Genomic DNA, 57,671 nt, shown 5'->3' with positions numbered 1-57,671 from the left:
AGGTGGATCTTTTACAGGTGCGAATCGTGAAGGGAAAAAGGGACTATTAGAATCCGCGCATAAAGGAACTCTTTTTTTAGATGAAATCGGTGAAATGCCGCTTGAAATTCAAGCGAAGCTTTTGCAAGTATTGCAAGAAAAAACATTTCGTCCTATAGGCGGAAGAGAATTAAAAAAAGTGGATGTCCGAATTGTGGCGGCAACAAATAGAGATTTAAGCGAGATGGTGAAACAAGGAACATTTCGGAAAGATTTATACTATCGTTTGAATGTCATTCCAATTGCAATTCCCCCGCTTAGGGAAAGAACAGAAGATATTTTGCCGCTTATTTATCATTACTTGCAGCATTTTAATAAAAAATACGGACGTGATGTGAAACTAGCGCCGAGTACGTTACAAATGTTTGTTGGATATCCGTGGGAAGGAAACAATAGAGAAATAGAGAATGTAATTGAGAGAATTGTTATTACTGTCGATGATGTTGTAACGGTAGAGGATTTGCCACTCTCTATGCAAGAGGCTGCAGTTGAACAATCGGGGCAAAGCCTTTATAAAATGCTGGAAGAGGTAGAGAGAAATATTATTCTTAAAGCGTATAAAACGTATGGATCAAGTTATAAAGTAGCTGAGTTTTTGCAAATTAGTCAATCTGCTGCTACTAGGAAAATTAAGAAGTTCATAGAGGAGGAAGAAAACATTGGATAAAAAGGCGACTTTCGTAAGTATAGATAAAAAGGCGATGTATATAAATGGTGAGTGGATTACACTACAAGAACAAATTGAAGTAAATAATCCTGCGACGAAGGAAATATTTGCAACTGTACCAAAGGGCGGAGTAACAGAGGCAAAGCAAGCTGTTGATGCTGCACATGAAGCTTTTAAAACGTGGTCTAAGTTAACGGCAGCAGATCGTGCCACGAAGTTAAAAAAGTGGTTCATGCTTATTGATAAAAATAAAGAAGAAATCGCAGCGATTATGACGAAGGAACAAGGAAAGCCGTTTGCAGAAGCGCTTGGTGAAGTAAATTATGCAAATAGTTTTGTTGAATGGTATGCAGAAGAGGGGAAACGTGTATATGGTGAAATGATTCCTGCTTCTCATCCGAATAAGCGCATTTTAGTTATGAAGCAACCAGTTGGCGTTATGGCAGCTATTACACCTTGGAACTTCCCGGCAGCGATGATTACGAGAAAGGTAGCACCAGCGCTTGCAGCAGGCTGTACAGCCGTTGTGAAACCGGCGAGTCAAACGCCATTAACTGCATTGAAATTAGCTGAATTAGCTCATGAAGCAGATATTCCAAAGGGCGTAATCAATATCGTAACAGGTAGTGCAAAAGCAATTGCTGATACATGGATGGAAGATAGTCGCGTTCGAAAAGTGTCCTTTACAGGGTCAACGGAAATCGGGAAAGAGTTAATGGCTAGTGCTGCACAAACGATGAAAAAAGTTTCGCTTGAGTTAGGTGGCCACGCTCCATTTATCGTAATGAATGATGCAGATTTAGATAAAGCAGTAGAAGCGGTAATTGGTTCGAAATTCCGTAACGCAGGACAAACGTGTATATGTACAAACCGAGTATTCGTTCAAGAAGAAGTATACGAAGTATTTGTAGAGAAGTTCCAAAAGGCAGTAGGGCAGTTGAAAGTAGGAGACGGTTTCGGTGACGGAACGACTGTTGGGCCACTTATTGATGAGAATGCAGTTTCAAAAGTACAAGAACATATTGAAGATGCTATTCAAAAAGGTGGAACAGTTTTATATGGTGGTCAAAAGGTCGCAGAGTTAGAGGGACATTTCATTCAACCGACTGTAATTGGGGTGGCAAATGATACGATGCTTTGTATGAATGAAGAAACATTTGGGCCAGTGGCACCAGTTGCGAAATTCAAAACAGTTGATGAAGTAATCGAACGTGCAAATAATACACCATACGGTTTAGCTGCGTATATTTTCACGAAAGACATTAGCCAAGCATTCCAAATTAGTGAAGCGTTAGAGTACGGTATTATCGGTCTAAACGACGGTCTTCCATCAGTTGCACAAGCACCATTCGGTGGATTTAAAGAAAGTGGTATCGGCCGTGAAGGAGGCCATTTCGGCATCGAGGAATATTTAGAAATTAAATATATTTCATTGGGACTATAAGTAGTATACTAGAATCTCTATAAGGTAACAGAGAAGGAGATTCTAGTATGGTATATTGGCTATTATTACTTGTTACAATTATTTTTGAAGTAGCTGGAACAATTGCGATGAAACTATCAAATGGTTTAACAAAGCTCGTTCCAAGTGTACTGATTTTCGTGTTTTATGGAATTTGTTTCAGCGTGTTCGCCATCGTTGTGAAAAAGATCCATTTAAGTATTGCTTATGCTATTTGGTCTGGCGTTGGAACATTACTTATTACAATCATTAGTGTGTACTTTTTTAAAGAGCATATTAGTTTATTTCAAGCATTTTGTATTCTTTTTATTGTTTTGGGTGTCATTGGGCTTAAGGTTTCATCGGCATCATGAAAGCTATCTTTTGTAGAAGATAGCTTTTTTCTATTTGTGCAGTTAGCAATTAATACGACAAAATATGACAAGAAAGCGTAAAGCATTTTGTTATGATACATATGAAATATTGTCTTATGTGGAGGAAAGAGTATGTTAAAAAAGGTGAGTCAAATTGTTTTAATTTTTGGCATAGCTTTTAGTTTAAGTGCTTGCACTGAGACTAAAGATAGTAATGAAAGTAAACAAGAAGATGTTCAAGATAAAGTGTATAAAATAGGGGAGACAGTAGACGTAGATGGTTTGCAAGTAACTATCGATTCAGTTAAATTAGGATATACGGATTATGATGAGGATAAAAAGAAAGAGGAGATTTTGGGGATTATTTTCAAAGTAGAAAATAATAGTAAAAAGGAAATACCTTTTGCATTTTATGAATTTGAGATTACCGATAAGAAAGGTACAAGATTTAAAGAATATAATAACCCTGATAGCTTTATTAGTAAAAAGTTAGCACCAGAAGAAAAAATTCAAGATATCATGCTATTTGACGTAGCGAAAGAAAATACGTATATCGCTACGTATAGACCAGAGTTTACGCGTGAAAATAGAACAATAAAATTTGAATTGAAACCAAATAAATAAAGAAACACATTGGATTATCCAATGTGTTTCTTTATGGTAATAAATTTAAAACGCCCAGTTACCTTTACGGAAGATAGGCTCATGTCTGCCATCAGCAGTAATACCGTCAATATCAAGCTCAGCTGATCCAATCATGAAGTCGTTGTGTGTAATACTAGCGTTTGCGCCGTTTTCAGCAAGTTCTTCTTTAGACATTGTTTTTCCGCCAACTAAGTTAAATGCGTAAGCATTTCCAATCGCAAGGTGGCAAGATGCATTTTCGTCAAATAGTGTATTGTAGAATAAAACATTTGTGTTTGAAATTGGTGAGTCATGAGGTACTAAAGCTACTTCCCCTAAGAAGTGAGAACCTTCATCTGTTTCTACTAAATGTTTTAAAGCTTCTTCACCAGCTTCAGCTTTATAGTCTACGATACGTCCGTTTTCAAATGTTAACGTGAAATTATCGATAATATTACCTGCAAATACTAACGGTTTTGTACTAGAAACTTGGCCGTTTACACCTGTTTTAAGTGGCATTGTAAATACTTCTTCAGTTGGAATATTAGCCATAAATGGTACGTTCTTTTCATTTAAGCTACCAGCACCAGCCCATACATGTTTTTCTGGAAGTTCGATTGTTAAATCTGTTCCAGGACCTGTATAGTGAAGAGCTTTATAATGCTTTTCGTTTAAGTAATCCACTTTTGTATGTAATGTTTCATCATGTTCTTTCCATGCTTCTACAGGATTTTCTAAATCAGCACGAGTAGCTTTGAAAATAGCATCCCATAACTTGGCTTCTTGTTCTTCTGGCGCTACGTCAGGGAATACTTTCGCAGCCCATTCTTTCGTAGGAACAGAAATGACACACCAGCTTACTTTATCTGCTTGTACGTAATCACGGTATACTTTCATTGCTTCTCCAGCTACTTTATGAGCTGTTGCGATACGCGATGGTTCTACACCTTTTAATAAATCAGGGTTTTCTGCATAGATAGACATAAATGCAGCGCCTTCTTTTGCTAATTCTTCACGAGCATGTGCTTTCCAAGATGGAAATTCAGCGAAAGCTTCTTCAGGAGCTAGATCGAATTTTAAGCGTGTTAACGTCTCATCATTCCAATCTACATATACGTGTTTTGCACCAGATTTATATGCTTTTTCTGTAACGAGGCGTACAAATTGTACAGCTTCAAGAGGTGCACTAATTGATAAAGTTTGTCCAGGTTGAATATTAACACCAACATTAACTGCAAGAGCAGCATATTTCTCTAACGTTTGTTCAAATGACATATGTATAATCTCCTTTAATTTGAAAGATTTCTTACTATATATAATACAAGAAAATTCTAAAAATATATATAAATATAAAGTAAAAAGAGAGCTCAAAATGTGTTGAGCCCTTATATTTACTTAATTGAAGAAGCAAACTGCTCTACAGTCGTTGTATGGTGTATACGAACGCGCTTCATCTTTAACAATTCATCAGGTTCACCCTTCGTAATGAATTGCCCAGGCTTTGTCGTTGTCGCAAATTGATAATACTTCTTCGTTTCTGCAACAACCTTATCATCTACATGACCGAATGGATAAGCAATCGCGATAACAGGCTTACCTGTTATTTTTTCTAGCTTTTCTTTTGAACCTTTTAACTCTTCCTCATAGTTTGTAATTTTCGGTAAATCTGCATGTGTTGCAGTATGAGATTGCACCGAGAAAATGCCGGAATCAACCATTTCTTTTATTTCAGAAGTAGACAATGCTCCTTCTACATCAACGTTATCAACAATCATATATTCTGTTGCTGCCGGTTTAAAAGTATCATCTTTTAGCTTTTGTAAAATGCGAAATGCATTCATATTATTTTTCATACCGTCATCAAATGTAACGAAAATCGGTTTATTTACTTTATTTATATCGCCCCAGCGTTCAAACGTTAAAAGCGTATAACCATTGTCCTTTAAATGTTTCATTTGTGCTTCAAAGTTAGCTGGTGATACGAATAAGTCTTTAATGCCTTGACCATGATAATCATCAATTGCGTGATACATAAGAACAGGAACCTTTTGTTCGAAAGTAATAGTAGATTTCGTAAGCGGGATTGTTTTCCCATCTTCTTTCATTCCTGTTGCTTCAATTTGGAACTCACCGCGTTTTCCTTCAAATTCCTTTATATCAAAAGGAAGTGTGAATTGTTTCTCTTTTTCTTTAGAAGAAAAAGATTTAGCACTTTCCTTGCCATCAGCTGTGCGCCAAATTTTATATTGTACTTCATTTAAAGAATCTTTTATGTCTGTAATATGAATACTTGTGTTTGTAGATTCGTGTGTAACTGAATTATATGAGATTTTACCTTGTTCTTGCACAGTCTCTTCTTGTTTCTTAATCCCTTGAGCCGTTTTCTCTTTTTTAGGTTCTGGACTTACATTGTTAGTATTACAGCCTGCTAGAATGGCAGACGTACATAAAGCAATTGCTGCGTATTTTCTCATAAAAATCACCTTCTATTGTGTAGTATGTTGCATATTTATATTAAAATCCCCACCGCTATAAGAGTGGTGGGGATATACCCTTGTTCATCATATCATTTGAAGAAAATGAGGGGAATATGATTTTTAGGAGGTTATTAATGTAATAGATTAGTGACTTTGTAATCTGTACCCTTTGTAAAGGACATTTTGAAAAAAGTTAGGCAACATCAAGAAGATGGTTTCTGTATCCAACAGGAGTCATCTTTTTTAAATTCCATTGATATCTATAATGATTATAATACGTCATATATTTCTTAATCTCTTGTTTCAATTCATTAAAGGACACGCAAGGTTTTATATGAGCTTCATCTTTCAGATGACCAAAAAATGATTCTTGTGGGGCGTTATCCCAACAGTTTCCTCTTCTTGACATGGATTGTCCTAGGTTTAGCTTTTTAACTAGCTTTTGATAGGTAGGGCTTGTGTAGTGGGATCCTTGATCTGAATGAATATAAGCACCTTCAGTCAATCGAATCCGCGGATTCCTTTTTAGTTTATGGAGAGTTGTCGTTACGAGCTCTAATGTCATCTGTTCTGAAACATGGTAAGCTAAAATTTCATTAGTTGAGCCGTCTAAAATTGTAGATAAATAGGCCCTTTGATTCTTACCGTAAACTAAATAGGTGATATCTGTAAGAAGTGTTTTCCCTGGGGTATTTTGTTTAAATTCCCGATTTAATTGATTTGGTACTATTCGATGTTCTTTTGTAGCTTTAAGCATTCTTTTATAAGGATTCGCTTTGCGAACCGGACAGATAATCTCGTATTTCTTCATAATTCTACGGATACGCTTTAAATTGTAGACAACTTGAAACTGACCCGCCAATGTCATCTTTATCTGACGAGCCCCTTTGTTTCTATTTCTAAATCGAAGTGCTTTTAATATGGTTTCCTTCAAGATTTCATCTCGATCACTCTTTTGTTTCCGTTGTTCTTGAGATGAAACTGAAAAGTAATTATAGTATCCCGAACGGGATACACCAGCTACTTTACACAAATGACTGACCATATTCCTTAAGTTGTATTTCATGATGACAGAACGAATCAAGATGAATTTCTGACTAGGTGGTAGTGTTATTTCCTTCTCATCCTCCCTTCCATAAGTTTGATTTTTTTTAGCAATTCGTTTTCCGCCTTTAGTAAGTTTCGTTCGGCTTCTAAACGGGCATACTTTTCTTCTAACGTAAGCTCTCTCTCAAGAGTTCTTCCAGCGTTTTCGATACGTGTATCCCTTAAACCCAATACACCATTTTTTCTATAAGCAGCACGCCATCTACTTCCCGATGACATAACTCGTTTCATTCCAATCATATCTATATCAAAACCACATTCTTCAAAAATATTTCGAGGTAGCTTTCCTTTTTCATTTTCCTCAATAAAAATATGCTTAAATTCCTCTGTATAAGTGATACCTTTCTGACTTACAGATTTTACGTATAGGTTATTTGATAGAATTTGAATTTCTCTTTCTGTAAATAGTTTTTTTGTCATTTTCAACATTCTCCGATCCCAATTTTCCTTTTATTATACAAGAAATACCCTATAGAATAGACTTTTTTCAAGTGTCTATTCTATAGGGTACATTTTATTGAATAGATGTGTTTTTTTGTTTCTTATTAGAATTAATAATAATATAACCGACTACAAAGATAAGAGGAATAATGAAGACATAGATAGGCATTCCCCATACATAATAGCTTTTCAGGGTTAAGACTAGTAAATGTAAGAAATCGAAAAGGGCGTGAATTTTCATAAGGTCCTCCAATGTTTTTTACAAATTATAACATTTAATGCTTGTTATTTGTATAATTTGGAAAGTAATTTAAGCTAATTTTAAAGTAAGAAGAAGACTTATTAATATGCAATTTTGCATAAGGATATGTATTTTATTAAAATATAAAGATTTTATACTATAATGAAAACCGCTATAAAACTAAGTAAGAATAATGTATGGAGTGGAGAATAGAAATGAAATATAAAAAAATAATATATATCTTTTTCATATCGCTATTTATAGTTGGTTGTCAAAGTGAAGTGAGTAAAGCAAATAGTGTGGAAGAGTATATTCCATCGCATCTTATGAATGCGGAAGTGACGGCGGATATTATGACACTTGAATTTCCTTATGAGATAAAAGAGAAATTAGAGAAAATCGGAAATAAAATGAGCGATAGTATTACAAATAATTTAGATTGGTATTTGAAGTATGCCGAAGAAGAAATTATACCGAAAAAAACGTTTCCTTATCATCAAAACTTAGGTATTACAAAAGAAGAATATGATTTTATGATAGATAAAATGGATAATGCAGAATATATAAATACCAAAGACGGAAAACTCTTTTTTAAAAAGAAAGATCATGAAATTCAAATTCTCTCTGATGAAAATTTGAATCTAATTAAAAATATTCGAATTGATACAGAGAAGAATACAATTAAAACTCCTTTGGGAGAATGCGAATATGAAGGTGAAATCAAGGCGTCGGATGAACAAAAAGCTACTGGTCCATGGAGTGGGAAGATGTGGACTTTAAAAAGTAATGGATTGCTTTATCATTTTTCATTAGGAAAGTTAAAAAACATAAACAAATCTATCATTTACATTTCAATAAAAGGTATATATAAAGATAGGATTATCAATACAGAAGAAGCAGTTGAATTTCACTCGGTTTCATAAAGAATCAAAAAAATCACCTTACTCGTTAAAGTAAGGTGATTTTTTATTAAATAAACAATCCAGCGATTGTCGCAGATAAAATAGAAGCAAGTGTTGATGCAAATAGCATTTTCCAACCAAATTTAGAAACAACGCTTCCTTGTTTTTCAGAAAGGGCACGGATTGTACCAACGATTGCACCAATTTGGCTAATACTTGCGAAGCTAATTAAGAATACTGTAACGATTCCAACTGTACGTGGAGCTAATGTTGTAGCTGTGTCTTTTAAATCAAGGATTGCTACAAACTCATTTAAAACAATCTTCGTACCCATAATACCACCAGCTGGGATAATATCTTGAGTTGGAATACCCATTAAGAATGCGAATGGAGAAAGTACGTAACCGAAGATTTGTTGTAAAGTAATGGCATGTCCCATTGCGCCTGAAGCTGCACTAATTACGTAGTTTACAACTTCCATCACACCGATAAAGGCGATCATTAATGCGGCAACGATACCAGCTACTTTTAAACCATCAAGCGCACCGTTAATCATTGCACCGATAAAGCTGTCCCCGAATAGCGTTCTATCAAATTTTTGAATCACTTCATCTTCTTTCTTCGTATCAACTGGTGTTAATAACGAACAAACGATTAAGCTTGAGAATAAATTTAGCGGAAGAGCTGCTAGTACGTATTTTGCATCTAACATCATTACGTATGATGCTGTAACAGAAGCAGAAACGGAGCTCATCGCAGAACAACAAATGATAAACATACGGTTTTTATTGAAATGCTGTAAATCGTTTTTAATAACGATTAATGCTTCACTTGAACCGAAGAATACAGAGTTTACTGCGTGGAATGACTCAACGCGTGGTAAACCAGTAATTTTTGAAATAGCACCGCCGACAACGCGAACGATGAATGGTAAAACACCTAAATAACTAAAGATTGAAAGTAGTGCTGAGAAAAATACGATAATTAGTAATACGTTTAAGAAAAAGACAAAATCTCTGTGAATTCCATTAAAGAGAAAATCGACACCTGTCGTACCAAGTTTAATTAGTTTGTTGAAAACTTTACTAATGAAAATAATGATTTGTTGACCAATCTTTGTAGCAAACATAAACCAACCGATTAAAATTTGGAAACCAATCATAATTGCAATTGCACGGAAGTTGATTTTACTTTTGTTGTTTGACAAAGCAAAACATAAACCTAACACGGCAAGAATACCGATAATGCTCATTACATATTGCATGTAGTTGCCCCTTTCAGAAGTTCGTATAAAGTTTGTACATAAAACGCTCGTTATATTACTAAAAATAAAGGAATGAGGTTTTATGTCATACGTAAGATGTCTGACCTTTTAGAAAAATAAAAATAAAAAAAGACCCATATGGATTCACTTTCATCTATGAGAGAAAGCTAATCAATATGAGTCCTTTTTTGCGCATAGGCTAATATTCATTAGTTTTCCCCATAGTCCAGCAATTTAAGGTTGCTGGGTAGAAACTCTCGATCCATATTATCAAGTATATATGAGGTAACATCGTCCGTATTAAATTAGTAGTAGCGTAACATTAACAGAGAACTATCGTCAATAGCTTTTTTTCTTCCAATAGAAAAAGACCATATAAGTATGATAAAATGTAACGCAGTGTTATGAAAAAGAGAGGTCGGAAAATGAGTACTAAAATGACGCCACCAGTTGAGAAAAACGAGTTTATAGATGTAGTATTTGAAGATTTAACACATGATGGTGCCGGTGTTGCGAAAGTAAAGGGCTATCCTATTTTCGTTAAAAACGGATTACCAGGTGAAGAAGCGCAAATTAAAATTATTAAAGTGAAGAAAAACTTCGCATTTGGTCGTTTAATGAAGCTTCATACAGAAAGTCCATATCGTAAAGATGCAGAATGCCCAGTATATAATCAGTGCGGCGGTTGTCAGCTTCAGCACTTAACTTATGAAGGACAATTACAGGCGAAAGAAAAACAAGTACGTGACGTTATGCAGCGCATTGGAGGACTAGGTGATGTTCCTGTTCATCCTGTACTTGGCATGAAAAATCCGTGGGTATATCGCAATAAAGCACAAGTACCAATCGGAGAACGTGAAGGCGGACTTGTAGCTGGTTTCTATCGCCAAGGAACGCATGACATCATTAATATGGAATCATGCTTAATTCAGGCAGAAGAAAACGATACATTAATCCAAGAAGTAAAACGTATTTGTGAAAAGCACGGTATCACTGCATACAACGAAGAGCGTAATAAAGGAACACTTCGTCACGTAATGGCTCGTTACGGACAAGTAACAGGGGAAATTATGCTTGTCTTCATTACACGTACAGCAGAATTACCGAACAAAAAAGCAATCATTGAAGAAATTGCAGCGAAATTCCCAGAAGTAAAATCAATCGTTCAAAACGTAAATACGAAGCGTACAAACGTAATTTTCGGAGACAAAACGACAGTACTATACGGATCAGAATATATTTATGACTTTATCGGGGACATTAAATTTGCGATTTCAGCACGTTCATTCTATCAAGTAAACCCAGAACAAACGAAAGTGCTATACGATAAAACGTTAGAATACGCAAAATTAAGCGGTAACGAAACAGTAATTGATGCCTATTGCGGAATCGGATCAATCTCGTTATTCCTAGCGCAAAAAGCGAAAAAAGTGTACGGTGTTGAAATCGTCCCAGAAGCAATTGAAGACGCAAACCGAAATGCAGCACTAAACAACATGACAAACGCTGAATTTGGGGTAGGAGAAGCAGAAGTAGTCATTCCAAAATGGTACAAAGAAGGCGTAATTGCTGACACAATGGTCGTAGACCCACCGCGTAAAGGCTGTGACGAAGCATTACTAAACACAATCATCGACATGAAGCCAAAACGCGTCGTATACGTATCATGTAACCCAGCAACATTAGCACGTGATTTAAAAGTACTAGAAGAAGGTGGATATAAAACACAGGAAGTACAACCTGTTGATATGTTCCCGCATACGACTCATGTGGAGTGTGTGGCTTGGCTTAAGTTAGTATAATAGGAAAGCAGTTGATATAGAAAAAATCTATACCACCTGCTTTTTGGTTTACAAAAATACCATTCATAAGCGATTTTAGTTAAAATAAATATTGCTGATTTTCACAAATTATAAATTTAGATTTTGAAATTGTATTCATAGTGAGAGGATTTGAATTTGAAATGATAGATAATTTTTGGCGTGAATTACCACGACCATTTTTCGTACTTGCACCAATGGAAGATGTGACAGACGTTGTTTTCCGTCACGTAGTAAGTGAAGCAGGTCGTCCGGACGTATTCTTCACAGAGTTTACAAACTCGGATAGTTATTGCCATCCAGAAGGTATGAAAAGTGTACGTGGCCGTTTAATTTTTACAGAAGACGAACAACCGATGGTAGCACATATTTGGGGAGACAATCCTGAATACTTCCGTCAAATGAGTATCGGTATGGCAGAACTAGGGTTTAAAGGTATCGATATTAACATGGGTTGCCCAGTACCGAACGTTGCATCAAGAGGAAAAGGGAGTGGCCTTATTCTACGTCCAGACGTTGCAGCAGAACTTATCCAAGCAGCAAAAGCGGGTGGACTGCCTGTCAGCGTAAAAACACGACTTGGCTTTAAAGAGTTAAGCGAGTGGGAAGATTGGTTAACGCACATTTTCAAACAAGATATTGCAAACCTTTCTATTCATTTACGCACAAGAGAAGAAATGAGCCAAGTAGATGCGCACTGGGAACTAATTCCGGAAATCAAAAAATTACGTGACCGCATTGCACCCAATACGTTAATAACAATCAATGGAGACATCCTTGATCGTAAAATGGGACTGGAACTTGCTGAAAAATACGGCATTGATGGCGTAATGATCGGACGAGGCATCTTCAAAAATCCATTTGCGTTTGAAAAAGAGCCAAGAGAACATAGCAGTAAAGAACATCTAGATCTTTTAAGACTACAACTTGATCTTCAAGATCAATATGCAGAAGTACTGCCACGCTCAATCACAGGACTTCACCGCTTCTTCAAAATTTATGTGAAGGGCTTCCCAGGAGCTGCGGAATTGAGAAATCAATTGATGAGTACGAAATCGACCGATGAGGTGCGTGCTTTGTTGGATAAGTTTGAGGATAGTGTTGGTGTGGCTCAGGATAGTGAGATGGTTTAACTTTTAAGCAGTTAAATCATTTCATATGTAGTGCATGACATGAGTGAGTTGAAAATAAGTGCAGAGCTGGAAAAGAACAGTGTATTTGAGAAATCAAAGCACTGTTTTTTTCTTTTAGTTAATGTTAAGAGAGAAATCTTTTTATAGGCATATAAAAAACATGTAAGAGCTCTGTAGATACAATGATAGAGAAAAGTTCGGGTAAGACTATAAAACATATCTTTAAAATGTTAAAGTATTAATTTAGCGGACAATAACTAAAAGGTTAGATTAAACATGATAATTTAAAGCAGGTTATAGCATAAACTTTAACCGCTGAATAAATAATCAACATTTCAGGAGGAAACCCAATGGCAATGAGCAACAACGATATATTAAAAAGAGTACGATACGCTTTAGATATAAAAGATATAGATATGGTAGAAATCTTTAAACTTGGCGGGATGGAAGTAACGAAAGAAGACGTAGTTGATATGCTTACAAAAATAAAGAGAGCTCCTCAGCATGAAGCTGAAAATGATGAGGTAGCTGAAGATGAGTACGTAAAAACATGCGATATGATGATGTTAGAGGCATTTTTAAATGGATTTATTACTTTAAAAAGAGGAAAGCAAGATCCGAAACCAGGGCAGCCTGCACCTGTACAGAGCAAGGAGAGTGCCAATAACCTTCTTCTAAAGAAAATGAAAATCGCACTATCTTTAACGAGTGAGGATGTACTTGATATATTAGATAGCGTAGGCGTTACGGTAACAAAAGGAGAGTTAGGCGCTCTATTAAGAAAAAAAGGTCATAAAAATTACAAAGAGTGCGGCGATAGATACGCAAGGAATTTCATTAAGGGATTAGGTGTAAAGTATAGAGGATAATGAGTTCGTTAAAGCAGTAAATGATATAATAGGTAGAGTAGGACGTTCGTATCCTACTCTTTTTTATTTGTAAAAATACTATGCTAGGTGATGAAATGGTACATACATATTTAGGTGAGACAATTAATTTTCATATAACTTATAAGAAGAAAAAGTCCGTGCGTCTTTTTGTAGATTCGTATGGAAATGTAGAAATACAGGCTCCGAAAGGGACACCTGTTGAATACTTAGTCCAGTTGCTAGAAGAGAAGTGGGGGTGGATTCAGACAACACGTAAAGAAATGCAGGAGCGAGCGCATGGACCACAGGAAAAGGATTATGATCAAGGAGAAGGCTTTTTGTATTTAGGGAATACGTATCCGATACAGATTTCCCAAGATGCAAGCATTGAGCAAGACAACGCAGTATTTAAAGGGGATAAGTTACATATTTATGTGAAAGAGCTTAAGGATGAGAAAATACAACAAGCTTTAAAACGATTTTACTATAAGCAGTGTAAATCTTTAGTAGAGAAGAGTATTAAAGCGCATCAAAGTAATTTCAAAACAAAACCACGTTCTATTCGTATTACAGATAGTAGTCGTACTTGGGGTACTTGCGATTCGAATTTACAACTAACATTCAATTGGAAGCTAGCAATGGCACCACAGCGAGTAATTGACTATGTAGTTGTTCATGAAATGTGTCATATGGTTCATTTAAATCATGATCGATCGTTTTGGCGTCTTGTCGGGAAAATCATGCCCGATTATAAGGAAATGGAGAACTGGTTAGCTTTATCTAGTTGGAAGATGACGGTTTAATGTTGCGCTTTGTATAGGTTGCAATTATTGTCAATCTTTGTCGGTAAGTCGATATATTTCGAAAATCGCTGATATATTTGAAGTTGCGCCGATATATTTTGAAAATCGCTGATATATTCGGAGTTGCAATCGATATGTTCAATGAAGAGAAAGTAAAAGGAGAGGTCACAGCAGACATCTCCTCTTTTCGAGTATATAGGTTAGCGTCCAAACATCACAACAAAATCCCCATCCACTTTCGCCATCTCATACCCACGATACCCCTCCGAAAGCAAAGCCTGCTGTCCACTAGCATCACTCATTAGAATACTTTGAACATCCGTCCAATCGCTTTCTTTATCTCCGCGCAATTTCTTCACAAAAACATATCGCAGACTACCACCATACTTCTCCTTCAGCGCAGCAATCTCCATCCCTTGCGCAAATTTATCCTTCAAACTCGGGATGTTAAAAGGAGCAACGGTGCAGCATACATAATCATATTTGCTATCTTTTTTTTGTAATTCGTCCATGATGACGTTTGCTAATATTTTTTGCATCCCATTTCCTCGACAGTTCGGATGAACGTTTGAGATTTCTTGATAGATGACGCGGTGCAGTTCACTTTCTGATAGACCAATATCAAGCCCTAAATGTTCATCGTCGATAGGAGGGACGAGTAGAGCGCGAAATGCGATGAGTTTGTTTTCGATAAAAGCACCGATCATCATGCCGTTTCCTTCTAGAATGTATTGAAATTCTTCTAGTGAGAGTGGTTGTAAACGACTTTTATCTTCTAGTGCTTCAACTACGATGTTTTGTAGTGATAAAATTTGTTCGATGTGCTCTAGTGATAGTAATGTAACGTGAAATGATTCGTTATTTTGTTTTAATGTTCCTTCGTATAGAACCGTCATATGATAGTCCTCCTTTAGCGTACAACGTCTTGAAAGACGGTTAGTTCTTGTAGTGTATCTTCGTTTATTTCAATGCCGAGTCCGGGCTTTTCGTTTAAGCGAATGAATGGTACATCGTAATGTAAGTTTCCAATGTCTTTCGTGAATTTTAATGGTCCTGTTAGCTCTACGCTCGTAATGATTTTCTTTGAGAAAGCGACATGGAATCCTGCGGAAGAGGCAACAGATGATTCGACCATTGATCCCACTTGGCATTCAATGCCGGCCATTTCAGCTTGATGAGCGAGCTTTACAGCTGGATGTATGCCACCGCATTTCATTAGTTTTATATTCACTTTATCAGCAGCTTCTAATTTAATAATTTGGCGCATTTCACGAGAACTTTTTAGTCCTTCATCAATCATAAGCGGGAGGTCTGTCTTAGAACGAATATGAGCCATGGCATCAATATCGTCCGCGATAACAGGTTGTTCAATCCAGTCAATGTTTAAATGTCCTAATGACCGCAGTGCTGTTAATGTGTTTGCGCTATTTTTCCAGCCTTGGTTTACATCAACGCGAATAGCGATGTCATTTCCTACACGTTCTCGTACAGCTTCAATACGTTTCACATCTTCTTTTACATTCGTACCAACTTTCATTTTGAAAGATTGGTAACCTTTTTGAATCATAGAAGCAGCTTCTTCAGCCATATCTTCAGGATCGGCAATACTTAAAACGTGAGTGACAGGGAATTCTTCATGATAGCGCCCGCCAATTAATTGATATACAGGTTGATTTAGTTTTTTGCCCATTATATCAAAACAAGCAATATCAATTGCAGCTTTCGCTGTTGGAACACCGTAAATTGTATTGTCCATCATGTCGTGTATTTTTTCGATATTCATTGGATTTTTCCCGATTAGAGCAGGGGTTAGCGTATGTTTTAAAGTATGGAAAGTACTTTCCCATGATTCACCTGTGACGTGATCATCAGCAACGCCTTCACCGTAACCGATAATACCTTCATCTGTTTCCATTTTGACGATAATAGAGGGCATATCAGAATAAGAGCCATAACTAATAACAAACGGATTGCGAAGCGGTAAACGAATTGCGTAAAGATGAATAGCTGTAATTTTCATTGAATAGAAACCCCTTCCTGTTTACAATAGTTTTGTACATTTGATATAGTTGACGTTAAATAGTCGTTAATTAATGATAAGGAGTTAGAGAAAATGATGATAAAAATTGCAGTTGTCGGTTCAAAGGAGTTTATGGAGAACCTTTTTCCTATTGCTCAAAAATTAGAAGGAATAGAAATTGATCCATATATTTACCTTCATCCGGCGGAATCTTCTGAATTATTAAAGTGTCTAAAGCCTTGTGATGTCATCTTTTTCTCAGGTGCTTTACCTTATTATATGGCAAAAGAAATAAGAGAACAATTACGAATTCCAAGTACATACTTACAGCAAGACGAGACAACTGTCGCATCTTCAATTCTTTCTATCATGTATCATCAAAGTATTCAACCACATAACATTTCCATCGATTTAGTAGACCGCTCGTTTATTACAAATGTGTTCCATGATATTGGTATAAAAGAAAGCCCGCAAGTGTTGGATTATGAAAATATGCTGTGGAGTAAAGATGAAATAAATAGAGTTATCGATTTTCATGTAGCTAAATATCAATCTGGAGAAGCTCATTTAGCTTTAACTAGTATTCACGCTGTTTACGACGAGCTTCAAAAAATAGGTGTTCCTTCAGAGCGCATGATTGATCCAACACAATCCATTATACATGGTCTAAAAGATGCAAAAATAAAAGCTGAGTTAGCAAAAAGCTATTCAGCTACTGTTGGTGCTTGTATTATTTCTTCCCTAGAATTACGAACGAGTTTGCTTGAAAAACTAGATGTCATTTCAAAAGAACTACGTGGTTCATTTAAACAAGTGGATGAAATGACATGTATTTTGTATACAACTCGTGGTGATATCGAATCGATTATTAAAACAAATGCGATAAATAACTTGTTTGCGAGCGTAGAAGGAACGATAGCTATTGGATTTGGTTATGGAAAAACCGTGAAAGAGGCGGAGCAAAATGCAAAAATTGCTCAAAGTTTTGCAAAGAATAATCCAATAGATCGTTGTTTTTATATACTAACAAGTGATAAAGATTTGTTTGGTCCGTTCCCGAAAGAACAGAGAGTACAAAGTTTGAAAAATGATAATCCGGAACTAATGAAAATAGCGAAGGAAACGAAGCTTAGTCCGGCCAACTTGTCAAAAATCATTCAATTTAGTCAATCGCATCCGTCATTGAAGTTTACAGCAGCTGACCTTTCTGAGTACTTACAAGTGACTCGAAGATCGACAGAAAGGTTGTTAAAGAAATTAGTTGATTACGGGTATGCTCATATTTGCGGCGAGGAAATGCCCTATCAACAAGGGCGACCTCGCGCACTATATGAACTGAATTTACCGCTATTTTTAAGCTTCTAGTTGAGCTTTTTGTTTCTTTAGCAGTTCTGCTTTTTCAATGTCTGATAGTTTTACAATTGTGAAGCCTGTTATACCATAAATGATTGAGATAATAGGTACGATGAAATTCAAAATAGCATAAGGGGCATATTCAAATGCACCTACGCCAAGTGTAGCGAGAATAAATACACCGCACGTATTCCAAGGAACGAAGACAGAAGTTAATGTTCCGCCATCTTCTAATGCTCTGGATAAGTTTTTTGAATGTAGTCCTTTTTCTGTGTATGCATTTGCGTACATTCTTGAAGGGACAACAATTGAAATATATTGTTCAGAGCAAGTAAGGTTTGTTGCAAAACAAGATGCGATAGTAGAAGCGATAAGCCCTTTTGCTGATTTCGCTAACTTTAAAATCTGATTTACAATTGAGCGAAGAATACCTGTATGTTCTAATACTCCTCCGAAAGTCATAGCGACAATTGTCATCGAGACTGTATTCATCATTGAATCTAAGCCACCGCGGTTAAATAGTTCGTCTACTAGCTTGTTTCCAGTGTCTATAACAAATCCAGCTTGGAGTGCACCGACAGATGCTGAGACAGAACCACCTTGAATAAAGACTTGTGATAAAAATCCTAAAATAATACCGACGAGAATCGCTGGTATAGCAGGGACCTTTTAGCGACCAATACCATAACGACTACGGGTATAATGAGTAGGAAAGGTGAGATAACAAAGTTTTGTTGCAATACTTGTAACGTTTGATCGATGCTCTTCGCATCAATATTGTTAGCGCCGAAGCTTCTTCCTAAGACCGCGTAGACGATAAGAGTAATAATTAAACCTGGAACTGTAGTAAATAACATATGACGAATGTGTGCGAATAAATCTGTATTTGTTAATCCTGCGGCTAGGTTAGTTGTATCTGAAAGCGGTGACATTTTATCGCCAAAATAAGAGCCTGAAATAATGGCACCAGCAACCATTGGAGCTGGGATTCCCATACTTAGGCCAATTCCCATTCCAGCAACACCAATTGTCCCCATTGTAGACCAAGAGCTACCAATTGCTAATGCAACGATAGAACAAATGACGGTAATGGAAACTAAAAATAGTGATGGAGTTAAAAGTTTTAAACCGTAATAAATCATCGTTGCGACGATTCCACCGCCAATCCAAGCACCAATTGTTAAGCCAACAAGAATAATAATGACGATAGCAGGTAATGCAAGACGAATCCCTTTATACATTGCTTCTTCAAGATCATTCCATTTGTAACCATAACGCCAAGCGACAATAGAAGCAACGGTTGTACCGATAATAAGTGGAACGTGAGGGGTTTGTTTTAATACAACAATTGTAACCATCATAACTGCAACGGTAATGATAATAGGGATAATCGCTATTCCAAAAGGTATTTCTTTTTTCATAAAGTTCCTCCTTGTTACGTATGTTTGTTTGTATTTTTAGAATTGTCGTAAAATAGACGTTTATTAGGTTATGATAACTAAAAGTTTATGTAAGCGTCAACATAAAAAACAGAAAATAAGGAATGTTCTAGTTGTTTGTTTAGTTTGTAATATAAGTGCAGAGTAAGGTTTTTAAGTATTTAAAAATAAACAATTGACTTTTTTCTTAAAATTCAATATGTTCATAAAAACATCTGTTTTTCATAAGTATAATTAACCCGAATCGTTTGTAATGTGGGAAGGAGACTGGAACGTTGAAAACATTAGAACTACAAGAGCGCTTAACGGAGATTTTTCAGCATTTACACGAAAACCCTGAAGTAAGTTGGAAAGAATATGAAACGACAGCGTATATTACTGACTTTTTAAAAGAAGAAGGAATTTCATATAGAACATTTGATGATTGTCCAGGTGTAATTGCTGAGATTGGAGGCGGGAATCCAGTTATTGCGATTCGTGCTGATATGGATGCACTTTGGCAAGAAGTAAATGGAGAATTTAAAGCGAACCATTCATGTGGCCATGATGCTCATATGACCATTGTAATGGGACTTATTTTACAATTGAAAAATATGAGATGGAAAAGTGGTATGGTTAGATTTATTTTTCAGCCGGCAGAAGAGAAGGGGAATGGTGCTTTGAAGATGGTGGAGAAAGGTGCTGTAGATGATGCTGATTTCTTATTTGGCATCCATCTAAGACCAATTGAAGAACTATCTTTGAAACAAGCAGCCCCATCTATTCGCCATGGAGCAGCAGGATTTTTAGAGGGTATGATTCATGGGGAGGATGCACACGGGGCAAGACCACACCAAGGTGTGAATGCAATTGATGTCATTTCCATGATTAATATCGGTTTGAAAAATATTTGGCTGCCACCGCAAAGTTCCTATTCAGTAAAAATGACGAGATGCCAAGCAGGTGGTGATAATTTAAATATCATTCCAGGAAATGGTCATTTCAGTTTAGATGTAAGAGCTGAGAGTAATATACTATTAGAAGAATTAAAGAAAAAGATTGAGCATGTAATAGAATCAGCTGCATCGATGGGGTCGAAAACTTCATACGAATGGATGGATCTTGCACCAGGAGCAGAGGTTTCCGAAGAAGCAGAGCGCTTTATGCGTAAAGGTATTCTCGAAGTGTATGGGGAAGAGAGATGCACAGGGCCTCTCTATACGACAGGAAGCGATGATTTCCATTACTATACAGTGAAAAGACCACATTTAAAAGCTGTCATGCTTGGACTAGGAGCAGACCTACAACCTGGATTACACCATCCGTATATGAGGTTTGATCATAGTTGTATTATGGATGGGGTAGAAATATTGAAACAAACTGTATTGAAAGTGTTAGAAGACAGGGGCTAAAGAGCTCCTGTTTTTTTGTCGTGAATTGTCGGTAAATCGATATATTGAGAAAATCGTTGATATATTTGAAGTTACGATAGATATATTAAGAAAATCGTTAATATAATTTCACGTACCTATTAATTTGATGAAAAATGAGCCTCCAGTACATGGTGTATAATAATAAGTACCATTTTTTAATAGGAGAAAACGAATGAACGAACAATATTACGATGCAGTTTTACATATAAAAACAGTCGGTGAGCAAAAAGGGTTTAACAAGTCTATGCATTATCACCGCTACGAACCGACGCCGTATAGCGGGTTAGATGAGTTATTGAATCAATATGAAATACGAAGTAGCGACCGAATTGTAGACTTTGGGTGCGGAAAAGGGCGATTAAACTTTTATATGCATCATAAATGTGGGGCTTCAGCAGTTGGAATTGAAATGAATGAAGAATTTTATAAAGAAGCGATGGATAATCGAGATCGTTATGCCCGAAAGGCACGAAACAGTAAGGGGAAAATTCAATTCCAATGTTGTTTAGCGCAGGAATATAAGATTGATCCACATGATAATAGGTTTTATTTCTTTAATCCGTTTTCTGTGCAAGTGTTTATGAATGTAGTAAATAACATTTTGCTTTCAGTAGAAAATACGGGGAGAGAAGTGGATATTATTTTATATTATCCTTCTGAGGACTATATTTTCTTCTTAGAAAATCAGACTGCGTTTGAGCTGAAGAAAGAAGTTAGATTGCCAGGTGCTTATGAGAAGAATGGGAATGAGAGGTTTTTAGTTTATACATTAGGGTAATAAAAAAACAGGTGCCAAGGCACCTGTTTTTTATTAGTTACGGATTAAGTAATCAAATGCACCTAAAGCTGCGTTTGCACCTGAACCCATAGAGATGATGATTTGTTTGTACGGATTATTTGTACAGTCACCTGCAGCAAACACTCCTGGTACGTTTGTAGCGCCGTGCTTGTCTGTTACGATTTCACCGCGAACGCGTTCAACTGTTTCGCCTAACCAGTCTGTGTTTGGCACAAGACCGATTTGTACGAATACACCTTGTAATTCAACGTGATGAACTTCTTCAGTTTCACGATCGATGTAAGAAATACCGTTTACTTTATCAGTACCAGTGATTTCTTTCGTTTGAACGTTTTTCAGAACAGTTACGTTTGGTAAGCTGTTAAGACGCTCTTGTAATACAGCATCAGCTTTTAATTCTGGCATGAATTCAAGAACAGTTACGTGCTTAACGATACCTGCTAAGTCGATAGCTGCTTCAATACCAGAGTTACCTCCGCCGATAACTGCTACGTCTTTTCCAGTGAATAATGGACCGTCACAGTGTGGGCAATATGCTACACCTTTATTTTTGAACTCAGCTTCACCTGGTACGCCAACATTACGCCAGCGAGCACCTGTAGAAACGATTACGCTCTTACTTTTCAGAATAGCGCCGTTTTCAAGTTCCACTTCAATAAGTTCTTTTTTCTCTAAACGTTTCGCACGTTGTAGATTCATTACATCGATGTCGTATTCTTTTACGTGTTCTTCAAGGCTTGCTACTAGCTTAGGACCTTCAGTCTTTTTTACGCTGATGAAGTTCTCAATGCCCATAGTATCCATTACTTGACCACCGAAGCGCTCAGCAACGATACCAGTGCGGATGCCTTTACGTGCTGCGTAAATTGCTGCACTTGCACCAGCAGGGCCCCCACCAACAACAAGAACATCGTATGGATCTTTATCAGAAAGCTCTGATGCATCTGGACCGTTACCCATTTTAGCTAAAATTTCTTCAAGTGTCATACGACCGCTTCCGAAAGATTCGCCGTTTAGGTAAACAGTTGGTACTGCCATGATGTCTTTGCTTTCTACTTCCTCTTTGAATGCAGCGCCATCAATCATAGTATGTGTAATACCAGGGTTAAGAACGCTCATTACGTTAAGAGCTTGTACAACATCAGGACAGTTATGACAACTTAGGCTGATATAAGATTCAAAATGATATTCGCCTTGAATGTTTTTAATTTGATCGATTAATTTTTGTTCAACTTTTGGAGCGCGTCCACTTACTTGTAGTAAAGCTAACACTAATGATGTAAATTCGTGTCCTAATGGAATACCAGCGAATACGACACCAGTGTCTTCACCAGGGCGGTTTACGCTAAAGCTTGGTGTTCTCTCTAATTCAACTTTTTCTACTGTAATCTTAGATGACATAGTAGCTAATTCGTCTACTAGAGCTAACATATCTTTAGATACGTTATCGTCTCCTGCGCTTACCTTAAGTAAAATATCGTTCTCCATTAATTGAAGGTATTGGGATAGTTGTGTTTTTATATCTGCATCTAGTATCATTTTGATCGAACTCCTTAGATTTTGCCTACAAGGTCAAGGCTTGGTTTAAGTGTTGCAGAACCCTCTTGCCATTTAGCTGGGCAAACTTCACCTGGGTTGTTACGTACGTATTGAGCAGCTTTAATTTTGTTAACAAGAATGCTTGCGTCACGGCCGATACCATCAGCATTGATTTCCATAGATTGGATAACGCCGTCTGGATCGATGATGAATGTACCACGAGCAGCAAGACCTTCTTCTTCCATTAAAACGTTGAAGTTTGTAGTGATTGTGCGAGTTGGGTCACCAATCATGATGTACTCGATTTTGCCGATAGTTTCTGAGCTATCATGCCATGCTTTGTGAGTGAAGTGAGTGTCTGTAGATACAGAGTATACTTCAACGCCTAAGTCTTTTAGAGTTGCGTATTGGTTTTGTAAGTCTTCAAGTTCAGTTGGGCAAACGAATGTGAAGTCAGCTGGGTAGAAACAAACTACACTCCATTTTCCTTTTAAACTTTCGTCAGTAACTTGGATAAATTCTCCATTATGGTAAGCATTAGCTTTAAACGGTTTTACTTCTGTGCCGATTAATAACATATTAAAATTCCTCCTAAATGTTGGTTTTGAGCATCAAAAAATAGTGTGCTCATAAAATATATTTTTTAATTAACTATAATAATTCTAATTCGATATTAATTATCATATAGAAGTGGTTATTTTGTCAAGAGAATAAACCAACTTTATACCAATTTAATTAATATTTATTCTCAATTAAGGCTAACAGGGAATGGAAAGGTAACTTTAAGTTTATAAATTTTCAATGATTGTTTGAAAGAGTAGTGTGTATGTTAGAAATATGGTGTAAGTGTAAATTCTTAGGAAGGAAATATTTCTTAGAAGTTATGTATTTGAAAAGGAACTGCTTATTTCTATTTTACAAAGAATTGTGCGATAAATAAAATAAAATGAATCGAAATCTTTTTGAACAATTTTTGTCATCTCAAATATATAATTAGGAAGTATATTACGCTGATAGTTAGAAACATTGACTCAAAGTGCTAACAAGATATAATAAAACCTAGATATACCTTTCAAAAAGAAGAATACATATTTATAGGATGAAAAAATTCAACCTATTATTTTTTATAGCTTTTAGAAAACGCTTACAATTGGTGTGGAGGGGAAACCATGTCTAAGTTCACAAAGTATTTTTTAATGGAAGCTAGCGATGTGATTGCATATGTGAAAGAGAAATTATCTAAGTTTGAACATGCAAAGGGGCTAAAGTGTAAAGAAATAGGTGATGGCAATTTAAATTATGTGTTCCGCGTTTGGGATAAAAAAGAGAACATGTCTGTCATCGTAAAGCAAGCTGGGGATACAGCTCGCATTTCAGATGAGTTTAAGTTATCGACGAATCGTATTCGTATAGAATCAGATGTTTTGCAGTTAGAGAATGAGTTAGCACCTGGACTTGTTCCTAAGGTGTATTTATTTGATAGTGTGATGAACTGTTGCGTAATGGAAGATTTATCGAATCACACAATATTACGTACAGCACTTATAAATCATCAAATATTTCCGCAGCTTGCTGACGACTTAACTACTTTTATGGTAAATACACTTTTATTAACATCTGATGTTGTAATGAATCATAAAGAGAAGAAGGAACTTGTGAAGAATTATATAAATCCTGAATTATGTGAGATTACAGAGGACCTCGTATATTCAGAACCATTTACAAATCATAATAAGCGTAATGAGTTATTTCCTTTAAATGAGGGATGGATTAGGGAGCATATTTATAGTGATAAAGAGCTTCGTATGGAAGTAGCGAAACGTAAATTTTCTTTTATGACGAATGCACAGGCATTGCTTCATGGTGATTTACATACTGGTTCTGTTTTTGTAAGAGATGATTCTACAAAGGTTATTGATCCTGAGTTTGCTTTTTATGGACCTATGGGATATGACGTTGGGAATGTAATGGCGAATTTAATGTTTGCTTGGGTGAATGCAGATGCAACGATGCCACCTGGAGCTGAGAAAGATACGTATATGGATTGGTTACAAACTACGATGGTAGAGGTAATTGATTTATTTAAGAAGAAGTTTTTAGATGCTTGGGATATTCATGTGACCGAGATTATGGCGAAGGAAGAAGGCTTTAACGAAGTATATTTACAATCTGTATTAGAGGATACAGCTGCAGTGACAGGTCTTGAATTAATCCGCCGTATTGTTGGATTAGCGAAAGTAAAAGATATTACTTGTATTGAGAATGAGGAAGCACGTGCTAGAGCGGAGCAAATTTGTCTTAAAGTAGCGAAGAGTTTTATTTTACGAGCGAATCAATATAGAACAGGTAGAAGTTTTGTAGAAACGTTAAAAGAACAGTCAATGCACTACGCGGAGTAAGGGGAGAATATGATGGAAGAGCAATTAATACCAATTCAGTGGAAAGATGATGCTTTAGTTTTGTTAGATCAAACGTTATTACCGAATGAAATTGTCTATGAATCATTTAAAACAGCTGAAAGTGTGTGGGATGCCATTCAAGTAATGAAAGTACGAGGTGCACCAGCGATTGGTGTTTCAGCAGCTTATGGAGTGTATTTAGGGGTAAAGGAATTTGCTGAAAGTACGGAAGAAGGATTTATGGATGAAGTAAGAAAGGTATGTACATACTTGGCGACATCAAGACCGACTGCAGTAAATTTATTTTGGGCACTTGAAAGAATGGAAAGTGTAGCGGCAGATAATATTCATTTATCAATCTCACAGTTGAAAGATAGATTACTAGAAGAGGCAAAAGAAATTCATAGAGAAGATGAAGAAATAAACCGTCAAATTGGAGAACATGCATTAACATTATTCCATGATGGAATGGGAGTATTAACACATTGTAATGCTGGTGCGTTAGCGACGACTAAGTATGGTACTGCGACGGCTCCAATGTACTTAGCGAAAGAAAAAGGATGGGACTTAAAAATCTTTTCGGATGAAACACGTCCAAGATTACAAGGGTCAACGTTAACGGCATTAGAACTACAGCGAGCGGGAATTGATGTTACTGTCATTACGGATAATATGGCGGCTATGGTCATGTCACAAGGGAAGATTGACGCTGTAATTGTTGGATGCGACCGTGTGGCAGCGAACGGTGATATAGCAAATAAAATTGGAACATTAGGCGTATCTATTTTAGCGAAATACTACAACATTCCGTTTTATGTAGCAGCGCCAACGCCGACAATCGACTTAAAAACACCGACAGGAAAAGAAATTCCCATCGAGGAAAGAGATGCTTCTGAAGTGATTAATCGCTTCGGACAATATTCTGCTCCGAAAGAAAGTAAAGTATATAATCCAGCATTTGATGTTACTCCACATGAAAATGTAACAGCGATTATTACAGAAAAAGGGATTGTAAAGGCACCGTTTACGGAGAATTTAAAAAAGATATTTCAATAAGTAGATAAATATAAAAGTCAGTCATCATAAGCTTCATACTTAGGGGGATGTATATGTTATTACAAAAAGAAAGAGAAGAAATTGTAGCGTATGGAAAGAAAATGATTTCTAGTGGTTTAACAAAGGGGACGGGTGGTAATATTAGTATCTTTAATCGTGAACAAGGTCTTGTTGCGATTAGCCCAAGTGGTTTAGAGTACTATGAAACAAAGCCTGAAGATGTAGTTATATTAAACCTAGATGGTGAAGTAATAGAAGGAGAGAGAAAACCATCAAGTGAATTAGATATGCACCTTATTTACTATAGGAAGCGTGAAGATATAAATGCGCTTGTGCATACACATTCTCCTTACGCGAAGACGATTGCGTCATTAGGATGGGAGCTTCCGGCTGTGTCATATTTAATTGCTTTTGCAGGTCCGAATGTCCGCTGTGCGCCGTATGAAACATTTGGTACGAAGCAATTAGCGGATGCTGCTTTTGAAGGCATGATTGATCGTCGTGCTGTGCTACTTGCAAATCACGGTTTAATTGCTGGTGCAAATAATATAAAAATGGCATTTACTGTTGCAGAAGAGATTGAGTTTTGTGCTCAAATTTATTATCAAACGAAAAGCATTGGGGAACCAAAGCTATTGCCAGAAGATGAGATGGAGAATTTGGCGAAGAAGTTTGAAGGGTATGGGCAACAGTAGAATGAAATAAAAAACACCCTCAAGAAAAAATCTTGAGGGTGTTTCTTACGCCTTTTTAAGCAATAAATACATAAAGTAAGGAGCACCAATTAAAGCAACGACAATACCAGCTGGAATACCGTTAGGATCGACGATATTACGTCCGATTGTGTCTGCTAATAACAATAGCCATCCGCCGATTAAAAGGGCGATAGGCATGAAAATTTGATGTCTTGGACCTACTAAAGATTTTGCAATATGAGGAGCCATTAGTCCGACAAAACTAATTCCTCCTGTTACGGAAACAGCTGCAGCTGCAAGCGCAACGGCTGCGACTAATAAGTATCTGCGTTCTTTTTCAATTTCAATCCCAACGCCGATTGCGACTGGCTCGTTTAATGCTAGAATGTTTAATCGATTTGCTTTATAGAAAACGAACGGAATTAATACGATTAACCATGGGAGCATTGCTAAAACGAAGACCCAGTCATCTCCCCAAATATTTCCTGCAATCCATTTGGCGATAAAGTCCACTTTCATACGATCAGCGGATGAAATAAGGACAATCATCATTCCAGATAGTGCAAATGAAAAACCAATACCAGTTAATGTTAGTCGGATTGGCTGAAGTCCAGTTGATTTACTATAAGAAAATACATAAATTAGAACAGCTGTCAGAAATGCGCCGATAAATCCAACAACAGGTAGTAAGTAAAGAAATGAACCTACATCTATTGGAAAGTATAAAAAGAAAATAGCAACAGCAACACCGGCTCCAGAGTTGATACCGAGAATACCAGGTTCCGCTAAATCATTTCGGGTAATTCCTTGTAGGATAGCACCTGATAAAGCGAGAGCCATACCAGCTAATAATGTAATAACAATTCTAGGTAGTCGTAAAGAGTATAAAACAAACTCCTCTTTAAAAGTCCCTTGTCCCATTAATGTTGGGAGTAGCCGATCATAAGATAAAGATGCTGAACCAAGTCCCATTCCAACTACAATGGTTGTGATGGTTAGTATTAGTAAAGCGAGTATAATAAGACGTTGTTTTCTTAGAATAGATTGCATCATGAGAATGTTTTTCCTCCTTTACGTACAACGAATAGGAAGAATGGCAGCCCTACAATTGCGACAATAGCGGCAACTGGTGTTTCGTACGGAGCGTTAATAGTACGTCCGACTGTATCTGCAAGTAGCATAAAGGAAGCTCCAGTAATTGCTGACATTGGTATAACAAATCGGTAGTCTGGCCCGACAATTGGACGTACCATATGAGGTACCATTAAGCCGATAAATGCCATATTTCCGACAAGAGCTACAGACGCACCAGCAAGTAATATAATAATGATAAATAGAATGGTTTTAATAACAATAATTTTTTGACCTAGTCCAATAGCAACTTCTTCACTGAAACTAAGAACTGTCAATTTTTTTGCTAGTAAGATAGCGATAAAGATACTAATTGAAATGACTGGAATAATAATTTTTAATTGGCCCCAAGTTGTTCCAATTACGCCCCCAGCAGTCCAAAGTGATACCTCTTGTGAAATTTTGAAGTAAATGCCGACTCCTTCTGAAATTGCGAGTAGAAATGCTGAAACGGCAGCACCGGCTAATACAATTCGAAGAGGGGACAGCCCGCCTTTTTTCACCATACCAATTCCAAATACCATAATCGCACCGATTGCAGCACCGATAAAGCAAGCTAATGTTAAGTAAAGATAGCTGATGGAAGGGTTGAAAGCAAGTGTCAGTGCAAGTGCAGCATTTGCTCCACCAGATAGCCCTAGTAATCCAGGATCTGCAAGCGGATTTCGTGTTAATCCTTGCATAATTGCTCCAGAAACAGCAAGTCCAGCTCCTACAAAAATTGCAGCTACTTCACGTGGTAAACGAATTTCTCGAATAATAGATATTTTGTCCCCTTTAGCAGAGGAAGTGAGCGCTAACCATACATCTTTTATTGAAGTATCGGCAGCCCCTAATACCATTGCCACCATAAAAATAAGAAAGAATGCAATTATGCTCAAAATTAGTTTGTATGTAAAAGCTATAGAACGTGGATTGTCGTGATCTTTTGTCATTCGTTTCACATCTTTTCTGTTCATAGAATAAAGGAAGAGGAATTCTTAATTTAAGAATTCCTCATGTTTGTATTATTTACCAAGAAAGCTCTTCTTGAAGAAGTCTAGTTGGAAATCTAGTGTAAGTGGATCGTTGAAATAGAATTCCATCATGTTTGCTTCGTATACGCGATTATTTTTTACTGCTGGGATGTTTTTATATGATTCTGTCTCCTGGAATGAGTTATCAGTATCTTTGTTTTTACTTACGATTAAGTAATCACCAGCAAACTCAGGTAATACCTCAGTAGATAATGCGTAGTAACCTTCTTTTAATGCTTTTTCTTTTACTTTTTCAGGCATTTTTAATTTCATTTCTTGGTACAGAATTTCTGTTCCACGGCCCCAGTTTTCGCCGTATACATAAAGCTGTTTGTTGAAGTTTTCTACAACAGAAACTGTTGCATCTTCACCGATTTTTGCTTTAATTTCTTTACCAGCGTCTTGTGCACGTTTTTTGAAGTCATCAACCCAAGTTTTTGCTTCTTTTTCTTTGTTTAATAACTTACCGATTTCTAAATGCTGTGTTAAGTAATCAACTTTTCCGTAAGTGTATGTTACAGTAGGAGCGATTTTCTTTAACTTATCAGCATTTTTAATATTTGATAAACCAATGATTAAATCTGGATTTAGTTCAGCGATTTTTTCAACATTTTCATCTGATACTTCAGCAACATCTTTAAGTTTGCTATCAAAACGTGGGTTTTGTTTAGACCATGAATCTACCCCAACAAGATTTACACCTAATGACATTACGTTACCAGCGAATGATGATAATACAACAACGCGTTTTGGATTTGCAGGAACTTCTACTTTACCATTTTCAGATTGGTATGTAATTGTTTCTGATTTGCTACCTTTTGCATCGTCCTTTTTGTCTGTAGAGCTATTGCTACAAGCGCTCATAACAAGAACGAAAAGGACTGTTAGTGAAATAAATAACTTTTTCATCGTCTTTCTCCTTTAACATAGATGATATGTGTATACAATAATTTGTTTAACTGTAATCTTTTTGAAATAGTAGTGGTAATGCAAAATAATTTATTAAAAATCTTGAATATGAGATTTTATAATATAGTAATAACCATAGTAATGAAAGAAGATGTAATCTCAAATTTGCTAATTATTAACAAAATGATAATGATTATCACTATTGATTCTTTAAATAATATAATTTTATATAGGTGTATTGTCAATAGTAATTTTGATTGTAAATTTTGCGGAAACAGGTTATATTTTATTGAGAATGATAATCAATGATTAGTAGCTGAGGAGTGAGCACGAATGAATCGAGAAGAATTGTTTGATGTAACCGTGATAGGCGGAGGACCTGCAGGGCTTTATTCAGCTTTTTATAGTGGACTCAGAGAAATGAAAACGAAAATAATAGAATTTCAACCACATTTAGGTGGAAAAATACATGTGTATCCGGAAAAAATGATTTGGGATGTAGGAGGACTATTACCAGTTACAGGTGATAAGTTAATTGAACAACTTGTACAGCAAGGGTTAACATTTAAGCCAGAAGTTGTATTAGATACAAAAGTGGAATCAATTATTCGTAATCAAGATGGTACTTTTACATTAAAAACAAGTACTGGGGAAGAACACTTTTCAAAAACAGTTATCGTCGCAACAGGAAGTGGTATATTGAAACCGCAAAAGTTATCTATTGAGGGTGCTGAGCGATTTGAAGTATCGAATTTAAATTATACAGTTAAATCTTTAAAGCGTTTCAAAGGTAAAACAGTTATTATTTCCGGTGGAGGCAATTCTGCTGTTGATTGGGCAAATGAATTAGAACCAATTGCGGAAAAAGTGTATTTAACCTATAGAAAAGAAGAATTATCTGGTCATGAAGCACAAGTAAAACAACTTATGAACAGCTCAGCGGAGTGTTTCTTTAATACATCGATTACAAAATTAATTGCTGGTGATAATCATGAAGCAATCGAATATGTAGAATTAACAAATCATGAAACAGGTGAGGTTTCTCATTTACCTATTGATGAAGTTATTATTAATCATGGATATGAACGCGACATTACATTATTAGAAAATAGTGAGTTAGACGTTGCAATTATAGATAATTATTATATTGCAGGTAATGCAAATAGTGAGTCTTCAGTAGATGGATTATATGCTGCTGGAGATATTTTAAAGCACGAAGGGAAACTACATTTAATTGCAGGTGCATTCCAAGATGCTGGAAATGCTGTGAATAAAGCCAAACAATTTATCCAACCAGATGCAAGTGAGTACGGAATGGTTTCTTCTCATAATGAAGTATTTAAGAAGAGAAATCGCGAACTGATTAAGCAGATAATGAAATAATAAGGAACAAGTATACCCCCACGTATTTCTCTATTCAAATGGATGAGAGATGTACGTGGGGGTTTTCCTGTTTACTATATTTTCTATCATTATAATGACACCGGTTTCATCAGTTCGTATGATATGAACTTTTTATTGGTAAAGCATCCTAGAAAACAATTTAGCTATGTTTTGCTTACGCAGAACATGGCTAAATTACGCTGTCCCTTTAGCGCGTTCGTTAGGAAATGGCATATTTAGTATGGAAGCAATATATTGTTTTCCATGCATTCGAGCTAATGATTCTAATATTTGGCGAACACGTTTTGTAAGATGACCTTGTTTTTTGATGGCTTCACAATATGCGTCATAGAAGGCATATTTAGCCCAAAGGAAATCATCTTGTTGGAATAAGAAATGATTTTTGTACCATTCACCAATTGTATGATAACAATTGTTTTCATGTATTGCTGTGCTTTGAGAAAGAAAACGATCAGATAAAGATACATTTAAATGAGAAATTGTGTTTTCTGTTTCAACTTGTAGTGTTTTTTCTAACATTGTAATGATGTGACGAGTAGCCATATGTTAACTCTCCTTTGTGTAAATGGGTAATACCATTCTATATTTAAAAAATTCTTACTATATAATACTATACAATATATGGAATGCATCTACCTGCTTTTTGAACTGCATTTACAAAATCTTTTTTATTTGTTTACAAAAATAAAGTAAAGTAAGATACAGTATAGATGAAAAAATAATAAAGGAATGAACGCATTGTATATAACAGTAGAAGAGACTGCGGAGTATTTGAATTTACCAAAATCGTATATTGAAGAGTTAATTCAGCAAAAGAAAATTCGTGCGCTATTCGATGGAGAGCAATATTTAGTAAATAAAGAACAATTTAATACACATTTAGAACAAATGGAGAAATATAAGCAATTAGTGGAAGAAATATTGAACGAACCAATTCCAGAAGATATGGATGTTAAAGACGAAGATTAAACTATGGAAAATCCCTTATGAAGATATGCAGAAATGTATATTCATAAGGGATTTTTTGTTTGAAGATATCAAAAACATAAGGAGTTCTTAGCCTTTCTTCAAATTTTGATAGGTAGTAGTCTACCATGTTAAAAGCATATTTTTTTCTAGCTAGGACAAACATAGAGAACGTAACCTGTACAGATACATATACTATCAGTGCAAAAGCTTATAAATTAATGGAAGGGGTTTTCTCGTGAGTTTATTTCATTGTGATTTTCTGAAAGACTTAATTGGATCTTTTGTGAGAGTAAACAGGGGTGGTCCAGAATCTCAAAAAGGAACAATAGTCGCTGTATGTTCGGATTACTTTGTATTAAAGAATGAAAAAGGAGAGCTCTATTACTATCAGATTCGTCATCTGAAAAGTATTACAAAAAATGCGAAAGATTGTAAAGCAGATGATTGCAGATGGTTGGAATGTGAATGTGAAGATGACTTTGAAAAGTTACTTCAAAGCTTCAAATATTGCTGGGTGAAAATTAATCGTGGTGGCCCAGAGAAAGTTGAAGGTATTTTACAAGATGTTTCTTGTGAATTTGTGACACTAATTGTAAAAGAAGAAGTTATATTAGTTGCAGTATCTCATATTAAGAGTGTCGCAGTAGCTTGTAGAGAAAGCGAAGAAAGCGACAGTGAAAGCAATAGTGAAAGTGATGATTCGGGTCGAGCTCGCGCACAAAGACAGTCAAGAAGAGGAAGATAATAAGAAAGGAGGATACAAATTTGGAAAGTATATTATGCTGTGAACAAATTAAAGGCTTAGTCGGTGAGACTGTAAAAGTAAATCTTCGTGGACCAGAGAGTCGAGTGGGGGTACTTGTATCGTTAGGAAGAGATTACCTTACATTACAACTTCCTCTTGGTGAATTAGTATATTACCAATTGAAACATGTGAAGAGTCTAGTTAAGAAAGTGAAAGAAAGTAAATGTGGCGATGGCTATGTTTCATGTTTCTGCTCTGATGATGATACTTTCGTCGATGTATTACGTGACTTGAAGTATAAGTGGGTAAAGATTAATCGTGGCGGCCCAGAGTGTGTAGAAGGCCTATTAAGTGAAGTGCATGAAGAATGTATTACGCTAGTAAACGGTGATGAAGTTATTTATATCATTAATTATCATATTAAGAGTGTGAGTCAAGTAGTGAAATGTAAAAAGAATGAAGATGAATAATGTTTAATAAATAAGAGGGGCATTATGAGGGAAAGAGAAGAACAATTTCTTATTTCGATAGTATGAAAAGGAATTACTTACTATTAAGACAGAACATTGCCCTGATTATTTTTTTGAAATGGAAGATAGTAAAGCTGAAATTCATAGGAAGGAGGATATAGATGAATGAGTTAAACAAAAGTATTGGGGAAAATATATATGTTAAATTAATCGGTGAAAAAAGGTTTAAAGGTATATTAATAGACGTAGGAAATGACATTATTGTTCTTTACAATGGACAAGACTATGTATATATATCTTTATATCATGTACAATACTATAAATTTTTAAGAGCACATGACGAAGACATACTAAAACCAGATGTTGATTCTGTAATTAAGAGGGAATCCCCTTCAATTTCTTTGAGAAAAGTATTAAGTACTTCTAAAGGGATTTTTACAGAAGTTTATGTAGCAGGAAATGCTCCAATACATGGTTATGTTACAAGTGTGATGAACGACTATATTGTTTTTTATAGTCCGGTTTATAAAACGGTATATATATCTTTAAAGCATTTAAAATGGTTAATTCCGTATAAAGAAAACCAAGTACCGTATGCCCTCAATAAAAATGAACTCCCCGTAAATCCGTTAAATATTACGTTAGCTAGAACGTTTGAAGAACAGCTTATTAAAATGGCTGGGAAAATTATGGTGTTCGATTTAGGTGAGGAGTCCAATAAAATTGGAAAAATGGCGAAAATTGATGAAGGTCATATTGAAATATCAAAAGCACGTGATGCAAAAATGTATGTGAATATTCAACATGTAAAATCCGTCCATTGTCCGTAGATTAGTTGAAAGGGCTGGCTTTTTCTTTTATCCGGAGAAGAAAAGGTCGAGCCTATTTGTTTTAGTCTAATTTGGATATGAGGGGAAAATGAATTGAATATAAACATATTATAGTGTGATTTTTTAAAAGGTAACTGTGCACTAACTTATAAAAATTGTGTACGAGCTATCTTATTATGTATTCAATTTATTTTTTGAGGAGGAGCTGCTCAACTAATTTATTAAAGGGGTTTTGTTTGTGGAGCAGTTTCCGAATTCGTTATCAATTACATTGCTTGGTAGTGCTGGTGGAGCAGCAAAAGCAGTTTTAGCAATTTTAAATCAAGCGATAGTAAATGAAAAAGATCCAATTTATAAAGTATTAAAGAATGCCAAATTTCATTTGGTGGATATAAAACAAAAAGATAGGACTTATTATGATGAGCTGTTTTCGAATTTGAAAGATCAATTATATTTATATGAAATAAACCTTCAAAATGTAGTGGAATTTAAAAAACATTTAAAAGAAAAAAGAACGAGTGTTGTGATTGATGTTTCAGGGGCAGATACAATTAGAGTATTAAGCTGTTGTAATGAACTAGGAATTTGTTATATTAATTCAGCCTTGGAAAATGAAGCAGTAGATCAGGACGACAGCTTAATCGGCTTTCAGCTTACGGAAAGATATACAAGGTTTGAGAAGGAGAAAGAGAAATTTACAAATACAAAAGCGATTATAGGTTCAGGTATGAATCCAGGTGTTGTTCAATGGATGGTTGTTGAGCTTATGAAGGAACGACCAAATGAAAGGCCAAGAGCATGTTATATTGTAGAACATGACACATCATTTTTGAATGATACGGCACTTATAAAGCCACATACACTTTATGCTTCATGGGCAGTAGAGCGATTTTTAGATGAAGCGATCTGGAGTTATCCGATGTATATGAGTTATCATCGTCCTCTTTACTTTTATGAAGATGTATATGCTTCAGAGTATAAAGTGAAGTTAGGAGAAAAAGAATTATATGGTTGCTTAATGCCACATGAGGAAGTATTAATTTTAGGGAAAAACTTCAATATGGAAGTTGGTTTTCTTTACCGAATTAATGAGTATACAACAAATATAATTAGACAGAACTTAGATCAAGTAGAAGATTTATGGAACTGGAATCGTAAAGTGTTTAATCCAGCGGAAGAAGAGGTTGCTGGAGAGGACTTGGTCGGTGTGTTACTCGTTTATGAAAATAGTGAGACATATATGTATAATGTAATGAATAGTAGCCAAGTTTTTCGTAAATATAAAACGAATGCAACGTATTTTCAGGTAGGGTGCGGAATTTATGCGGGCTTGTCTAGTTTACTTTTAGATCAATTTGAACAAGGTGCTTATTACGTCGAGGAGTTGTTATTAAATACAGAAAGTAAGTACGGTGAGTATTTAAATTTATATATGAAGGATTTTGTAATAGGGCATAATAATTTTACTGATGGATTGTTACATGATAGGGTAAGGTGGATATAAGTTGTTACTAAAAGGAAGGAGAGATCTCCTTCCTTTTAGTATTATAAGTTTAAATATTGCCCTGAAAGCAATTTCATACTTATACTTTAAGGAGATAACAATGAAAGTTTTTTGTATCGATCAAGGGGAGTTTTTATATGAACAAATACAAGAGCTTGATTTATGAAGAAAGAAGAGCCTTAAAGGTATTTATATTATTATTTTATATTATATTCTTTTTATATGACGCTATATATTATTTTGTATATCCTGCTATGAATATTAGTGGAACAGCGGTAGGGTGGCCAGAAGGTAGTCTTGGGATAGGTGTGCCTATATTTGTAATAGCATTATTTCCTATTTCTATATATCTTCAAAAAAGAGGGTATGTATATTCTGTAAAATATTTATTTTTATTTGGATACATGTTTATCAATCTTGTTAATAATTTAATGATTTATTTGCGAACGGATAGACCTTTTGAACATGGTAGTATGGTAGAAATGTTGTTAATTTTATTTGCCCCAGTTTTCGTGAATAGAAAATACTTTTATTTAGTTTCCTTTAGTGTAATTGGAAAGTACGTATTTTTCACATTGCTATTACAAGATTTAAAAGTGATAATTCCACTTGTTTTATGTGTATTTTATTTCATTATTTCACATTCTTTATTAAAACGATTTCAATCTTATGTAAGAACAGTGGTTGAAATGATGAACAATATGAAAGAGACGGAAAATTTAGCTGTGATTGGGACTATGTCTACAACAATTGCCCATGAAATTCGAAATCCATTAACAGCGTTAAAAGGGTTTACGCAAATGCAAAAAGAAAGAAATCCAACTGATACGATGAGCTACGACATTATGCTACAAGAAATTGAAAGGGTTAATGGATTTGTTAGTGAATTGATGTTGTTAGGGAAACCAAAGCCAACAAATTATGAAAGGTGTAATATACGAGACACCCTTCTATATGTTGTGCATCTAATGGAAAGTTATGCAACGCAATATAGAGTTAAATGTCATTTACAAGTAGATGGGAATTTACCGGCTATAAACGGTGATGATAAGCAATTAAAACAAGTGTTATTAAATATCATTAAAAATGGAATAGAATCAATGCCAGAGGGTGGAGAAATTCATATCCGTGCATATCAAAAAACGCAAGGATATTTGTGTATTTCTGTTGAAGACCAAGGATTTGGTATAGAGAATGAGAAGTTAGAAAAAATCGGCAAGGCTTTTTACACAACAAAGGAGAATGGTACAGGACTTGGATTAATGATTACATATAAAATTATTAAGGAACATCAAGGGAGTATCACGATCCAAAGTAGTGTAGGAGTAGGAACGAAAGTAGAAATTTTTCTGCCGACCGTTTAATGTATTTGAGAAAAGATTTTTCAGAAAAGTGTTCTTGTTGTGTAAATATAAACATTTTATAAAATGTTTCAAGAAGGTTTTTTTTTATAAAATACTTCGTTTATAATGAAGGAAAATATCGACATGAGATTGATTGCTCATGTAACGGTTCAGTAGTGTTATGAAAAGATAAGAAGGGGTGCACGCGCATCCTTTTTTCTATGCAGATATTATGAAAGAGGTGGTATGATGGAATTAACATTAAATTCGACTGTATGTTTACACACGATTCAATTTCGAAAAGAGCAAAAGAATTATACTGTAAAAGACACAATTACAGGAGAAAAATATGAAATGCCGCCACTTTGGATTGATGCATTGGCAATGATGCGTGACGGTTTTTTATTGGGGGAAATTGAGGAGAAATTAAAAGAAGAGTATCCATCCGAAGAAGTGAATATGTTAGCATTCACGAAGCAACTGTTAGAACTAGAACTTGTTGAAATGGTAGATGGGGAAGAAATAGCTTGTACAAAGAAGAAAGAGAAGGATTATTTAGCTTGGTTACGTCCTCATGTTGAGCAATTCTTTCTTAATTTAAATAAAAAAAATAGAAGCAAAGGTCAATGATGATCTTTGCTTTTTTGTATAGTTTGTTTAAAAAATTACAGCAAATGCTCTTGCAAAAGCACCGTCGCTATCTTTAATTTTTAAAGGTGCTGCTGAGAAGAAGAAACGTTTCGTGTGAATGGCATCTAAGTTTGTTAAGTTTTCGATTAAATAAATATTATTCCCAAGTAGTATGTGATGAATTGGTGATGTTTCTGTCGTTACCTCATCAGGAGAAATAAAATCTAAACCGACAGATTTTACTTTTAATTGTACTAGTTCCTCGGCTAATTCTTCAGAAAGATAAAAAGCTTCTTTCTCATACGCCTCTGTATTCCATTTAGTAGATAGATTGGAATGGAAAATAACAATATCTCCTTCTTTTATATCGGCATCGTCCAGTACTTCTTTAGGTAGTTTTCGTTCTTGTACATGAGTTACATCAATAAGAACCGCTTCGCCTACAAATTGATTTAGGGGTAATTGATCGATGGTCGTTGCGCCTGAAATAAAATGCGCAGGAGCATCGCAATGCGTGCCAACATGAACGACAGAATGAAAATCTGTAACTTGATAGCCTGATTCTTCAACACTTGTAACAGCTTCTAGTTGTATTTTAGGTGTTCCAGGAAATTGAGACATATTATTTTCAAATGTTTGCGATAAATCAATTACTTTCATTTTACATACCTCCAATATATGTTTTTCAAATAATAAAAAGCTCACCCTTCAATATCAAGAAAGGTGAGCTTTACATGCTAGTTGAGTTTTATCTTCCAAAATGCAATGCATTTTGCAGGAATTAGCACCTATTCAGTTCGTATAAACTGAGGTTGCTGGGCTTCAAAGGGCCGGTCCCTCTGCCTCTCTTGATAAAGAAGTATTTAATTTTGAAATCGGAATTTTCCGATAGTTAAATTGTAATTCATTTCCTTTTTGCGTGCAATACAAAATAGGTATTCACCCAAATAAAGCTACGCGCATATTGTAGCTTATGTAAATACAATGCTGCGAAGGAGTGAGTGCAGTGACAGGAAATGTATTGAATTATTATGCTGGTGGTAATACAGCTAGGGGATTTCATAATTTATATGAAGAGAATTTAAAAGGGTTAGACAGATTATTTATCTTAAAGGGTGGTCCAGGAACGGGGAAATCTTCTTTAATAAAGGCCATCGGTCGTGAATGGGTTGAAAAAGGATATGATATTGAATTTTTACATTGTTCTTCTGACAATAAATCGGTTGATGGTGTAATTATCCCAAAATTAAAAGTAGGAATTGTTGATGGGACATCACCACATGTAATTGAGCCCAAAATGCCAGGAGTTGTTGAAGAGTATATAAATTTAGGAATTGCTTGGGACTCAGATAAATTAAGGAAGCAGAAGTTAGAAATTGAAAGATTTGTTTCAGAAGCAAGTAAAGCTTTTCAGTCTGCTTACGCACGTTTTAAAGAGGCATTGCTTATACATGATGAGTGGGAGAAGATATATATTGATAATATAGATTTTAATAAAGCAAATGAACTAACCGATCAGCTAATCCAGAAATTATTTGCAGATAAAAGCGGGAGAAAATCGCTTGTAAAACATCGTTTTTTAGGAGCTGCTACACCGAAAGGAGCAGTTGATTTTGTTCCTAATTTAACAGAAGGGTTACCACATCGTTATTTTATAAAAGGGCGCCCAGGTTCTGGAAAATCAACGATGCTTAAAAAGTTAGCTAAGGCAGCTGAAGAAAAAGGATTTGAAGTTGAAGTATATCATTGCGGATTTGACCCGAATAGTCTTGATATGGTTATCGTAAGAGAATTAGGCTTTGCAATTTTTGATAGCACCGCACCGCATGAATATTTTCCAAGTCGTGAGGGTGATGAAATTATTGATATGTATGCCCTTATTGTTACGCCAGGGACTGATGAGAAATATGCGAAGGAAATTCGTGATGTTTCCATTCAGTATAAAGCAAAAATGAATGAGGCAATGTCTTTCTTAGCGAAAGCAAAATCGGTTCGTGATAAATTAGAACGAATTTATATTGCTGCTATGGATTTTTCAATAGTAGATGCATATAAAGAGGAGATTCAAAAAGAGTTTGAACGAATTGCTGCTACTGTAATTGAAAAGCAACAATAGAAGTTTTATTAGGCTGTCAGTAATTTCTGACAGTTTTTTTAGTATGTAGTAAAATTAATAGTGTATTGTCGAATTTCCAAGGAAATAATCAAAAAATGGAGATGTTATGAAATGAGAGAGAAAATCGAGTTGGAGTTAGAAAGAATTGAAAAAGAGAATGATGTGAAAATTTTGTTTGCGGTGGAATCAGGGAGTCGTGCTTGGGGGTTTCCATCGAAAGATAGCGATTATGATGTTAGGTTTGTTTATATACATCCGGTAGAATGGTATTTATCAATTCATGACAAACGAGATGTAATTGAATATCCAATTAGTGATGATTTAGATATAAGTGGTTGGGATATTAAAAAGGCGTTGCAACTATTCGCGAAGTCGAACCCAGCTTTACTTGAGTGGATTCGATCACCAATTTTTTATTCGAAAAACTCTAATTTTCCAGAACTACTTCAACAGATGAGTGAGAAGAATTTTGATCCAAAAGCAACGATATATCATTATTTACATATGGCGTCGAAAAATTATCGTGAATTTTTGCAAGGTGAGAATGTAAAGCTGAAAAAGTACTTTTATGTATTACGTCCTATTTTAGCTTGTAAGTGGCTAGAAGAGAAAGCAACTTTACCACCTGTAGAATTTGATCGATTGATTACAGAATTACCATTAGAACGTAGTGTATTAGATGAGATTGAAAAGTTGTTAATAAAGAAAAAAGCAGGTACTGAATTAGATGTTGGATTGAAAATTAAGGTGCTAAATCAATTTTTAGAAGAACAAATTCATTACTATGGGCAATATGTAAAAGGAATTGAAAAGGGATCAGGGATCGATATTGAAATTTTAAATACACTATTTCGAGACATGCTGTTTGAAGCATATGAAAAAGAGCACAAGTAAGTTTGTGCTCTTTTTATTTTGTAGGAATGAAGAAAACAGATATAGCTGCGATAAGACCTGCAAAGGAGAATAAGTAAAAATTCCATGCTAAGTCATATTGTATTGTCATAATAATACCGACGAGAATAGGGCCAGCAATTGCACCAACTCGGCCAAGTCCCAGTCCCCAGCCTAAGGAGGTAGCTCGGATATGTGATGGGAAGTATTGTGTTACATATGCATTTAATATTTGAGTAATACCGACCGATCCAATACCAGCAAGGCCAATTAAAAGATAAATGATTGTAACAGATGGCTTGATTGTTAATAGTCCGATACATATGGCTGCCATAAGATAAGAGATGCTAATAACAATTTTTGCGCCTATACGATCAGCAATTGCTCCAGCGAATAACGCACCAACAGCTGCGGTAATATTTAGCATAAGTAGAAAAGACAGACTAGATCCAAGAGGATATCCCGCCTGGTGCATCATCTGTGGTAACCAAGTATTTAAACCGTATATTAAAAACATTCCCATTATATAAGTGATCCAAAAAAGTAGTGTTGCTTTTATGTATTCTTTTGAGAATAAAGTAAAAAATCCATTTTTCTTTCGTATAGTAGATGGAGCTTGATGAGTTTTATTTTTTACATGAAATTCAATTTGAAAACGATTAAGAATTTGGTTCACTTCTTCTTGGCGATTACGTGATAATAAAAATTGAATGGACTCAGGTAAATAGCGAATAATGAAAGGAATGAGGAGTAGTGGAATCATTCCGATACCAAACATAATTCTCCATCCGAAATCTTCTAACATAAACATAGACAAAATAGCACCTAATACGATACCTAAAGGATAGCCAGTAAACATAAGAGCATAAATAAAAGATTGCCTTTTTTTTGGTGAATATTCAACAGTAAGTGCTGAAGCCGTTGGGATAACACCGCCTAATCCGATTCCTCCTATAAATCGAGATAATCCAAATAACTCAGGAGAAGAAGCGATAGCCGCTAAACCCATTGTGATAGAAAAAAGTGCTAAACAGCATATAAGCGTCCATTTACGCCCAATTAGATCTGTAATCGTTCCAACTAGAATAGCCCCAATAAACATCCCAAATAAAGCATAGCTTGCAATTGTACCAGCGTGCGCTGGTGATAGCGCCCAGCTTTTGTCTTCTAGGAGCTTTGGTAGAACGGCACCGTAAATACCTAAATCATATCCATCAGCTAAAATGGCTAGCCAACAAATAAAAACAACAAGTTTTGTAATAGAGCTTGAAAAGATAGTTTCTGTAGATTCTAGATGAGGTGGAGCTAAAGGTTGCATAATATTCACCCCTTTAAATTTGTAGATGAATATATTATTTTATTTAATGTTAATATTTTCCTTCCTGTGTCGAAATTTATCTGAACAGGTTTTATAACAAATAAAGAAGTTCAACCGTAATTCTGTTGAACTTCTTTATTTGTTTACTCATTATCAACGCGTTTTAACGGTTGATCTGCTGGGCCTTCAAGAACGTCTCCCTCAATTGAAAAACGAGAACCATGGCAAGGACAATCCCAAGTACAATCACCATTATTCCATTCAACTTCACAGCCGAGATGTGTACAAGTTGTATCGACGATATGTAATTTTCCTTCTTTGTCCTTATAAGCACCTGCTCGTTTACCGTTAACATGTACGACAGATCCTTCACCAACTTCGAGATCTTCTGGCTTACGTAATGCGGTTTCAATCTTTCCTTCAATTAAATGTTTCGCAACATCAATGTTCTGGGAGAGGAACGTTTTTATATCTGGATTTGCATGGAAGCGTGATGGTGCATACAGTTCTTTATAGGGACTGTGGACTTTTAGGATGGAGTCCTTCAGTAGGTGAGCGGCAGCAGTTCCAGTTGTCATGCCCCATTTGCGATATCCAGTTGCAACAAATATATTTGGATTTCTTTCGTTAATATGTCCGATATAAGGAAGCTTATCTAGAGTGATTAAATCTTGTGCTGACCATCTATAAGGAACTTCGTCTATTCCAAAAGTTGCTTCAGCAAAAGAATAAAGTGCTTCATAATGAAGCATCGTATTTATTCCTTGTCCTGTTTTATGACTCTCTCCGCCAATCAAAATTAATTTTTCTCCATTGTTTGTTATATAGCGTAAGGAGCGCTTTGGATCATCAATACTTAAATACATGCCACCTGGATAATCCGTTTTTGCTTTTATTGCAAGAGCGTAGGAGCGTTCTGCGTACATTCGCGTAAAGAAAAAGCTATTTGCATCATAAAAAGGAAAATGTGAACAAGAGACGACATATTCACAAGTGATATGATGGCCCTCTTTTGTAATTATTTGTGGATGATCTCCCTTTTCCACATCCATAGCTGTTGTTTGTTCGTAGAGCTTTCCGCCCATCTCCACAAACTTTTCTAAAAGTGTTTTTAAATAAAGAAGGGGATGGAATTGTGCTTGATTTTTCATTATAAGCGCAGATTGTACTGGAATAGGAATCGATAGAGATTGAACATAGTCACAAGGTATATTTAATTTTTGATAAGCTTCATATTCTTTCGATAAATTTCTTAATCCGTTATCGGTAGTTGTATATAAATATGAATCTTCATTTGAGAAATTACAGTCGATTTTATATGTTTGAACAGTTTCATTTATGAATTGTAGAGCCTGATTATTTGATTCATAGTAAAGCCCGGCCTTTTCTACACCGAAATGGTTTATTAATTCATCATAAATAAGATCATGTTGTGCTGTTACTTTCGCTGTTGTATGCCCAGTCGTTCCGTTTAAAATACGACCAGAATCAATTAAAACAACATCGATGCCTTCTTTTGCAAGTAAATAGGCAGTAGTAATACCTGTAATACCAGCACCGATAATAGCAACTTTCGTCTTTATATTTTCGGATAAACGAGGGAAAGTAGGAAACTGAGTAGATTCAATCCAATAAGATAGCGGCAGTTGTGGAAATGTATCACTTGTCATTGCGGAAACCTCCTGATTTTAGAACAATTTTCCTTTTAATATTTCCATAATATATGAAATTCATGTGTGTTGTTTTAGAAGTAGTCTATTTTTATTAAAAGAGGTTATAAATTATTTTAATATAATTAATTAGATGGGGCATTATGAAGTGGTAGGATTTATATAAAACTAAATTCAAGTGATTCTGTTTGTTGATTACATAGGGAGTTATTGAATGAGATAGAGTCTATGACGTTTAAGAAAATGTCTATATATAGTGGGTAAATCCTTATGGAATCTATACATTTTCTTTAGTGAAATAAAGTATGATTATAAAAATATAACCACCTTTTATTACTAGGTCATAAAAGGTGTTGACAATATAGAAATTCTATTGTTATGATTCATCATGTGGAAAGGTTGATAGAGAGTAAAAAGAGAAATGTTTTTCATTGATAATAAAAGCGAAAAATAAGTGACGATAGAGTGAGTATATTTTCCTTATAATAGATGCTTTTTGGATCATCTAGTAAAATCAATCTGGAAGCAAGAATTGATATATGTAAGTTGCGCAAGGCGCGGCATAAGAAAGGAGCAAAAGGATGAAGGAGCTTCATACGTTTGGGTGGTATGCAGCACGTGTATCACCACATTTGCCGAAAAAAGCATTTAAACCAGTGCCTACTCGTTTATTTGGTGGACTGGCTTATTTGCTTGTGGCATTGGCGGGGTTAATATCGATTGGTGTATTTGAATTGAATGTGTGGGCGAATCTAGGAATTGCGATTGTTCTTGGATTATGTTTTGCTTCACTTGGATTTTTAGGGCATGAAATTTTACATGGAACTGTTGTAAGAAAGGCATGGCTTCGTGACTTCTTAGGCGCGATTGCATTTATGCCATTATCAACAGGGCCAAAGCTTTGGAGAAAGTGGCATAATGCAACGCATCATGTTCATACACAGCATGAAGAGAATGATCCGGATGCATGGCCGACACTTGAGAAACTTAAGAAGAGTAAGTTTTTGAGTTGGGTATATCGTATGCCTTTACATGTACGTTCATTCTTTAGTTTTCTGTCACTAACAATTCAATTTACATTGCATTCGACTCGAATGTTCTTTCATTTTATAAAAGAGTTCAAGTCATCCAATCAAAAATCTGTATGGCTTCAACTTCTTTTGCCTTGGACAGTTTGGATTAGTTTATTGTTTATTATGGGACCTGGAAAATGGTTATTTGCATATGTCATTCCGTTGTTAATTGCTAACTTTATTGTAATGGCATATATCGCAACAAATCACCGCTTAAATCCAATTGTTCCAGTAAATGATCCGTTAGCAAACTGTTTGTCAGTAACAGTGCCGCGCTGGGTAGACGTTTTACACTTCAATTTCTCATATCATACAGAACATCATCTGTTTCCTGCTATGAGTTCTAAATACTACCCGTTAGTAAAAGAGAAGATTAAAGAAATGTGGCCGGAACGCTATCATGAGATGCCGATGACAAAAGCTTTGGCAGCGCTATGGAATACACCACGCGTGTATTATCAAGGAAGTGAATTAGTTGATCCGCATAGAGAGCATTTCTATGGTTCTTTAGGAAATGGACTAGATCCTCATAATATTTCATATCGTGAGGAACATATAGAGGAAGAAAAGAGTATTAAAAAAGTAAATCAGTAAAAATTAATATATTTTTGCAATGAAAAAGCAAGCCATCTCAGGCTTGCTTTTTCTTATAAAGAAACTTCCTTTTTGTTCTTTTTATGGAATTGGACGGAGTTAGTTTCTTTTCGTTGTAGTCGTTTTTCTAAAAGATTAACAAAATAAGTAAATAGAAGAACAAGTACGAGATAGTATACACCAACGATTATGTAAGTATCTAATTGTTGGAAGTTACCTGCTGCAATTGATAAACCTGATCCCCATAATTCGGACAGTCCTACGTAAGCGACGAGTGAAGAGTCTTTTAATCCGATAATAAATTGGTTTCCTAGAGGAGGAAGAGACAGACGAAATGCTTGTGGTAATATAATCCGGCGCATAGCTAAAGGGTAAGGCATACCTAAGGAGCGAGCGGCTTCCAATTGTCCCCGGTCGACGGATTGAATGGATCCTCGGAAAATTTCCGTAATATATGCACCGTTATGAATTGCTAAAGCGATTGCTCCTGCCCAAAAAGGGGAGAAAACAATGACAGATGTAATGCCAAAATAGAGAATTGCGATTTGAACGATTAAAGGTGTACCACGAATAATAGCAATATAGATATGAGCAATGCTATTTAAAACTTTGTTATTCGAGATTCGAAAGAAAGCAAATAATAATCCAATTAATGAACCGAGTACTAGGGAGGTTAATGTTAATTGTAATGTGACAATAGTAGCCTTTAAGAGTGTGGGATAGGTAGAGATAAAAATTTCAAACATGTGTTTCACCTCATATTGTATAGATTTTAGTAGAGAATGAAATGCCCCACATAAAATGAACATTTAATCAGTGGGGCACTGTTTATGAATCTTTTGAATGGCTAACTTACTTCGTTTTTTCCTCTTCACCGAGAATATTACGCCCGAACCATTTTTTACTGATTTTTTCATACGTACCATCTTTAATGATTTCATCTAACGCTTTATTTACTTTCTCAACCATTTCTTTATCATCTTTGCGAATAGCAATTCCCATTTCATCAAGATTTAATGGTTTTCCGGCTTCTTTTATATTCGATTTTCCTTCTTTTATCATACGTAGACCAACCATTTGATCCGTAATTACTGCATCAACACGCCCAGGCTCTAAATCCATAAGAGCAGTAATATCGCTGTCATATTCTGTGATTTGATCTGTATATTTTGCAACAAGATTTTTAAAGGTACTAGCTTTTACAACACCAATTTTCTTACCTTTTAAATCTTCTGGAGAAGAGATAGCGTTATTCTTTTTAGCTACAAAAATTTGGGCGCCAGAGCGATAGTACGGATTTGAGAAACTAACAGCTTTTAAGCGCTCCTCTGTAATTGCCATACTACCCAGTATTACATCATATTTCTTCGCTTGAAGACCTTGAATCAGCGTTTCCCATGGGTTTGTAACTGGCGTAGCCTTCATGTTCATCTTTTTAGCAAGAGCTTCACCGATTTCTACATCAAAACCGACAAGTTTGCTGTCATTTTCTTTATAGTTAAAAGGTTTGTATAATCCACTCATCGCATAGCGAAATTCTTTTTCACCATTTGTTGAAGTAGTAGAGCTTTCTTTGCTACAAGCTCCTAGTATGAAAGATGTACATAGTGTAATGCTCGCAACAATGGTTAATAGTTTTCTTTTCATAAAACCCCTCCTATATATTGATCATACGGATGGTTTTTTAGTATGTTATTGAAATATTTTATTTAGATGATTAGTTGTGCACCGTATGAATGTATTGTTTTTCGTTCGAAACAAAAGTTACATTATAAAACGTTGCGTAAAAATTGTTTTGCCCGTTCATGTGATGGAGCTGAAAAGAATTGTGCTGGCGGAGCATCTTCTACAATCTTTCCATCATCCATAAAGATGACGCGATCAGCTACATCTCTTGCAAAATTCATTTCATGAGTAACAATAACCATTGTCATCCCTTCTTCAGCAAGTTCTTTCATAACTTGCAATACTTCTCCAACAAGTTCAGGGTCTAAAGCTGAGGTAGGCTCATCAAATAGCATAATCTTAGGGCTCATTGCAAGAGCTCGTGCAATGGCAATGCGCTGTTTTTGACCACCTGAAAGAAGATGAGGAGTTACATCTGCTTTATCTTGAAGGCCGACTTTTTGGAGAAGTTGAGTTCCAATATCCTTTGCATTTGCTTTCTCTAATTTTTTTACGTGAATAGGTGCTTCTATGATGTTTTCTAGTGAGGTCATATGAGGAAAGAGGTTAAAGTGCTGAAAAACCATACCGACATTTTCACGGACTTTATTTAAATTTGAATGCTTTGGATCAATTCGCTCACCTTGTAAGTGAATTTCGCCTTCATCGTACATTTCTAAAAAGTTAAGACAGCGAAGTAATGTACTTTTACCAGAACCACTGGCACCAATTAAAACAACAACTTCTTTTTCTTTTACTTCTAAATCAATTCCTTTTAACACATCAAGTGAACCGAATGATTTTACTAGATTTCGAACTTGAATCATACAAAACCCCCAGTTAAAAATATATTTTACAAATGTTGCCCCTTATTTCTGTTATTAGTCATAAATTGTCAGAATCCTTTATTTTTTTCGTGCAATTTGATATTCAAAGAAATAATATTTTTTTAAAATCTCTATATCCTTCTATAATGAAAATATGGATAATAATATATAGGTAGTATTTATATTGCTTATAAAAAGGGGGAAAGGGAAGATGGAAAAAGAAAGGAAAACATTTTCTTTTGGATTACGTACACAACTTATGCTATTCACTACAGTTTTAGCTTTCATTACATATTCAACAAGTATCTTTTTTATTTACGTGATATACGATTATTTTCAAAGTTATGTAAGTCAAACTGTATATAATATTATCGTTATGTTATTAGGGGTAGTATGGTCTGGAATTTTAGCATATGGAGCAGCCGTATTTTTAATTAAACCGCTTCGCAAGTTAGAGGAGGCGGCAAGAAAAGCAGCTGAGGGTGATATTCGTGAAGATGTTCCATTACCGAAGACAGATGATGAAATTAAATCTTTAAGTGTTGCATTTAATATGATGTTAGGAAACTTAAGGGGCATGGTAAAAAATATTGATACAACATTTTCGTATACAAATAATCAAGTACAGCAGATTAGAAAACAAACAGGCGAAGCAACGAGACAAGCGCAAGGTGTATCTGAGACACTTGCAGAAATTTCTTCAGGCGCTGAGCAATCAGCGGCATCAATTCAAGCAATTGTTTCTGCTGTTGATACAACGACTTCTATTGCAAGTGAAGTAGAAGAAAAAGCGAAGCAGTCTGATACATTGTCTTCAGAAATGGTTGAAGCTTTAGGGCATAGTACTCGTGTCTTTACGTCTTTAATTCAAGGTATTCAAACATTGGCAAAAGAAAATGAAGATTCAATGCAAAATGTACAGAAGTTAGAAGAACGAATGAAACAAGTAGAACATATTGTGTCTGTTGTGAGTGCGATTGCTAGCCAAACGAATTTATTAGCACTAAATGCTTCTATTGAGGCAGCTCGCGCAGGAGAGCATGGAAGAGGCTTTGCGGTTGTTGCGGAAGAAGTACGGAAACTTGCTGATGAAAGTGATCATTCTGCAAGAAACATATCGCAGTTATTACGGAATATGCAAGATGAAGTACAACAAGTTGCAATGAAAATGACAGAACAAGTGAAAATAGCTAAAGAAGAGGCGAAACGTGGGGAAGCTACGGAATTAATTTTAAAAGAAATGTCATCAAGTGTTATGGAAGTAGCCGATGCAACTCAGCAAATTAGTAGTTATATGAATGAACAAGTGAGCCACATTCATCAAACAGGAGCACAAACAAAAGCTGTAGCAGCAATTGCTGAAGAAACGTCAGCTGGTTCGCAAGAAGTGGCGCGTGTGACGCTACAACAGTCTAAAAATATGATAGTAATCGATCAATTATTAAAGGATTTAGAGAAGCAAGCAACTGACTTGAAACAAACAATTGAACGATTTTCAATGTAAAAGGAAGAACAGAATGCTGTTCTTCTCTTTTTTATTTAGCTTGATTTAATATTTACAGTTAAACTATGAACGTTTCCGCAACATTCTTTTCTGTCCCTTTCGGATGAAAATTATAGCGAGCTATAATATTAAAAGGGGTGTCTTTTATGAAAAAAGAAAAAAGACAACGGTTAATTAAACAATTTGTAAAGGAGTATGAAATAGATAAGCAAGAAAGATTAGTAGAATTGTTAGCAAAAAAAGATGTATTAGTAACACAAGCTACGGTTTCTCGCGATATTCGTGAGTTAAACTTAACGAAGGTACCTTCTCAAGAAGGATTAATGATATATAAAGTTTTCTCAGAAGAGCATGTACAAACTGATATAAAGTTAAAGAAAAAATTACGAGAAGTGGTTGTAAAAATTGATTGTGTAGATCAATTAATGGTTATTAAAACATTACCTGGTAATGCACATGTTATTGGTGTTTTATTTGATGAGTTAGATTGGAAAGAAAAAATAGGATGTATATGCGGAAATGATACATGCCTTATAATTTCACAGTCGAAATCAGATAGGGAGATTATAGAAGAAAGATTAAATTTAATTATTTAGATGCAAAAATCCTGTTTTTAATAAAATTAAAAACAGGATTTTTGTTTAAATACGGAAGTTAAATATTCAACATATATGCGTAATATATGTATTTTTTATTGAGAAAGCGAGATAGTTTGTTATAAAAATACATATTCGTATGATTTTAAAAAAATAACTTGTTTAATATTTCACAATGATAATGTGGATACTTTCACAAAGATGAAAGTGTAGAGCATTTATTATGTACTTGTAAGACATCAAACATATTTAAAAGGAGGTACAACAAATGAAACATCCGATACATGTTACTTCAGAAATTGGGGAATTACAAACGGTTTTATTAAAACGACCGGGTAAAGAAGTGGAAAACTTGACGCCAGATTATTTGCAGCAATTATTATTTGACGATATTCCATACTTACCAATTATTCAAAAAGAGCATGATTATTTTGCACAAACGTTACGCAATCGGGGTGTTGAAGTTCTTTATTTAGAAAAACTAGCCGCTGAGGCGTTAGTAGATAAAAAACTTCGAGAAGAATTTGTTGATCGTATTTTAAAAGAAGGACAGGCCGACGTAAATGTTGCACATCAAACTTTAAAAGAATATTTACTTTCCTTTTCAAATGAAGAATTAATTCAAAAAATTATGGGTGGTGTACGGAAAAACGAAATTGAAACAAGTAAGAAGACACATTTATATGAATTAATGGAAGATCACTATCCGTTTTACTTAGATCCAATGCCTAATTTATATTTTACTCGTGATCCAGCAGCTAGCGTGGGCGATGGCTTAACGATAAATAAGATGAGAGAACCAGCGCGTAGACGTGAATCATTATTCATGGAGTACATCATTAAATATCATCCAAGATTTGCAAAACATAATGTACCAATCTGGTTAGATCGTGATTATAAATTTCCAATTGAAGGTGGCGACGAGCTAATTTTAAATGAAGAAACAATTGCGATTGGAGTATCTGCTCGTACTTCAGCTAAAGCAATTGAACGTTTAGCTAAAAATCTCTTTAGCCGACAAAATAAAATTAAGAAAGTGTTAGCAATAGAAATTCCAAAATGTCGAGCATTTATGCATTTAGATACAGTATTTACAATGGTTGACTATGACAAGTTTACAATTCACCCAGCCATTCAAGGACCAAAAGGGAATATGAATATTTATATTTTAGAAAAAGGATCAGATGAGGAAACTCTTAAAATTACACATCGTACGTCTTTAATGGAAGCATTAAAAGAGGTATTAGGCTTAAGTGAATTAGTTCTTATTCCATGTGGAGGAGGAGATGTAATTGCTTCTGCTCGTGAACAATGGAATGATGGCTCGAACACATTAGCAATCGCGCCAGGTGTAGTTGTTACATATGATCGCAACTATGTATCTAATACGTTATTACGGGAACACGGTATAGAAGTGATTGAGGTTCTAAGTTCGGAATTATCTCGTGGTCGTGGGGGTCCACGTTGCATGAGTATGCCAATTGTTCGTAAAGATATTTAGTATAAATAACGGAGAAAGTAGGGATGAATTATGTTAATGACTAGACCAAATTTAAAAGGAAGAAGCTTTCTAGCAGAAAAAGATTTTACACAAGAAGAATTGTTATATTTTCTAGATTTGGCAGCAGAATTAAAAGAGAAAAAGAAAAATGGTATTCCGCATCATTATTTAGAAGGTAAAAATGTAGCGCTTTTATTTGAAAAAACTTCTACTCGTACGCGTTGTGCATTTACAGTAGCATGTACAGATTTAGGGGCAAATCCTGAATATTTAGGGAAAGGTGATATTCAACTTGGGAAAAAAGAATCTGTAGAGGATACAGCAAAAGTGTTAGGGCGTATGTTTGACGGAATTGAGTTTCGTGGATTTCATCATGAAACCGTAGAATCTTTAGCACAAAATTCTGGTGTACCGGTTTGGAATGGATTAACAGATATGTGGCATCCAACACAAACACTAGCAGATTTATTAACAATTAGAGAACATCTAGGGAAATTGAAAAATGTGAAGCTCGTTTACGTTGGCGATGGACGAAATAATGTTGCTAATAGCTTACTAGTTGGTGGAGCAATCGTTGGAATGGATGTATGTATTTGTACACCGGAATCTTTATGGCCTGCACAAGAAGTAATTGATTTAGCAAAAAAATATAATGAACAGGTAATGATAACAAGTAATGTGGAAGAAGCTGTTGCGAATGCAGATGTAATTTATACAGATGTATGGGTGTCTATGGGGGAAGAAGAAAAATTTGCTGAACGTGTCGAGTTATTGAAACCTTATCAAGTAAATATGAAAATGATTAAAGCAACAGGGAATGAAAACGTGATTTTCTTACATTGTTTACCTGCATTTCATGATGTTGAAACGATGTATGGCGAAGAAGTTTATGAGAAATATGGGTTGAAAGAAATGGAGGTAACTGACGAAGTATTCCGCAGTAAACATTCAAAAGTATTTGATCAAGCTGAAAATAGAATGCATACAATTAAAGCGGTTATGGCAGCTACTTTAGGAAATATGGAGTAAAGAAGAAAGGGAGTCTTCCTTTCTTCTTTCTCCTCCTTTAGACACTATCATTCACTATTGCTTTTGTATTGTTATTGCAATTTAAGAGAGGTGAGTGGAATGGGTGAAGATAAGAAATTAGGGTTGTTTACACTAACGGCTCTTGTAGTTGGGTCTATGATTGGCGGTGGAGCCTTTAATTTAGCGAGTGATATGGCAAAAGGTGCTGGTGCTGGAGCCATTATTATTGGCTGGGTTATAACAGGAATTGGGATGATTGCACTTGGATTATCTTTTCAAAATCTAACTGTAAAACGGCCAGATTTAGATGGTGGTATTTTTAGCTATGCAAAAGCAGGATTTGGTAATTTTATGGGATTTAATAGTGCGTGGGGATACTGGCTATCTGCTTGGCTTGGGAATGTAGCTTACGGTACATTATTGTTTTCTTCATTAGGATATTTCTTCCCAATCTTTGAAGGCGGGCAAAATGTAGCGTCCATTATTGGTGCAAGCGTATTATTATGGTGTGTTCACATGTTAATTTTACGTGGAGTTCAATCAGCAGCACTTGTGAATTTAGTAACTACAATCGCAAAATTAGTACCTGTATTTGTATTTATTGTCATAGGAATCTTCGCGTTTCATATTGATACGTTCTTAGATGGATTTTGGGGGCAAACTGGTTCTTTTTCATGGGGAGCAGTTGGCAGCCAAGTTAAAAGTACAATGCTTGTAACTTTATGGGTATTTATTGGGGTAGAAGGGGCTGTTGTTTTATCCAGTCGAGCAAAAAATAGAAGTGATGTAGGGAAAGCAACCGTTATTGGCTTAATTGGTACACTCATCATTTATATTTTAATCACATTATTGTCTCTTGGACTTATGCAGCAAGCAGATATTGCAGGTTTGAAAAATCCGGCTATGGCTTATTTATTTGAAAGTGTTGTTGGAAAATGGGGTGCTATTTTTATTAATTTAGGTTTGGTCATCTCTGTATTAGGTGCTTGGTTAGGTTGGACTTTGCTCGCTTCTGAAATTCCATATTTAGCGGCTAAAGATGGAGTATTTCCAAAATGGTTTGCAAAAGAAAATAAAAATAAGGCTCCAGTAAATTCATTATGGATAACAAATGGTTTAATACAAATGTTCTTGTTAACATTCGTCGTTTCTGATCAGGCGTATAACTTTGCATTCTCTTTAGCATCTTCAGCTATTTTAATCCCATATGCTTTTTCAGCGTTTTATCAACTGAAGCATAGCTTAAAGTCTGAAGAAGCAGATCGAAATAAAAATATAATAATTGGCTTGATAGCCAGTATTTATGGCGTGTGGCTAGTTTATGCAGCTGGTTTAGAGTATTTATTATTAACAATGACTTTATATGCGCCAGGTATTTTTATTTTTTACAATGTTCAAAAGCAAAAGAGTTCGAAGCAAATATTTACTCGAGTGGAATTAGCATCATCCGTAGCAATTGGTGCTTTAGCATTCTTTGCGATTTATGGATTAATTACAGGCAGTATTACTTTATAAAGCGCTGTGAAAGCGAAATCAACTGGAGGGCTGGAATATGGCACGAAGAAAAATTGTAGTTGCACTAGGGGGAAATGCGATACAGTCTGGAGAAGCTACTGCGGGAGCGCAGCAAGAAGCGTTGGAAAAAACGGCAGAACAACTTGTGAAAATAATGGAAAATGATGTGGATATAGTAATTGCGCATGGAAATGGCCCACAAGTGGGGAATATTTTATTACAGCAAAAAGCTGCAGAAACGGAAAAGACACCTGCAATGCCATTAGATACTTGTGGGGCAATGAGCCAAGGAATGATTGGATATTGGATGGAAAATGCGATTGAAAAGGCATTGAAAAAACGGAATATAAAAAAAGACGTAGCAACGGTTATAACACGCGTTGTTGTGGATAAAAAAGATGAGGCATTTAAAAATCCAACTAAACCAATCGGTCCTTTTTATACAGAAGAAGAGGCCAGAAGATTAATGGATGAAACAAAAGCAGTGTTTAAAGAAGATGCTGGTAGAGGATGGAGACGTGTTGTTCCATCACCGAAGCCTGTAAGTATTCATGAACATAAAGTGATTAATTCTTTGGTCGAAGATGGAAATATAGTGATAGCTGTTGGCGGAGGTGGAATTCCAGTAATTGATTTCGAAGAAGGGCTAAAAGGAACTGAAGCGGTTATCGATAAAGATTTCGCTGCACAGAAATTAGCAGAATTAGTAGATGCCGATACGCTCGTTATTTTAACTGCAGTTGATCATGTGTATGTAAATTATAATCAACCGAATCAAAAAAAATTAGAGCATGTCACAGTGAATCAATTAGAAGAATATATTGAAGAACAACAATTCGCTGCGGGAAGCATGCTTCCGAAAATTGAAGCTGCTATTAATTTTGTTAATACAAATCCAAAAAGAAAAACAATTATTACGTCTTTAGAAAAAGTATATGAAGCACTAGAAGAAAAAGCTGGTACTATTATTTCAAAACAGAATGTATGCATGTATGTTTAAATTCTTATGTACGCTACTTAGTAGTAAAAAAGAATGGAGTTAGTAACTTCATTCTTTTTATTTATTAATATTTTTTGTACTCATTGTTCATAAAGTTTTCATGATGAAATCTGAATATGTAAGTTAATTATGATAAAATTCAAATTGAATACGCTTTCTTGATTTTTTCGCTCCAACATACAGCAAGAGAGAGGGAATTTTATGAATAGACGGAACGTAGTGAAAGACTTAAAGCAGTTCGAATTATTTGCTCATTTAACAGAAAAAAAATTGAAAGGCTTAACAGAGTTTGTTTATTGGCGAACTTATAAAAAAGGTCAATTTTTATTTTTAGAAGGGGATTCAAGAGAAAGAATTTACTTCATGTTAGATGGTTTTGTAAAGTTAGAGCGGGTTAATCAAAATGGGAACTTATTATACGATGACTATGTGAAGCGATATTCTATTTTTCCTTATGGTGGTATGTTTACAGACACAGGATATAACTATACAGCAGAAGCAATGACGGATGTGGAGGTATATTATATTCCAACGGTAATCTTTGAAGATATGGTAAAGTCCAGCAGAACGCAATTGATGTACGTTGTTCAGCAATTATCATCTATATTAAAATTGAACGAAAATCGAGTGCAAAATATTACAATTCCTAATGCACAAGATCGTGTTATCCAAACGTTAAATTATTTAATGCAGGATTTAGGAGAACAGAGTGGAGAAAAGATTGTAATTTCATGTCCACTTACAACAATTGAAATATCTAAAATATCTGGAACATCTCGAGAGACAGTTAGCAGCGTATTAAAACAATTAAAAAATGATAGCATTGTTACAATTTTAGATAAAAAAATTACAATACATGATCCAACATATTTTGAAGAAATCTCTATGTGAAAATTGTATATTGATTTTTTAATTCATAGTGTATATTAATAAGGTTCTTTATATATTTATAAGGAACTTTTTTACGTTATCCTCTATAAAAAGATTGTATAGTATGGTAATAATAGCTAAAATCGATAATAAAATACAAAGTGAAGGGGAGAAAGAATGATTCGTATTGAGTATGATCGATTAGTAGCTATTTGTTACAGTATAGGGGTTTTGTTATTATTAAAAATTCCAAATGATAATGAATTAATTGGGGAAAAACTATTCAATGTCTATAAGGTTCCGATACATACGTATGTTTATATGGATTATAAAGTCTCAAATATATTGATTGTTTCTTTCATACTACATGTAATTGCATTTATATTATTTTTAAAATGGCTAGGAAAAAAGGAGTCTAGTACATTTAGAAAAACGAATAAGATAAAAGTAGTAGGCATTAGTATTTTGATTGTAATGATGCCGTTTATTTTAAATACAATCCTCCAGACATTGAATAAAACATGGTACTACGCAGGAAAAACAGGGGTAGAAGCAATAGAATATAAAAAAGAAGATAGCCAGTGTAGAATGGAGAAAAATGGAGAGAATATCCAACCGAAGTGCATTGTTACTTTAAAAAATTATCGTAATCATTCACAAGCATTAAAAGTTGTTTTATACGATAATGCAAACGAGAATTCAAAAAGCTATCCAGTACCGAAACCAGTCTATTTACAAAAACATGAGACAAAGCAATTCGAATTTCAAGTTCCTGTTTCTTATAATAGAGGTATTGAAAAAGATAAAGTACCAAATATTAAATTACATTCATTGCATGAAAATGATACGAAATACAATTAATCTGTAAGTAAAAGTTTATGAGTAGGAGCAAGAATTTGAAACGATATAGAAAATCAACTTGAATCATCCAACATACTGCGAGGTAACGGTATATTGGATGATTTTTTTATGTTATCCCCTTTTTTCATGTATGAAAAGGAGGAATACTTTGTTGGAAATGAAAAACATCACAAGGATCATACATGGTTTTTACTTTACGTAATCTGTGAAAGTTAGAGCCATAATAACTAGTTTGCCAATTTTTAATATCGATATCGGGCCAGTTCACATAGTCACCTAGTGTATAAGGATCTAAGCTTTCTCGTAAACCTTTAACCCAGCGTATATTTCGATTTTCTTCATCATCGCATTTCCAAGAGGTAATGTATTCTTGAGCAATAATTGCTTTACGATGAAAATAAGCCGTTTTATTCGGCGAAATATTTTCAACAGCACCTATGAGCGATTGATGCCAAATACTAGCATCTTTATTCGGTGCATGAGAAAGAAAGTATTGCATGATTTGAATGCCTTTAAGGGGAATAGGTTTATAGACATAGGAACCAGAGCGCTTGAAATTTTCAGGGATGTTACCGCCATTAAAAAATTCAACAGCCTTTATATAAGGAACTTCTTCTATAAAGAGAGAGGGGCTACCAGTTTCAAGAAGAGGTGAAGAATGAGATTTACCTTTGTGAGAAATAAATAAAGCATAAGAATAAAGAATCTACATAGAGTTCAATGAAAACAGTTGCAAACTGTTCATATTTTGTTATGATAGTGTTACGAAAACGTTT

51 protein-coding genes, 4 pseudogenes and 2 riboswitches (1 of these 57 running past the window's edge) are annotated in these 57,671 nt (G+C 35.2%); of the genes and pseudogenes, 35 read left to right on the top strand and 20 right to left on the bottom strand.

From position 1 onward, the window contains the following. From QCI79_RS11265 to QCI79_RS11250, 4 genes are all read left to right on the top strand, one after another. Positions 1-706: the 3' portion of a sigma-54 interaction domain-containing protein gene (locus tag QCI79_RS11265; protein ID WP_021728767.1), read on the top strand. Its footprint begins 662 nt before the window's first position; 706 of the gene's 1,368 nt are visible here — the last part of the coding sequence; its start codon lies off the left edge, out of view; it ends in the stop codon at positions 704-706. Next, entirely contained in the window at positions 699-2,150 is a 1,452-nt protein-coding gene (gene gabD / locus QCI79_RS11260) for an NADP-dependent succinate-semialdehyde dehydrogenase (protein ID WP_000358128.1), read from the top strand. The genes QCI79_RS11265 and gabD overlap by 8 nt, the downstream gene beginning before the upstream one ends. Positions 2,151-2,197: 47 nt before the next feature. Further along, complete coding sequence (locus QCI79_RS11255; protein ID WP_000263262.1) at positions 2,198-2,521, top strand: DMT family transporter; 324 nt, start codon at positions 2,198-2,200, stop codon at positions 2,519-2,521. A gap of 132 nt (positions 2,522-2,653) precedes the next feature. Beyond that, a complete protein-coding gene (locus tag QCI79_RS11250; protein WP_000915111.1) occupies positions 2,654-3,145 on the top strand; it encodes a DUF4352 domain-containing protein in 492 nt (163 codons plus the stop codon). 45 nt (positions 3,146-3,190) lie between these two features. Here QCI79_RS11250 and QCI79_RS11245 read toward each other — a convergent pair whose 3' ends face one another. From QCI79_RS11245 to QCI79_RS11235, 3 genes are all read right to left on the bottom strand, one after another. After that, entirely contained in the window at positions 3,191-4,420 is a 1,230-nt protein-coding gene (locus QCI79_RS11245) for an aminopeptidase (RefSeq protein ID WP_000007357.1), read from the bottom strand. A 116-nt stretch (positions 4,421-4,536) separates the two neighbouring features. Beyond that, positions 4,537-5,619 carry a polysaccharide deacetylase family protein gene (locus tag QCI79_RS11240; RefSeq protein ID WP_001233712.1) on the bottom strand — a complete coding sequence of 361 codons (1,083 nt, stop codon included), beginning with the start codon at positions 5,617-5,619 and terminating at the stop codon, positions 4,537-4,539. A gap of 196 nt (positions 5,620-5,815) precedes the next feature. Further along, a protein-coding gene (locus QCI79_RS11235; RefSeq protein ID WP_087942833.1) for an IS3 family transposase occupies positions 5,816-7,158 on the bottom strand; the annotation gives its coding sequence in 2 pieces (ribosomal slippage) (positions 5,816-6,777 and positions 6,777-7,158; 1,344 coding nt in all). A gap of 468 nt (positions 7,159-7,626) precedes the next feature. Between QCI79_RS11235 and QCI79_RS11230 the strand changes: the two genes are divergently transcribed. Then, complete coding sequence (locus QCI79_RS11230) at positions 7,627-8,334, top strand: hypothetical protein (protein WP_000875595.1); 708 nt, start codon at positions 7,627-7,629, stop codon at positions 8,332-8,334. Between the two features lie 46 nt (positions 8,335-8,380). Here QCI79_RS11230 and QCI79_RS11225 read toward each other — a convergent pair whose 3' ends face one another. After that, entirely contained in the window at positions 8,381-9,577 is a 1,197-nt protein-coding gene (locus tag QCI79_RS11225; protein WP_001200489.1) for a NupC/NupG family nucleoside CNT transporter, read from the bottom strand. Between the two features lie 202 nt (positions 9,578-9,779). After that, a riboswitch (purine riboswitch) is annotated at positions 9,780-9,881 on the bottom strand. 121 nt (positions 9,882-10,002) lie between these two features. On the opposite strand from QCI79_RS11225, the gene rlmD reads away from it, so the two are divergent. The 4 genes from rlmD to QCI79_RS11205 all read left to right on the top strand — a co-directional run bounded on the left by rlmD (position 10,003) and on the right by QCI79_RS11205 (position 14,202). Beyond that, complete coding sequence (gene rlmD / locus QCI79_RS11220) at positions 10,003-11,379, top strand: 23S rRNA (uracil(1939)-C(5))-methyltransferase RlmD (protein WP_000105034.1); 1,377 nt, start codon at positions 10,003-10,005, stop codon at positions 11,377-11,379. Between the two features lie 161 nt (positions 11,380-11,540). Further along, positions 11,541-12,530 (top strand): tRNA dihydrouridine synthase, encoded by a 990-nt coding sequence (locus QCI79_RS11215; RefSeq protein WP_000566707.1) that lies wholly within the window; start codon positions 11,541-11,543, stop codon positions 12,528-12,530. Between the two features lie 350 nt (positions 12,531-12,880). Continuing rightward, positions 12,881-13,399: a YehS family protein gene (locus QCI79_RS11210; RefSeq protein WP_001251702.1), complete on the top strand. Its 519-nt coding sequence runs from the start codon at positions 12,881-12,883 to the stop codon at positions 13,397-13,399. A 95-nt stretch (positions 13,400-13,494) separates the two neighbouring features. Then, the gene (locus QCI79_RS11205; RefSeq protein ID WP_000233735.1) at positions 13,495-14,202 is read left to right on the top strand and encodes a M48 family metallopeptidase; all 708 of its coding nucleotides are present in this window, start codon (positions 13,495-13,497) and stop codon (positions 14,200-14,202) included. Between the two features lie 200 nt (positions 14,203-14,402). On the opposite strand, the gene QCI79_RS11200 is transcribed toward QCI79_RS11205, so the two are convergent. Then, positions 14,403-15,098, bottom strand: a complete 696-nt coding sequence (locus QCI79_RS11200) for a hypothetical protein (protein WP_021728704.1) — start codon at positions 15,096-15,098, stop codon at positions 14,403-14,405. A gap of 14 nt (positions 15,099-15,112) precedes the next feature. After that, positions 15,113-16,222, bottom strand: a complete 1,110-nt coding sequence (locus QCI79_RS11195) for a mandelate racemase/muconate lactonizing enzyme family protein (RefSeq protein WP_000704490.1) — start codon at positions 16,220-16,222, stop codon at positions 15,113-15,115. 93 nt (positions 16,223-16,315) lie between these two features. Between QCI79_RS11195 and QCI79_RS11190 the strand changes: the two genes are divergently transcribed. Then, complete coding sequence (locus QCI79_RS11190; RefSeq protein ID WP_000972812.1) at positions 16,316-17,587, top strand: hypothetical protein; 1,272 nt, start codon at positions 16,316-16,318, stop codon at positions 17,585-17,587. Here the strand turns inward: QCI79_RS11190 and nhaC are convergent. Beyond that, positions 17,576-18,996: pseudogene (nhaC, locus tag QCI79_RS11185) on the bottom strand (Na+/H+ antiporter NhaC). The gene QCI79_RS11190 and the pseudogene nhaC overlap by 12 nt on opposite strands. Before the next feature lie 293 nt (positions 18,997-19,289). Here nhaC and QCI79_RS11180 point away from each other — a divergent pair. Further along, positions 19,290-20,405: a M20 peptidase aminoacylase family protein gene (locus tag QCI79_RS11180; RefSeq protein WP_000853511.1), complete on the top strand. Its 1,116-nt coding sequence runs from the start codon at positions 19,290-19,292 to the stop codon at positions 20,403-20,405. Positions 20,406-20,598: 193 nt separating this feature from the next. Next, entirely contained in the window at positions 20,599-21,204 is a 606-nt protein-coding gene (locus QCI79_RS11175; RefSeq protein ID WP_001005631.1) for an SAM-dependent methyltransferase, read from the top strand. Positions 21,205-21,237: 33 nt separating this feature from the next. On the opposite strand, the gene ahpF is transcribed toward QCI79_RS11175, so the two are convergent. Next, positions 21,238-22,764, bottom strand: a complete 1,527-nt coding sequence (gene ahpF / locus QCI79_RS11170) for an alkyl hydroperoxide reductase subunit F (RefSeq protein WP_000599501.1) — start codon at positions 22,762-22,764, stop codon at positions 21,238-21,240. Between the two features lie 14 nt (positions 22,765-22,778). Beyond that, positions 22,779-23,342, bottom strand: coding sequence for an alkyl hydroperoxide reductase subunit C (gene ahpC / locus QCI79_RS11165; RefSeq protein ID WP_000924420.1), 564 nt, complete (start codon positions 23,340-23,342; stop codon positions 22,779-22,781). Between the two features lie 591 nt (positions 23,343-23,933). On the opposite strand from ahpC, the gene mtnK reads away from it, so the two are divergent. Genes mtnK through QCI79_RS11150 form a run of 3 tightly spaced genes read left to right on the top strand, consistent with a single transcriptional unit; the run spans position 23,934 to position 26,914 of the window. Beyond that, complete coding sequence (gene mtnK / locus QCI79_RS11160) at positions 23,934-25,163, top strand: S-methyl-5-thioribose kinase (protein WP_000033255.1); 1,230 nt, start codon at positions 23,934-23,936, stop codon at positions 25,161-25,163. A 9-nt stretch (positions 25,164-25,172) separates the two neighbouring features. Beyond that, positions 25,173-26,219, top strand: a complete 1,047-nt coding sequence (gene mtnA, locus QCI79_RS11155; protein ID WP_021728705.1) for an S-methyl-5-thioribose-1-phosphate isomerase — start codon at positions 25,173-25,175, stop codon at positions 26,217-26,219. 53 nt (positions 26,220-26,272) lie between these two features. Next, on the top strand, positions 26,273-26,914 hold the full coding sequence (locus QCI79_RS11150; RefSeq protein ID WP_000926553.1) for an L-fuculose-phosphate aldolase: 642 nt from the start codon (positions 26,273-26,275) through the stop codon (positions 26,912-26,914). Between the two features lie 45 nt (positions 26,915-26,959). Here the strand turns inward: QCI79_RS11150 and QCI79_RS11145 are convergent, their stop codons facing one another. From QCI79_RS11145 to QCI79_RS11135, 3 genes are read right to left on the bottom strand one after another with little or no spacing between them, the layout of a single operon-like run. After that, positions 26,960-27,967, bottom strand: a complete 1,008-nt coding sequence (locus tag QCI79_RS11145) for a FecCD family ABC transporter permease (RefSeq protein ID WP_000983744.1) — start codon at positions 27,965-27,967, stop codon at positions 26,960-26,962. Further along, positions 27,964-29,004, bottom strand: a complete 1,041-nt coding sequence (locus QCI79_RS11140) for a FecCD family ABC transporter permease (protein ID WP_002100683.1) — start codon at positions 29,002-29,004, stop codon at positions 27,964-27,966. The genes QCI79_RS11145 and QCI79_RS11140 overlap by 4 nt, the downstream gene beginning before the upstream one ends. 48 nt (positions 29,005-29,052) lie before the next feature. Beyond that, complete coding sequence (locus QCI79_RS11135) at positions 29,053-29,970, bottom strand: iron-hydroxamate ABC transporter substrate-binding protein (protein ID WP_000732593.1); 918 nt, start codon at positions 29,968-29,970, stop codon at positions 29,053-29,055. A 333-nt stretch (positions 29,971-30,303) separates the two neighbouring features. Between QCI79_RS11135 and QCI79_RS11130 the strand changes: the two genes are divergently transcribed. After that, entirely contained in the window at positions 30,304-31,353 is a 1,050-nt protein-coding gene (locus QCI79_RS11130; RefSeq protein WP_001078266.1) for an NAD(P)/FAD-dependent oxidoreductase, read from the top strand. Positions 31,354-31,548: 195 nt separating this feature from the next. On the opposite strand, the gene QCI79_RS11125 is transcribed toward QCI79_RS11130, so the two are convergent. Further along, the gene (locus QCI79_RS11125; RefSeq protein WP_000235475.1) at positions 31,549-31,917 is read right to left on the bottom strand and encodes a hypothetical protein; all 369 of its coding nucleotides are present in this window, start codon (positions 31,915-31,917) and stop codon (positions 31,549-31,551) included. Between the two features lie 186 nt (positions 31,918-32,103). On the opposite strand from QCI79_RS11125, the gene QCI79_RS11120 reads away from it, so the two are divergent. From QCI79_RS11120 to QCI79_RS11090, 7 genes are all read left to right on the top strand, one after another. Next, entirely contained in the window at positions 32,104-32,343 is a 240-nt protein-coding gene (locus QCI79_RS11120) for a helix-turn-helix domain-containing protein (RefSeq protein ID WP_001998970.1), read from the top strand. Between the two features lie 235 nt (positions 32,344-32,578). Further along, positions 32,579-33,088 (top strand): hypothetical protein, encoded by a 510-nt coding sequence (locus tag QCI79_RS11115; RefSeq protein ID WP_000051528.1) that lies wholly within the window; start codon positions 32,579-32,581, stop codon positions 33,086-33,088. 20 nt (positions 33,089-33,108) lie between these two features. Next, entirely contained in the window at positions 33,109-33,558 is a 450-nt protein-coding gene (locus tag QCI79_RS11110) for a hypothetical protein (protein WP_000443836.1), read from the top strand. Between the two features lie 161 nt (positions 33,559-33,719). After that, positions 33,720-34,388, top strand: a complete 669-nt coding sequence (locus QCI79_RS11105; RefSeq protein ID WP_001004265.1) for an LSm family protein — start codon at positions 33,720-33,722, stop codon at positions 34,386-34,388. A gap of 238 nt (positions 34,389-34,626) precedes the next feature. After that, complete coding sequence (locus tag QCI79_RS11100; protein WP_000434753.1) at positions 34,627-35,892, top strand: hypothetical protein; 1,266 nt, start codon at positions 34,627-34,629, stop codon at positions 35,890-35,892. A 137-nt stretch (positions 35,893-36,029) separates the two neighbouring features. Next, positions 36,030-37,256 carry an ATP-binding protein gene (locus QCI79_RS11095; RefSeq protein WP_001046104.1) on the top strand — a complete coding sequence of 409 codons (1,227 nt, stop codon included), beginning with the start codon at positions 36,030-36,032 and terminating at the stop codon, positions 37,254-37,256. 228 nt (positions 37,257-37,484) lie between these two features. Beyond that, the gene (locus QCI79_RS11090) at positions 37,485-37,865 is read left to right on the top strand and encodes a hypothetical protein (protein WP_000424119.1); all 381 of its coding nucleotides are present in this window, start codon (positions 37,485-37,487) and stop codon (positions 37,863-37,865) included. A gap of 27 nt (positions 37,866-37,892) precedes the next feature. Here the strand turns inward: QCI79_RS11090 and QCI79_RS11085 are convergent, their stop codons facing one another. After that, entirely contained in the window at positions 37,893-38,525 is a 633-nt protein-coding gene (locus tag QCI79_RS11085; RefSeq protein ID WP_000862985.1) for a cyclase family protein, read from the bottom strand. 85 nt (positions 38,526-38,610) lie between these two features. After that, a riboswitch (SAM riboswitch) is annotated at positions 38,611-38,723 on the bottom strand. Between the two features lie 148 nt (positions 38,724-38,871). On the opposite strand from QCI79_RS11085, the gene QCI79_RS11080 reads away from it, so the two are divergent. Together QCI79_RS11080 and QCI79_RS11075 are read left to right on the top strand one after the other, a co-directional pair. Further along, complete coding sequence (locus tag QCI79_RS11080) at positions 38,872-39,981, top strand: PRK06851 family protein (RefSeq protein WP_000147471.1); 1,110 nt, start codon at positions 38,872-38,874, stop codon at positions 39,979-39,981. A gap of 111 nt (positions 39,982-40,092) precedes the next feature. Beyond that, positions 40,093-40,875: a nucleotidyltransferase domain-containing protein gene (locus tag QCI79_RS11075; RefSeq protein WP_001208232.1), complete on the top strand. Its 783-nt coding sequence runs from the start codon at positions 40,093-40,095 to the stop codon at positions 40,873-40,875. A 13-nt stretch (positions 40,876-40,888) separates the two neighbouring features. On the opposite strand, the gene QCI79_RS11070 is transcribed toward QCI79_RS11075, so the two are convergent. Continuing rightward, positions 40,889-42,190, bottom strand: coding sequence for an MFS transporter (locus QCI79_RS11070; protein WP_021728706.1), 1,302 nt, complete (start codon positions 42,188-42,190; stop codon positions 40,889-40,891). Positions 42,191-42,333: 143 nt separating this feature from the next. Next, entirely contained in the window at positions 42,334-43,860 is a 1,527-nt protein-coding gene (locus QCI79_RS11065) for an FAD-dependent oxidoreductase (protein ID WP_000199977.1), read from the bottom strand. A 581-nt stretch (positions 43,861-44,441) separates the two neighbouring features. Between QCI79_RS11065 and desB the strand changes: the two genes are divergently transcribed. Beyond that, on the top strand, positions 44,442-45,527 hold the full coding sequence (gene desB, locus QCI79_RS11060) for a Delta(10) desaturase DesB (RefSeq protein WP_000661226.1): 1,086 nt from the start codon (positions 44,442-44,444) through the stop codon (positions 45,525-45,527). Between the two features lie 53 nt (positions 45,528-45,580). Here the strand turns inward: desB and QCI79_RS11055 are convergent, their stop codons facing one another. The 3 genes from QCI79_RS11055 to QCI79_RS11045 form a co-directional block, all read right to left on the bottom strand. Beyond that, complete coding sequence (locus QCI79_RS11055) at positions 45,581-46,336, bottom strand: amino acid ABC transporter permease (RefSeq protein WP_003283038.1); 756 nt, start codon at positions 46,334-46,336, stop codon at positions 45,581-45,583. Positions 46,337-46,379: 43 nt separating this feature from the next. Then, on the bottom strand, positions 46,380-47,174 hold the full coding sequence (locus tag QCI79_RS11050; protein WP_000823769.1) for an ABC transporter substrate-binding protein: 795 nt from the start codon (positions 47,172-47,174) through the stop codon (positions 46,380-46,382). Between the two features lie 122 nt (positions 47,175-47,296). Then, positions 47,297-48,019, bottom strand: a complete 723-nt coding sequence (locus tag QCI79_RS11045; protein ID WP_000616925.1) for an amino acid ABC transporter ATP-binding protein — start codon at positions 48,017-48,019, stop codon at positions 47,297-47,299. A 211-nt stretch (positions 48,020-48,230) separates the two neighbouring features. Here QCI79_RS11045 and QCI79_RS35000 point away from each other — a divergent pair. From QCI79_RS35000 to QCI79_RS11005, 9 genes and pseudogenes are all read left to right on the top strand, one after another. After that, a pseudogene (locus tag QCI79_RS35000) lies at positions 48,231-48,581 on the top strand (HAMP domain-containing protein); the annotation flags it as partial. A gap of 369 nt (positions 48,582-48,950) precedes the next feature. Next, positions 48,951-49,523 (top strand): annotated as a pseudogene (locus QCI79_RS34995) (methyl-accepting chemotaxis protein); the annotation flags it as partial. A 146-nt stretch (positions 49,524-49,669) separates the two neighbouring features. After that, entirely contained in the window at positions 49,670-50,119 is a 450-nt protein-coding gene (argR, locus tag QCI79_RS11035) for an arginine repressor (RefSeq protein ID WP_000711827.1), read from the top strand. Positions 50,120-50,387: 268 nt separating this feature from the next. Beyond that, positions 50,388-51,620 carry an arginine deiminase gene (arcA, locus tag QCI79_RS11030; RefSeq protein WP_000682331.1) on the top strand — a complete coding sequence of 411 codons (1,233 nt, stop codon included), beginning with the start codon at positions 50,388-50,390 and terminating at the stop codon, positions 51,618-51,620. A 30-nt stretch (positions 51,621-51,650) separates the two neighbouring features. Next, positions 51,651-52,649 (top strand): ornithine carbamoyltransferase, encoded by a 999-nt coding sequence (gene argF, locus QCI79_RS11025; protein WP_000930287.1) that lies wholly within the window; start codon positions 51,651-51,653, stop codon positions 52,647-52,649. Between the two features lie 99 nt (positions 52,650-52,748). Further along, positions 52,749-54,164, top strand: a complete 1,416-nt coding sequence (arcD, locus tag QCI79_RS11020) for an arginine-ornithine antiporter (RefSeq protein WP_000503399.1) — start codon at positions 52,749-52,751, stop codon at positions 54,162-54,164. A 37-nt stretch (positions 54,165-54,201) separates the two neighbouring features. Then, positions 54,202-55,164 (top strand): carbamate kinase, encoded by a 963-nt coding sequence (arcC, locus tag QCI79_RS11015; RefSeq protein ID WP_021728707.1) that lies wholly within the window; start codon positions 54,202-54,204, stop codon positions 55,162-55,164. A gap of 201 nt (positions 55,165-55,365) precedes the next feature. Continuing rightward, positions 55,366-56,055, top strand: a complete 690-nt coding sequence (locus QCI79_RS11010; protein ID WP_021728708.1) for a Crp/Fnr family transcriptional regulator — start codon at positions 55,366-55,368, stop codon at positions 56,053-56,055. A 156-nt stretch (positions 56,056-56,211) separates the two neighbouring features. Further along, positions 56,212-56,895 (top strand): hypothetical protein, encoded by a 684-nt coding sequence (locus QCI79_RS11005; RefSeq protein ID WP_000619194.1) that lies wholly within the window; start codon positions 56,212-56,214, stop codon positions 56,893-56,895. Positions 56,896-57,019: 124 nt separating this feature from the next. Here the strand turns inward: QCI79_RS11005 and QCI79_RS11000 are convergent. After that, positions 57,020-57,556: pseudogene (locus QCI79_RS11000) on the bottom strand (BBE domain-containing protein); the annotation flags it as partial. Between the last annotated feature and the right edge of the window lie 115 nt (positions 57,557-57,671).

It is taken from the genome of Bacillus cereus group sp. MG1 (assembly GCF_040460035.1).
In the GTDB taxonomy this organism is placed as follows: domain Bacteria; phylum Bacillota; class Bacilli; order Bacillales; family Bacillaceae_G; genus Bacillus_A; species Bacillus_A cereus.
Note: the sequence above shows the minus strand (reverse complement) of the source record. Positions and strands in the feature narration are given on the sequence as shown.

Excerpts from the sequence above, each read along its gene's own strand:
- QCI79_RS11255 (WP_000263262.1), top strand. The coding sequence starts at position 2,198 with ATGGTATATTGGCTATTATTACTTGTTACAATTATTTTTGAAGTAGCT.
- QCI79_RS11250 (WP_000915111.1), top strand. The coding sequence starts at position 2,654 with ATGTTAAAAAAGGTGAGTCAAATTGTTTTAATTTTTGGCATAGCTTTT.
- QCI79_RS11245 (WP_000007357.1), bottom strand. The coding sequence starts at position 4,420 with ATGTCATTTGAACAAACGTTAGAGAAATATGCTGCTCTTGCAGTTAAT.
- QCI79_RS11240 (WP_001233712.1), bottom strand. The coding sequence starts at position 5,619 with ATGAGAAAATACGCAGCAATTGCTTTATGTACGTCTGCCATTCTAGCA.
- QCI79_RS11230 (WP_000875595.1), top strand. The coding sequence starts at position 7,627 with ATGAAATATAAAAAAATAATATATATCTTTTTCATATCGCTATTTATA.
- QCI79_RS11225 (WP_001200489.1), bottom strand. The coding sequence starts at position 9,577 with ATGCAATATGTAATGAGCATTATCGGTATTCTTGCCGTGTTAGGTTTA.
- rlmD (WP_000105034.1), top strand. The coding sequence starts at position 10,003 with ATGAGTACTAAAATGACGCCACCAGTTGAGAAAAACGAGTTTATAGAT.
- QCI79_RS11215 (WP_000566707.1), top strand. The coding sequence starts at position 11,541 with ATGATAGATAATTTTTGGCGTGAATTACCACGACCATTTTTCGTACTT.
- QCI79_RS11210 (WP_001251702.1), top strand. The coding sequence starts at position 12,881 with ATGGCAATGAGCAACAACGATATATTAAAAAGAGTACGATACGCTTTA.
- QCI79_RS11205 (WP_000233735.1), top strand. The coding sequence starts at position 13,495 with ATGGTACATACATATTTAGGTGAGACAATTAATTTTCATATAACTTAT.
- QCI79_RS11200 (WP_021728704.1), bottom strand. The coding sequence starts at position 15,098 with ATGACGGTTCTATACGAAGGAACATTAAAACAAAATAACGAATCATTT.
- QCI79_RS11195 (WP_000704490.1), bottom strand. The coding sequence starts at position 16,222 with ATGAAAATTACAGCTATTCATCTTTACGCAATTCGTTTACCGCTTCGC.
- QCI79_RS11190 (WP_000972812.1), top strand. The coding sequence starts at position 16,316 with ATGATGATAAAAATTGCAGTTGTCGGTTCAAAGGAGTTTATGGAGAAC.
- QCI79_RS11175 (WP_001005631.1), top strand. The coding sequence starts at position 20,599 with ATGAACGAACAATATTACGATGCAGTTTTACATATAAAAACAGTCGGT.
- ahpF (WP_000599501.1), bottom strand. The coding sequence starts at position 22,764 with ATGATACTAGATGCAGATATAAAAACACAACTATCCCAATACCTTCAA.
- ahpC (WP_000924420.1), bottom strand. The coding sequence starts at position 23,342 with ATGTTATTAATCGGCACAGAAGTAAAACCGTTTAAAGCTAATGCTTAC.
- mtnK (WP_000033255.1), top strand. The coding sequence starts at position 23,934 with ATGTCTAAGTTCACAAAGTATTTTTTAATGGAAGCTAGCGATGTGATT.
- mtnA (WP_021728705.1), top strand. The coding sequence starts at position 25,173 with ATGATGGAAGAGCAATTAATACCAATTCAGTGGAAAGATGATGCTTTA.
- QCI79_RS11150 (WP_000926553.1), top strand. The coding sequence starts at position 26,273 with ATGTTATTACAAAAAGAAAGAGAAGAAATTGTAGCGTATGGAAAGAAA.
- QCI79_RS11145 (WP_000983744.1), bottom strand. The coding sequence starts at position 27,967 with ATGATGCAATCTATTCTAAGAAAACAACGTCTTATTATACTCGCTTTA.
- QCI79_RS11140 (WP_002100683.1), bottom strand. The coding sequence starts at position 29,004 with ATGAACAGAAAAGATGTGAAACGAATGACAAAAGATCACGACAATCCA.
- QCI79_RS11135 (WP_000732593.1), bottom strand. The coding sequence starts at position 29,970 with ATGAAAAAGTTATTTATTTCACTAACAGTCCTTTTCGTTCTTGTTATG.
- QCI79_RS11130 (WP_001078266.1), top strand. The coding sequence starts at position 30,304 with ATGAATCGAGAAGAATTGTTTGATGTAACCGTGATAGGCGGAGGACCT.
- QCI79_RS11125 (WP_000235475.1), bottom strand. The coding sequence starts at position 31,917 with ATGGCTACTCGTCACATCATTACAATGTTAGAAAAAACACTACAAGTT.
- QCI79_RS11120 (WP_001998970.1), top strand. The coding sequence starts at position 32,104 with ATGAACGCATTGTATATAACAGTAGAAGAGACTGCGGAGTATTTGAAT.
- QCI79_RS11105 (WP_001004265.1), top strand. The coding sequence starts at position 33,720 with ATGAATGAGTTAAACAAAAGTATTGGGGAAAATATATATGTTAAATTA.
- QCI79_RS11095 (WP_001046104.1), top strand. The coding sequence starts at position 36,030 with ATGAACAAATACAAGAGCTTGATTTATGAAGAAAGAAGAGCCTTAAAG.
- QCI79_RS11090 (WP_000424119.1), top strand. The coding sequence starts at position 37,485 with ATGGAATTAACATTAAATTCGACTGTATGTTTACACACGATTCAATTT.
- QCI79_RS11085 (WP_000862985.1), bottom strand. The coding sequence starts at position 38,525 with ATGAAAGTAATTGATTTATCGCAAACATTTGAAAATAATATGTCTCAA.
- QCI79_RS11075 (WP_001208232.1), top strand. The coding sequence starts at position 40,093 with ATGAGAGAGAAAATCGAGTTGGAGTTAGAAAGAATTGAAAAAGAGAAT.
- QCI79_RS11070 (WP_021728706.1), bottom strand. The coding sequence starts at position 42,190 with ATGCAACCTTTAGCTCCACCTCATCTAGAATCTACAGAAACTATCTTT.
- QCI79_RS11065 (WP_000199977.1), bottom strand. The coding sequence starts at position 43,860 with ATGACAAGTGATACATTTCCACAACTGCCGCTATCTTATTGGATTGAA.
- desB (WP_000661226.1), top strand. The coding sequence starts at position 44,442 with ATGAAGGAGCTTCATACGTTTGGGTGGTATGCAGCACGTGTATCACCA.
- QCI79_RS11055 (WP_003283038.1), bottom strand. The coding sequence starts at position 46,336 with ATGTTCATTTTATGTGGGGCATTTCATTCTCTACTAAAATCTATACAA.
- QCI79_RS11050 (WP_000823769.1), bottom strand. The coding sequence starts at position 47,174 with ATGAAAAGAAAACTATTAACCATTGTTGCGAGCATTACACTATGTACA.
- QCI79_RS11045 (WP_000616925.1), bottom strand. The coding sequence starts at position 48,019 with ATGATTCAAGTTCGAAATCTAGTAAAATCATTCGGTTCACTTGATGTG.
- argR (WP_000711827.1), top strand. The coding sequence starts at position 49,670 with ATGAAAAAAGAAAAAAGACAACGGTTAATTAAACAATTTGTAAAGGAG.
- arcA (WP_000682331.1), top strand. The coding sequence starts at position 50,388 with ATGAAACATCCGATACATGTTACTTCAGAAATTGGGGAATTACAAACG.
- argF (WP_000930287.1), top strand. The coding sequence starts at position 51,651 with ATGTTAATGACTAGACCAAATTTAAAAGGAAGAAGCTTTCTAGCAGAA.
- arcD (WP_000503399.1), top strand. The coding sequence starts at position 52,749 with ATGGGTGAAGATAAGAAATTAGGGTTGTTTACACTAACGGCTCTTGTA.
- arcC (WP_021728707.1), top strand. The coding sequence starts at position 54,202 with ATGGCACGAAGAAAAATTGTAGTTGCACTAGGGGGAAATGCGATACAG.
- QCI79_RS11010 (WP_021728708.1), top strand. The coding sequence starts at position 55,366 with ATGAATAGACGGAACGTAGTGAAAGACTTAAAGCAGTTCGAATTATTT.
- QCI79_RS11005 (WP_000619194.1), top strand. The coding sequence starts at position 56,212 with ATGATTCGTATTGAGTATGATCGATTAGTAGCTATTTGTTACAGTATA.